The sequence below is a fragment of the Pseudomonas sp. AU11447 genome, from assembly GCF_001672555.2.
In the GTDB taxonomy this organism is placed as follows: Bacteria; Pseudomonadota; Gammaproteobacteria; order Pseudomonadales; family Pseudomonadaceae; genus Pseudomonas; species Pseudomonas nitroreducens.
The window spans coordinates 1-50,299 of sequence record NZ_LZDG02000021.1 but is presented as its reverse complement, the minus strand read 5'-3'; the positions used below and the strand labels follow the sequence as shown (position 1 = coordinate 50,299).

The following is a 50,299-nucleotide window of genomic DNA, read 5'->3' as shown; positions in this document are numbered from 1 at the left end:
GTTTGCAGCCGAATCCACTTGTGGACGAGGTTCGCGTTGAGGCTGTGGCTCAGCGCAACGTTGGCAATCGAGGACCCAGGTTGGGCGCACTCTTGAATGACTTGGGCCTTGAACGACCTGGAATAGGAACGGCGTTGTGGCTGCATGAAAGACCCTCTTAAAAGGCTAGAAGTGGTGTCCACTTAAATAGGTGGACACCATCGCCTTTGGCGGTGGGGTCAGAAAGGTGTGTTTGCTGGCCGGTTACGTTGAGACGTTGAATCTTTACGGATGCGTTCATTGAGCACCGCCTTTGCTTTCAGCAATGACCGATTGAGCGACTGGATGGCTGGCGCGCATGCGGCGCATGGTGAGATGGCAATCCGGATGTTCCTCGCCAACCTGATCAGCCAATTGGCGCATGGCGTGCACGCCAAGAATCGGGCCATATTCGGCAAGGATTCGGCCCTGGTGATCGAAGGCTCGAACTACAAAGCTTGCACGCGAGGCCGCCAGCGCCGACTCGAGTTCGAAATCAGTGATAGCGTTCATTGCACTTCCCCCGTGATCAGGCGGATAGCCGCATTCAGGTCACGAATCGAAATCCACCGTTCGCCATCAATGGTGCGCATCCGGTCTTTGAGCATCTCTTCGAGCTGCTCGGCGCTCGGCTTGGGCTGCTTAGGAACGAGTTTGAGGTTACGCATGGCTTGCCTCCTGCTCTGTTTCTGCTGCCTCGCAAAGGTCATAACCCGCTGACATGACAAATGCCGAAATGGCGAGCACGGCGTGGTTTAGCCCATCAACGTCTTTCTCTTCGAGATTGTGCTTGGAGCTGTCAGCAGTCAGCAGGTTACCCAGCGTCTCTAGGGCAATACCGGCACAGACCAGTTCGTTGCCGAGGCGGCCGGACAGGAGAGTGAGACTATGCATGGCGCACCTCCTGAGCTTCCAGGGCGCGAGCACGGGCCATGGCTTCGTTGTAGCGGCGGAGGCGAGTGGCAAGGCTGGAATCGGCGTGGAGCGCGGCCAGGGCGCAGGCGCGGTGGTAGGCGGCCTGTGCTTTAGACGGATTGAGGGTGAGGATGCGACGCTTAGTCATGGGAAGAGCTCCATTGCAAGGAAGTTCTTCCGCCCAGCTGACGCCAATCAGGGAGGGCGGAACCGTGCGGAGTTGGCGTACCGGGCAATGGAACCGGCGCATCCGAAGATGCCACCACACGGCCCCACCCATAGAGGTGCTGCCATGCTGCGGACACAAAAAAACCGCTCGAGGCGGTGTGTCCGCCATTGCTACCGGGACGCCAATCCCGACTGCTGCCGAATTTGCGGCAGCGAGATGACTATAGGGCCAGGTCGACAGGTTCGCAAGCGTCATGCTGCCACCCCGCGGGCTTCAGCGATGCGCGCCTCGATCCAGGTATCAACTTCGGCCTCGATCCATACGGCGTGACCTTCCGAGAGCTTTACTTGGGCAGGAAAAGTACCGGCGTGAATGCGACGGTAGATTTCGGAGTCGCTGAGGCTGGTCTTCGCCTTGACCTCTTTGCGGCGGATGAAGCGGTGGGGGCTAGATTTGTTTGCCATCGCTGCGGCCTCCTTGGGGCTGTCTGGGAGCGATGGGCAAATGCTATGAATGGCTACCGAGTAAGTATTTCCAAGAGATTTAGCTTTTCTTTGGAAGTTTTCTAGATCGGTGATAGCCAGACTTGTAATAGGCGCTTTTTGCCGTTCCGGCGCTGATATTCAGGGCCTTGCCAATTTCTTGGAAAAGCCCCTCGTCGACCGGGATCCCTTTTCTCTTCAGTCTCATAACCAAGGCAGGCACTTCGAACTCCAGACGCCGAGCCTTCCTCATCGCAGCAAAGTGAGAGCCTTTGGGTAGAGTTACTCCGAACGCCTCGTCCAAAGTCCTTACGTGTAAATGTCGCCACTCCCTGAAGCATTGCTGGTACCCAACCGACAGCCATTCAGGCATAGGTAGCTCGTGGATCGCACACACGCGTAGAGCTTCAAGGACGCTGTTCCGGTTTCCTTCCTCAAAGTTAGACCGGTAGGCCTCTAGCATTATTGACCATGCCTGCCAGCGCTGAAACGGGCTTGCAGGCCCATAATCTCCAGCAGCTTTTGCTTGCTCGAAACTCCAGGTTGGGTCGAAGTCTGCGAAATCCATCTCATGCCCTTCTAAGTGACCGGACACTCACTCCGGCACACAGCGCGTCGATCTCGTTCGCCCAGGCTTGCATCATCTGCCGGCGCTGATCGAGGTAATGAGCGTGGTTGTAGGTGTCGCGGATCTCGTTGTCGTCGCCGTGGGCCAACTGGCGTTCGATCCAATCCCGGTTGTAACCGCGGTTGTTCAGCTCGGTACTCAGGAGGTGGCGGAAGCCGTGGCCGGTCTGTCTCCCCTCGTAGCCGAGGATGCGGAGCGCCTTGTTGACGGTGTTCTCTGACAGGGGGCGGCCAGGATTGGCCTTGCCCGCGAAGACGAGCTCATAGCGCCCGGTGATCTCCTGCAGATTGCGCAGTAGGTCTACCGCCTGGGTGGGCAGCGGCACGATGTGAGGGCGCCTAGCCTTCATCCTGGCCGCTGGGATGGTCCAGGTGGCGGCGTCCAGATCGAACTCACTCCATGGGGCCTGGCGTAGCTCGCCGGGGCGCACGCCGGTTAGCACCAGCAGGCGAATAGCAATCTTGGTAGACAGGTCGCATGACGCACCGGAGAGTAAGTCCAGTAAGGCTGGCAGCTCAGCAAGCGGGACGTGTGGGTGATGCTTTGCCCGGGGTGCGTGGGCGGCCACCACATCCAGATCGGTAGCGGGGTTGGTGGTGACCACTCCCTTGGCCAGGCCGAAGCGGAAAATCTGATTCAGCCACTGACGAATCTTGCCGGCCGCGTTCAGGGTTCCTCGTGCTTCCACCTTGCGGACCAGCTCCACCACTTCCGGCCTGGTGATCTCCGACGCCGGCCGCTTGCCGATCACTGGGACGATGTCGTTGTCCAGGTACAGACGGGCCTTGTACGCAGTGGCCTCGGCCCATCGAGGGGCGCTGTAGTCGTACCACTCATTGGCGAGACGTTCGAAGGTGTAAGCCTCAGCCTCTCTGGCGCGCTTCTCTGCCTGTTTGTGGTGGGACGGGTCTATCCCAGCGGCAACCTGCGATCGTGCAACGTCGCGCAATTCTCGGGCCTTGGCGAGCGTAATGGCCGGATAGGCGCCAAGACTGATCATCTTCGGCTTTCCGGCGAACCGGTACCGGAAGCGCCAGAGCTTGCTGCTGGTGGGAGTGATTTCGAGGCTCAGGCCCAGGGTGTCGGAGAGGCGGTAGAGCTTCTCGCGGGGCTTGGCGGTACGGACTGCGGAGTCTGTGAGAGGCACGGCATTCCTCTGAAAGCCACGCCTGGCGCCAAATTGGCTGTCAGGTGTGAGTAGAAATTGAGGACCGAACTGCGGCTACTCACGAATCTACTCACAAAGTTTTGGGCTTACAAGGGAACGGTAGGGACCGGTAGAAACAAAAAAACCGGCTCAAGGGCCGGTTTTCTTGGGGTTCCGAGATTGCTAGAGAACTCTCGGGACCGATGTATGGTGCCCAGGGACGGAATCGAACCGCCGACACGGGGATTTTCAATCCCCTGCTCTACCAACTGAGCTACCTGGGCAACGTGGCGCGCATTAAAAGGGTTTTCGGAAAGGGTGTCAAGCGTGCCGCGAAAAAATTTTTCAAATAATACCGGAGCTTACGCGCTGGGCGGGACGTAGCCCTCGGCCTGCGCGTATTCCTCGCCGCTGAGGAACTTGTCCATTTCGGTGCTGAGGAACTTGCGATCCTCGGCGTTCATCATGTTCAGGCGACGCTCGTTGATTAGCATGGTCTGGTGCTTCTGCCATTCTTCCCAGGCTTTCTTCGAAACGTGTTCGTAGATGTCCTGGCCCTTGGCGCCGGGATAGGGTGCGCGATCGAGGCCGGGCAGCTCTTCTTTGTATTTGCGGCACATCACCAGTCGGGTCATGACATTTCTCCTGCGTTCAACACGTCGGCGGCTCGTTTGAGCAGCTTCTTCACCGGGGCGGCAAGGCCGAGCCGCGGCGGGGTGGCGAGGTTATACCAGAGCCAGTCGGCCTCGGCCACGGCGGGGGTTGCGTCCTCGACGCGCACCAGCCAGGGCTCGATGGCCAACTGGAAATGGCTGAAGGTATGGGTCAGGCCGGGCAGTTCGCGGCGCTCGCCCAGGCGCAGGGCATGGCGCTGGGCCAGTGGGTCGAGAGCGGCGAGGTCGTCCAGCTCGGGGAAGCTCCACAGGCCGCCCCAGAGGCCGGTCGACGGGCGGCGGTAGAGCAGGATGTCGCCTCCGCGGTTGGCCAGGATCGGCATCAGCGTGCGCTTCTGCGGCAGTGCCTTGCGCGGCTTGGATACCGGGAAGTCGGTCTCGCGGCCGAGGAAGTGCGCGCGGCAGCCTTCGCGCAGGGGGCAGAGCAGGCAGCTCGGCTTGCTGCGGGTACAGAGCGTGGCGCCCAGGTCCATCATCGCCTGGGTGTAGTGGTTCACTCGCGCGTGCGGGGTGAAGCGCTCGGCGGCCTCCCACAACTGCTTGGCCACCTTGGGCTCGCCCGGGTAGCCATCGCAGGCGAGATAGCGGGCCAGCACGCGCTTGACGTTGCCGTCGAGGATCGGTGCGCGCAGGCCCATGGAGATGCTGGCGATGGCGCCGGCGGTGGAGCGGCCGATGCCGGGCAACTCGGCGAGCTGCTCGACGTCACGGGGGAACTCGCCACCGTGCTGCTCCATCACGGTCTTCGCGGTCTTGTGCAGGTTGCGGGCGCGGGTGTAGTAGCCCAGGCCCGTCCACAGATGCAGCACTTCGTCTTCCGGCGCGTTGGCGAGGTCGGCCACGGTGGGCAGCGCCGTCATGAAGCGGTCGTAGTAGCCCATCACGGTGCTGACCTGGGTCTGCTGCAGCATGATTTCCGAGACCCACACCCGGTAGGGCGTGATGTTCTGCTGCCAGGGCAGGTCATGGCGGCCGTGCGTGTCGAACCAGTCGAGCACGGCCGAATGGAAGCTTTGCGGGGTCACTTCTTGAACAGCCCTTTGAGTGCGTCTTTGAGTTCGGGACTGACCTTGTCGCCGAGCTTCTCTTCGAGTTTCTGGTTCAGCCGGTCCCCGGCCAACCGTGCAGCGATCTTGCCGATGCCGTCCTTGTCCAGGCGACAGGCCTTGGCGCCCAGCTCCAGCGGGCCGCGGCAGCGCAGCGGCCATTCGATGCCGACATAGCGCTTGTTCACCTCACAGGCCGGATCGGGCATATCGCTCTTGTCGCCTTCGATGGTCACGCCGACACGGTAGTCCATGCCCAGTACGCGCAGGTCGAGGTCGCCGTCAGCCTTGACGGTCAGGCCGGGAATGCTGGCCTTGAGGTCCGGGTTGCTGGCCACGCCGTTGCGGAAGGTGAGGTTGCCCTGCAGTTCGCGGAACGGTGTGTCCTTGCCGCCGTGCTCGGCGGTCAGCGACTTGCGGTTTAGCGTGGCGATGCCCTGGCACAGTTGTTGTTCCAGGTTGGCGTTGAGCAGCACGCCCTGGGTCATGACGAAGCGCGCGGTGCCGTTGAGGTTGTCGATCCAGGCCTTTTGACTGTTGCCCTGGGTGGTGATGTCGGCATCCAGGTCGAGCAGGCCCTTCACCGGCGGCTTCTGGCCCTGGGATTCGAGCAGGCGCTCCACCGGTATGTCGGCGATGTGCTTCTTGGCCTTCAGGGTCGGTACGTCCTGGCGCACGTCGAGGCTGGCGGTCGCGTTGAACTTGCCGTCGTAGAGCTCGCCGCGCATGTCGTCGAGGTTGAGCAGGCCGCCCTGGCCGCGCAGCTTGAGCATGGCGTTGTCGATGGGCAGCTTGTCCAGGGTCAGTTGACCGAGGGCCAGGCTGGCGTCCAGGTCCAGTGCGCGCAGGCGGGCGATAGGCAGTAGCGGCGCGTCGCTCCAGGCTTGCTGGGTCGGCTGGTTGGGCAGTGGAGTATCGCCTTTGATAGCGCTCTGCTCGGTGCTGGCAACTTCAGCCTTGCGTGCGCTGTTGGTGGCGTCCTGGGCCTTCTTGACCTTGGCCGGCAGATAGCGGTCGAGGTTCAGCTTGTCGCCGGACAGCTGGGCACGGATGGCCTGCTTGCCGAAATCGGCGATGCCGAGGTTGCCGCTGAAGCTGCTGTCGTCCAGCTTCAGCTTGAGGTCGTTCAAGGTCAGGCTGTTGCGGGTGCCGCTGACGCGGGTGGCCAGTTCGAGCTTGGTGAGGGTGGTGGCGTCGGCCATTTCCGGCAGGGTCTGGCCGATGCTTTCGAGGAATTCACGCAGATTGAACGGCGCCAGCGAGAGGCCGCCATCGAACTTGGGCTCCTTGTCCAGCTCGCGGGCCTTGATCTCGCCGAGGGCGCGCAGTTGGTTGACGGTGACCTTCAGGCCATTCCACTCGGCAACCTGGGCTGCCTGGTCGAGTACCAACTGGCCCTGGGCACTGTAGTTGGCGGTCTTGCCCTGGAACTGGTCGCCGGAAACTTCGCCGGAGAGCTTGGCGTCTTCGAGCTGATAGCGCTTGAGGGCGCGGTCGAAGCGCAGGTTGCCGGTCAGTTCGGTGCGGGCGCGGATCACCGGCTGGTTGGTACCCAGGTAGGCGCTGAGCTTGAGCGGGATGTTGCTGCCTTCGCGGATGGCCCCGGTGGTCAGCTCGATACCCTCGACGCTGTAGGTCTTGCCGCTCTGGGCGTCGGCGTAGTCGATACGGGCGTTCTTCACGTTCAGGCTGTCGATGTCCAGCTTCATCGCCTGGTGGGATTGCTGGGCGTCAGCCTTGGCCTGCTCGGTCGGCGCGGGCGCCGGTTGTGCGGCAGGCGGCGTGCCGGCAGCGGGCTGGGCGGGCTTGCCGATGCTTTCCCAATTGCCGACGCCGGCCTTGTCCCTGTTCAGGGAAAGGGTCAGGCCCTCGACGCGGATATCGCTCATCTGCACTTCCTTGCGCAGCAGCGGCAGCACGCGCACGGACATGGCCAGCAACTGGGCGTCGGCGAACGGCTTGTCCGGGGTCTGCAGGCTCGCCACGCTGGTGTCATGCAATTCCAGCCCGAGCCAGGGGAACAGGCTCCAGCCGATATCGCCCTTGAGGTTCAGTTCGAGGTTGGCCTTGTCCCGGGCGAGCTGGCGGATCTCGTCCTTGTAGTCGTTCGGGTCGAAGAAGTGGGTCAGCACGAAGCCGGCGGCGACGATGAGCAGCAGCAGGACCAGGGCGACGATGCCGATGATTTTGCCGAACGCTTTCATGGACGGGTCCTTGTTCAGGCGGCGAATGGAATGGCGAGGAAGTATACCAATGACGCGCCGGCACCCCAGCCCGCAGGGCAGGGTGCCGTTATTGCGGAGTTGGAACGGGGACGCGACGCTCGGTTCCCGTCATGAACGCGATCAGGTCGTTTCCAGTGCCAGGCCAAGATGTTCGGCGAAAACAGCCGCTTCGTGTTTGCCGTCAGGTGCTGTCAGCCGCAGCGCGGCCCCTTGCAGCACAGCCAGGCGCTGCGCCTCCTCGAGAAGGCGGCGGGCCACGCCACGTCCGCGGGTGACCTGGCGCACGCAGAGGCGGGAGAGCCGCCAGGTATCGTCATCGCGCTCGATCCAGGCGGCGCCCAGCAGGCGATCATTGAAGCGCCCGGTGAACAGCAGGCCGTCGGCAAGTCCACGCTCGACCAGCTCGCCGGCGTCTGCGAAGGGCGCCAGCAGCCAGTCGGGCGCGTCGGCGTAGATCTTCAGCAGGTCCTGGCGGTCCTGGTCGCTGGGCTGGGTCAGGTGCTGGACGACGACGGGCATGCTCGATCCTCGTATTCGGGTCGCGCAGTGTAGGACCATCGGCCAGCGCCGACCACCGCCCGTAGCGGCGCAGCGCCCGGCGCGCCTATAATGCCGGCCCTTCTTATAATTACGTGCAGTGTTAGCTGTGGAGCTGGTGATGGCCGAACGCAAGGCATCCGTCGCGCGCGACACCCTGGAAACCCAGATCAAGGTTTCCATCGACCTGGATGGAACGGGCAAGGCCCGCTTCGATACCGGGGTTCCCTTCCTCGAGCACATGATGGACCAGATCGCCCGCCACGGCCTGATCGACCTGGACATCGAGTGCAAGGGCGACCTGCATATCGACGACCACCATACCGTCGAAGACATCGGCATCACCCTCGGCCAGGCCTTCGCCAAAGCCATCGGCGACAAGAAAGGCATCCGCCGCTACGGCCATGCCTACGTGCCGCTGGACGAGGCGCTGTCGCGTGTGGTCATCGACTTCTCCGGCCGCCCCGGCCTGCAGATGCACGTGCCGTTCACCCGCGCCAGTGTCGGTGGCTTCGACGTAGACCTGTTCATGGAGTTCTTCCAGGGCTTCGTCAACCACGCCAACGTCACCCTGCATATCGACAACCTGCGCGGGCACAACACCCACCACCAGATCGAAACCGTGTTCAAGGCCTTCGGCCGCGCGCTGCGCATGGCCATCGAGCTTGACGAGCGCATGGCCGGCCAGATGCCGTCCACCAAAGGGTGCCTGTAATGCAGACCGTCGCCGTCATCGACTACGGCATGGGCAACCTGCACTCGGTGTCCAAGGCGCTGGAGCGCGTGGGCGCCGGTCGCGTATTGGTGACCAGCGACGCCAATGTGATCCGCGAGGCGGACCGTGTGGTGTTCCCCGGCGTCGGCGCGATCCGCGACTGCATGGCCGAGATCAAGCGTCTGGGCTTCGACAGCCTGGTGCGTGAAGTCAGCCAGGATCGTCCGTTCCTCGGCATCTGCGTCGGCATGCAGGCGCTGATGGAGCGTAGTGAGGAGAATGACGGCGTCGACTGCATCGGCCTGTTCCCCGGCCAGGTGCGCTTCTTCGGTAAGGACCTGCACGAGGACGGCGAGCACCTGAAGGTGCCGCACATGGGCTGGAACGAGGTGGCGCAGGGCGTCGATCACCCGCTGTGGCACGACATCCCGAACAACGCGCGCTTCTACTTCGTGCACAGCTACTACATCGAGGCGGGCAACCCGCGCCAGGTGGTCGGCCGTGGCCATTACGGGCGTGATTTCGCCGCTGCGCTGGCCGATGGCTCGCGCTTCGCCGTGCAATTCCACCCTGAGAAAAGCCATACCCACGGCCTGCAGCTGCTGCAGAACTTCGCCGCCTGGGATGGCCGCTGGTAAGCCATGGCACGCCAGAAGGACAAGCCCGCGATCCTCGAACTCGATGGCGCCCAGCGCCAGAGTGCGGCGCGGGCCATCCAGCGTTTCCTCGAAGTGCGCTTCGAGCTGGACGTCGGTTCCTTCGAGGCCGAGGAGGCGCTGGATTTTTTCATGCGCGAGTTCGGCCCGCTGTTCTACAACAAGGCGATCTTCGACGTGCAATCTCACCTGAAAGACCGGTTCGAGAGCATCGAAAGCGACTTGTGGGCGCTCGAGAAGAGCTGACCCGACCCCATTCATCTTTGGATTCGAGCAGGTTCAACCCATGCTGATCATCCCCGCAATCGATCTGAAAGACGGCGCCTGCGTGCGCCTGCGCCAGGGCCTGATGGAAGACGCCACCGTCTTCTCCGACGACCCGGTATCCATGGCCGCCAAGTGGGTGGAGGGCGGATGCCGTCGTCTGCACCTGGTGGACCTGAACGGCGCCTTCGAAGGCAAGCCGGTCAACGGTGAAGTGGTCACCGCCATCGCCAAGCGCTACCCGAACCTGCCGATTCAGATCGGCGGCGGCATCCGTTCGCTGGAAACCATCGAGCACTACGTCCGCGCCGGCGTCAGCTACGTGATCATCGGCACCAAGGCAGTGAAGCAGCCGGAATTTGTCGCCGAAGCCTGCAAGGCATTCCCGGGCAAGGTCATCGTTGGCCTCGACGCGAAAGACGGCTTCGTCGCCACCGATGGCTGGGCTGAAGTGAGCTCGGTACAGGTCATCGACCTGGCCAAGCGTTTCGAGGCCGATGGCGTCTCGGCGATCGTCTACACCGACATCGCGAAGGACGGCATGATGCAGGGCTGCAACGTCGAAGCCACCGCTGCCCTGGCCAACGCCACGCGCATCCCGGTGATCGCTTCGGGCGGCATCCACAACCTGGGTGACATCCAGAAGCTGCTGGACGCCCGCACCCCGGGCATCGTCGGCGCCATCACCGGCCGCGCGATCTACGAAGGCACCCTGGACGTCGCCGAAGCACAGGCGCTGTGCGACAGCTTCAAAGGCTGAAGCGACCATGATCGAGTGCGATTCCATCGAGCAGGTGCGCGAACAGATTGATTCACTTGATCAGCGCATCGTGCAGCTGCTGGCCGAGCGCGGCGGTTACGTGCGACAGGCCGCGCGTTTCAAGAAGGACAGCGACGCTGTGCGCGCCCCTCAGCGGGTGGAGCAGGTCATCGCCAAGGTTACCGCCCTTGCGCGGGAATCCGGCGCTCCGGTCGAGGTGGTCGAGCAGGTCTATCGCGCAATGATCGCGGCATTCATCCAGGCAGAGCTGGCCGAACACGCCAGTCTCAACCCGCCCGCCTGACGAAGAACCCGGAGAGAAACATGGCACTGGCTAAACGCATCATTCCCTGCCTCGACGTGGACAACGGCCGCGTGGTGAAGGGCGTCAGGTTCGAGAACATCCGCGACGCCGGTGACCCGGTGGAGATCGCCCGCCGCTACGACGAGCAGGGCGCGGACGAGATCACCTTCCTCGACATCACCGCCAGCGTCGATGGCCGCGACACCACCCTGCACACCGTCGAGCGCATGGCCAGCCAGGTGTTCATCCCGCTGACCGTGGGCGGCGGCGTCAGGACGGTGCAGGACATCCGCAACCTGCTCAATGCCGGTGCGGACAAGGTCTCGATCAACACCGCCGCGGTATTCACCCCGGAGTTCGTCGGCGAAGCCGCCGCGCGCTTCGGCTCGCAGTGCATTGTGGTCGCCATCGACGCCAAGAAAGTGTCGGCCCCCGGCGAAACCCCGCGCTGGGAAATCTTCACTCACGGCGGCCGCAAGCCTACCGGGCTGGATGCAGTGGAGTGGGCGAAGAAGATGGAAGGCCTGGGCGCCGGTGAAATCCTGCTGACCAGCATGGATCAGGACGGCGTCAAGAGCGGCTACGACCTGGGCGTGACCCGCGCCATCAGTGAGGCTGTGGGCGTTCCGGTGATCGCTTCCGGCGGCGTCGGTAACCTGGAGCACCTGGCCGCCGGCATCATCGAAGGCAAGGCCGACGCGGTTCTGGCGGCGAGCATCTTCCACTTCGGCGAGTACAGCGTGCCGGAGGCCAAGGCCTACCTGGCCAGCCGCGGTATCGTCGTGCGCTGATCCCTTCCGGGCCGGGGTTCTCCCGGCCCGATGGCTCTATCGCGAGCCTTTCTCTCCTGCGTCCGGTGGCCGCATCCCCTTCCTGCGCACGAAGCTTGCTAGCCGAAGGCTTCAGTCAAGGTAATGGCGTATCTATGTCCCATTGCCATATTCATAGGGTTTATTGGCGTCAATTCTCCGAGTAAGCTCTGCGCCTTCTCAGAAATGTCATACGCAGGAAATATCTCGATGCTGAAGCGCATTCTGCTCGCATGGCTAGGCTGCGGCCTGCTTCTGGCCGGTGCGGCAAGGGCCGAAACGGATTCTTCGGATTACAGCGTGGTGCTGCTCACCGAGAACTTCCCCCCTTACAACATGGCCATCAACGGCAAGAACTTCGCCCAGGAAGACAGCATCGACGGCATCGCCGTGGATATCGTCAAGGAGATGTTCAAGCGCGCCGGTGTGCAGTACAGCCTGACCCTGCGCTTCCCCTGGGACCGCATCTACAAGCTGGCGCTGGAGAAGCCCGGCTACGGCGTGTTCGTCACCGCCCGCCTGCCCGAGCGCGAAAGCCAGTTCAAGTGGGTCGGCCCGATCGGTCCGGACGACTGGGTGCTGCTGGCCAAGGCCGACAGCCCGATCAGCCTGAACAATCTGGACGAAGCGAAGAAATACCGCGTCGGTGCCTACAAGGGCGACGCCATGGCCCAGTACCTGAGCGAGCACGGCTTCGAGCCGGTGCTGGCGCTGCGTGACCAGGAGAACGCCGCCAAGCTGCGCGACGGCCAGATCGACCTGTGGGCCAGCGGTGACCCGGCGGGGCGCTACCTGGCCAAGCAGGCTGGTGTCACCGGCCTGAAGACCGTACTGCGCTTCAACAGCGACCAGCTGTTCCTCGCGCTGAACCGCGAGACCCCGGATGCCGTGGTGCAGAAGCTGCAGGCGGCGCTGGACAAGATGCGCGCCGAAGGCTTCGTCGACGACGTGCTCAACAGTTACCTGTGACACCCGAAGGCCGGCCACTCGCCGGCCTTCGTGTTTGGCGCCGACATCCCTCGGCGCCGGTTTTGCCACGGAAGGCAGACGAGCGAAGTATTCCGTCCCCTCTGCAGGGATGCCGCAAGCCCAATAACGATAACCAAGCGAGCGGTATGACCATGCTGAAAGTCCTGATCAAGACCCTGACCCTGGGTCTGTTGCTGGGGGCCGCCACGGCCCGCGCCGAGTTGCCCGCCGATTACAAGATGGTGCTGCTCACCGAGAACTTCCCGCCGTTCAACATGGCGGTGGACGACAAGAACTTCGCCCGTGATGACGGTATCGACGGCATCAGCGCCGATATCGTTCGCGAGATGTTCAAGCGCGCCGGCATCCAGTACAGCCTGAGCCTGCGTTTCCCCTGGGATCGCCTGTACAAGCTGGCCCTCGACAAGCCCGACTACGGGCTGTTCTCCACCACCTATACGCCCGAGCGCGTGCCGCTGTTCAAGTGGGTCGGGCCGATCGCCAAGACCCACTGGGTGCTGCTGGCGCCGCCGGGCAGTTCGATCAAGGTGAAGGACCTCAAGGACGCCGCCAAGTACAAGCTCGGTGCCTACAAGAACGACGCCGTCAGCCAGAACCTGGAGAGCCAGGGCATCCCGGTGCTCAACGCGCTGCGCGACCAGGAAAACGTGAAGAAGCTGACCACCGGCGAAATCGACCTCTGGGCCACCACCGATCCGGTGGGCCGCTACCTGGCCAAGCAGGAGGGCGTATCCGGCCTGCAGACCGTGCTGCGTTTCAACGAGGCACAGTTGTACCTGGCGATCAACAAGGACACGCCGGACGAGGTGGTGGCCAAGCTGCAGAAGGCGCTGGACGAGATGCGCGCCGATGGCTTCATCGAGCAGGCGACCAATAACTACCTGTAAGGTCGGCTTATCGTTGTAGGAGCGAGCTTGCTCGCGAACCCAGCTTCCGCGGATTTCAGTGCCGGGCGCTTTTCGCGAGCAAGCTCGCTCCTATAGAAAGCCGATCCAGGCTACATCTATCGGTAAATCCCATCCCGCCCATGCCCCGCCATGGCGCGGTTGCCGCGCTCGGCGATCATCAACGGCGGTTTCACCAGCTCGAAACCCTGGGCCTTCAGCGTCGGCAAAACACGCTTGAGCACCGCCAGGGTCGCCGGCTTCGGGTGCCCGATCATCACCACGGTTCCCTGCTTGCGCGCCAGTTGCAGGCCGCGCTGCATCTGCTCCATCACCGCGGCTTCGCTGGGGTCGTCATCGAGGAATACATCCCGCGAGAGGCTGGCAAGGCCGATCTTCTGCGCCTCGGCGGCGGCCACGGTGGCGGCGCTGGTACGGCTGTCGAGCAGGAACAGGTGGCGGCGCTGCAGCTCCGCCGCCAGCCAGGCCATGGCCGGGCGGTCGGCCGTCATGCGGCTGCCTTCGTGGTTGTTCAGGCCTTGCACATAAGGGACTTTCGCCAGCGCGGCGTCCAGACGCCGGGCTCTTTCGTCCTGGGTCAGCTCAGGGCTCCAGGCGAAGTCACCGCCGGCCGGGTCCATCGGCATGTGCAGCATTACCGTGCGCCCGCGCTGGTGCGCCTCGCGCGCAAGCTCGGCGGCGTGGGGCGTGTCCGGGATGATGGCCAGGGCAATGGCAGGGGAGATGTCGAGCACCTGGCGGTCGCGCGCCAGGTTCTGCCCGAGGTCGTCGATGACGATGCTGACCAGCGGCTTGCTGCCGTCCGGCCGGGGCGCGGCGGCCACCGGCAGGCACAGCAGCGCACCCAGGCACAGGCCGAACAGCAGCCGGGCCGGGCGCATCGGTCAGTTGTTGCCGCGGCTGACGCTGAGTCCTTTCAGCAGGCTGAGGGCTTGGCTGAGCTGGTAGTCGCCATCCTGCGGGCGATCCTCCGGCGGCTTGCCGGAGGCGGTCGGACGATCCTGGCCGCCATTGCCGTTGGCCAGGTGACCCTGCAGGTCGGCTTCCTTGAACCCGTCGAATTCGCTCTTCTCGCGGGTCACCTTGGCGCGTTCCACCTCGATGTCCGGGGTGATGCCCTGGGCCTGGATGGAGCGGCCATTGGGGGTGTAGTACAGCGCGGTGGTGAGCTTCAGGGCGCGGTCGTTGTTCAGCGGCAGCACGGTCTGCACCGAGCCCTTGCCGAAGCTGTCGGTGCCCATGAGGATGCCGCGCTTCTGGTCCTGCAGAGCGCCGGCGACGATTTCTGCCGCCGAGGCGCTGCCGCCGTTGATCAGTACCACCAGCGGCACACCGTCGCTCGGGTCGGCCGGATCGGCGGAGAAGCGCAGCTCGGAGTTGGGGATGCGGCCCTTGGTGTAGACGATCAGCCCCTTGGTGAGGAAGGCGTCCGCCACTTCCACCGCCGACTGCAGCACGCCGCCAGGGTTGTTGCGCAGATCCAGGATCACGCCCTTGAGCTTGCCCTTGTTGTCGTTGCGCAGCTTGGACAGCGCCTTGACGGTCTCCTCGCCGGTGTTGACCTGGAACTGGGTGATGCGCAGGTAGCCATAGCCCGGTTCGAGCATCTGGCTCTTCACGCTCTTCACCTTGATGATGGCGCGCTTGAGGGTGACGTCGAACGGCTTKCCGCCGCCACGCACGATGGTCAGGGTGATCGGCGAGCCGGCCTTGCCGCGCATGCTGTCCACCGCCTCGTTCATCGACTGGCCCTTGGTCGGCTTGCCGTCGATCTTGACGATCAGGTCGCCCGGCTGGATGCCGGCGTTGGCGGCGGGGGTGTCGTCGATCGGCGAGATCACCTTGACGAAGCCATCCTCGCTGCCGACCTCAATGCCTAGGCCACCGAATTCGCCGCTGGTGCTTTCCTGCAGCTCGGCGAACTCTTCCGGGCCGAGGTACGCCGAGTGCGGGTCGAGGTTGCTGAGCATGCCCTTGATGGCATTCTCCAGCAGCGTCTTGTCGTCCACCGGTTCCACATAGGCCGCCTTCACCCGGTCGAGGACCTCGGCAAAGGTGCGCAGCTCATCGAGCGGCAGCGGAGCCTCCTTGCCGTTGGCCGCAGCAGATGCGGCTGGCGCGTCGGCGGCCTGGACCGCACCGACGCCGAGCAGCAAGGCCAGGGCCAGGGTAGTAAGACGGAAAGCTTGCGACATGTTTGGCTCCTAATGCGTGATCGCCGCTTATCCTTGCGTGCGACACCAGGTCGAAGGGTCCGCCGGGCGGCCCTGATGGCGAATGGCAAAATACACCGCCGGGGTACTCTGACCCCCGCTGGCTCCCACGGTTGCAATGGGATCGCCCGCTTTGACGGTATCGCCGGCGTCCTTCAGAAGACTTTGATTATGCCCATAAAGGCTCAGGTAGCCACCACCGTGGTCGAGAATCACCAGTAGGCCGGAGCCGCGCAGCCAGTCGGCGAACACCACGCGGCCGCCATGAACGGCACGCACGGTGCTGCCGGCAGAAGCGCCGATCAGTACGCCGTCCCAGGTGGCACGGGGGTCGTCGCCACGCGGGCTGCCGAAGCGCGCAAGGACACGGCCATCCACCGGCCAGGGCAGCCGGCCCTTGGTGGCGGCGAAGGCTCCGCCGAAACCGGCGCCGCTGGAAACCAGCGGGCCGCTGTAATCGGGGCGCTTCGAGGGGGTGTCCGGCTTCTCGCCGCGTGCCGCCAGTTCCTGCTCGCGCTTGACCCGCTCGCGCTCGGCGGCCAGGGCGCGCTGCCGCGCTTCCTCGGCTTCACGGGCCTGGCGGGCGAGGGTTTCCTCGATGGTCTTGAGCACCTTGTTGAGGTCTTCCTGGCTCTGCTCGCGGTCCTTGAGCTTGTTGCCGCCGTCCTTGAGGTCGCTGTTGAGCTTGGCCAGGGTCTCCTGGCGCGCCTTGCGGGCGTCGGCCAGTTCCTGGCGACGGGCTTCCAGGGCGCTCTGCTGGGCGACCTGCTCGTCCTTCTGCGAGGTGATTTCCTGCTCGACGTTGCTCAGTTGGCGCAAGGTCTCGTTGAAGGCCGAGAGCTGCTCCAGGCGCGCCTTGTTGATGTAATCGTAGTAGGTGAGGGTGCGGCTGAACTTCTCAGGATGCTCCTGGTTCAGCAGCAGCTTCAGGTATTCCTGGCGGCCGCTCTGGTAGGCGGCGCGGGCCTGGATGGCGATCAGACGCTGCTGCTCAAGGCGTGCGCCCTGGAGTTTTTTTTTCTCTGAATCGAGGCGCTGCAGCTCTTCCTCGTTCTTCTTCATCTCGTCCTGGATCTGCTTGATCTGCTTCTCCAGGTCGCCCATCTGGGTCTCGGTGGACTTGAGCTGCTTCTGCACCCCGGACTTCTCGTCCTGGATGTTCTTCAGGTTTTTCTTCAGCTCGTTGATGTCTTTCTGCGTCTGCTCCAGCTGACGCTGGGCGTCGGCGCGTTCGTCGGCAACGGCCGGGAGCGGGCTCAGGAGGCAGATCAGCAGCAGCGGGAGGAGGGCGCGAGGCATTGGGCGGCGGGGACCTGAAGTCTGGACGGCCTAGTATGCCCGTGGCGGGCATTAAAAAAAACGCCCCAGGCCGCATGGCGTGGGGCGTTTGCTCTGACCGACGGGAGGTGGCTCACGTTCCCGCCAGATCGATACCCATTAAAGCAGGGTGACGATCGATTTCCCGGTCATCTCTTTTGGCTGCTCCAGACCCATCAGGTTCAGCAGGGTCGGGGCCACGTCGGCGAGTACGCCGCCCTCGCGGATGCTCAGCTTGCGCTTGCCGACATAGACGAAAGGCACCGGTTCGCAGGTGTGCGCGGTATGCGCCTGGCCGGTCATGGCGTCTTCCATCTGCTCGACGTTGCCGTGGTCGGCGGTGATCAGCGCTTCGCCGCCGACCTTGTCCAGAGCCTCGACGATACGACCGACGCAGGTATCCAGGCACTCAACGGCTTTCACTGCGGCCTCGAACACGCCGGTGTGGCCGACCATGTCGCCGTTGGCGTAGTTGACGATGATGACGTCGAAGCGCTGGTTCTCGATGGCGTCGACGATCTTGTCGGTGACCTCCGGCGCGCTCATTTCCGGCTGCAGGTCATAGGTGGCGACCTTGGGCGAGGGGATGAGGATGCGTTCTTCGCCTTCGAACGGCTCTTCGCGGCCGCCGGAGAAGAAGAAGGTCACGTGGGCGTATTTCTCGGTCTCGGCGATGCGCAGCTGGGTCTTGCCGTTTTTGGCCAGGTATTCGCCCAGGACGTTGTCCAGGGATTCGGGCTTGAACGCGCTGGGTGCCGGAATGCTCGCCGCGTACTGGGTCAGCATCACGTATTCGGCCAGGTGCAGCTCGCGCTGGCGCGGGAATTCCTTGAAGCCCGGCTCGACGAAGGCGCGCGACAGCTCGCGGGCACGGTCGGCGCGGAAGTTCATGAAGACCACGGCGTCGCCATCTTCCACGCGCACCTGCGCGCCGATGCGGGTGGCCTTGACGAATTCGTCGCTCTCACCGCGCTCGTAGGCTGCGTTCAGCGCGCCAACGGCGGTCTCGGCGGTGAATTCGGCAGTGCCGTTGGTGATCAGGTTGTAGGCGGCTTCGACGCGGTCCCAGCGATTGTCGCGGTCCATGGCGAAGTAGCGGCCGATGATGCTGGCGGTGCGGCCCTTGCCGATGCGGGCGAAGGCGTCGTCGAGCAGCTTCAGCGACGGCTCGGCGCTTCTGGGCGGCGTGTCGCGACCGTCGAGGAAGGCGTGCAGGTAGATTTTCTCGGCGCCACGCTGGGCGGCCAGCTCGGCCATGGCGATCAGGTGGTCCTGGTGGCTGTGTACGCCACCATCGGACAGCAGGCCGAGGATGTGCACGGCCTTGCCGGCTTTCGCTGCCTTGTCCACGGCGCCAGTCAGCACGGGGTTCTGGAAGAACTCGCCATCGCGGATCGCCTTGGTGACGCGGGTGAAGTCCTGGTAGACGACACGGCCTGCGCCCAGGTTCATGTGGCCGACCTCGGAGTTGCCCATCTGGCCGTCGGGCAGGCCGACGTCCATGCCCGAGCCGGAGATCAGGCCGTTGGGCTGGCTGGCCAGCAGGCGGTCCCAGTTGGGCTTCTTCGCGGCATAGATGGCGTTGTATTCCGGGCTCTCGCTATGGCCGAAGCCGTCCAGAATGATCAGGACCAGCGGTTTGGGCGTTGCAGTCATAGTTACGGCTCTTTCCGAGAATAGGGGTCAGAAAAGGACACACATTTTACCTTTTGGTGCCGACAGACGCCATGATCCCTAGGGTTCAGCCGTCAGATACGCGCGTGTATACTGGCCGGCATTTTTACGTCTGGATGTCCTGCGCATGTCTTCGTTTCTTCCTCGTCTGATCGAATTCGCCACCCACCACTACCTGCTGGTCGGTGCCCTGGTCATCCTGCTGGTACTGCTGGCCCTGCACGAAATGCGCAAGGGCGGCCGCGCGCTGTCCACCCGCGAGCTGACTGCCATGGTCAACGCCGAGCAGGCCGTGGTGCTGGATATCCGTCCCACCAAGGAGTTCACCACCGGTCACATCGTCGGTGCCCTGAATATCCCGGCGGACAAGCTGAACGCCCGCATGAGCGAGCTGGACAAACACAAGGCCAAGACCATCATCGTGGTCGACGGCATGGGGCAGCACTCGGGCACCTGGTGCAGCGTGCTGCAGAAGGCTGGCTACACCGCCGCCAAGCTTTCCGGCGGTATCGGCAGCTGGCGTGGCGACAACCTGCCCCTGGTGAAGTGAGATGCCGTCGACCTTGATCTACACCAGCGCGTGGTGCCCTTATTGCATCCGCGCCAAGGCCCTGCTGGACAAGAAGGGTGTCGCCTACGAGGAAATCTCCGTGGACGGCAAGCCTGGCGTTCGCGCCGAGATGGCCAGCAAGGCGGGCCGCACTTCGGTGCCGCAGATCTGGATCGACGGAACCCACATCGGCGGCTGCGACGATCTTTACGCGCTGGAACGCGCGGGCAAGCTGGATACGCTGCTCTCGGCGTGATCCCTCATTCTGAAACGATGCACAAGAAGGTCCCGAAATGACTGAACAAGCCAGCAACGGCGCAGCCGAGCAAGACAACAACCCGCAGTTCTCGCTGCAGCGCATCTACGTACGCGACCTCTCCTTCGAAGCCCCCAAGGCTCCGGAAATCTTCCGCCAGGAGTGGCAGCCGGCCATTTCGATGGACCTGAACACCCGTCAGAAGCAGCTGGACGGCGACTTCTACGAAGTGGTCCTGACTGTTTCGGTGACCGTGAAGAACAACGAGGAAACCGCTTTCATCGCTGAAGTGCAGCAGGCCGGCATCTTCCTGATCAAGGGCCTGGACGCTTCCAGCATGAGCCACACCCTGGGCGCCTTCTGCCCGAACATCCTCTTCCCGTACGCTCGCGAAACCCTGGACAGCCTGGTTGTCCGCGGTTCGTTCCCGGCGCTGATGCTGTCCCCGGTGAACTTCGATGCGCTGTACGCGCAGGAAATCGCCCGTATGCAGGCTTCCGGCGAGATCTCGGCTCAGTAATCACTGACGCCAGACGAGAAAGGCGCCTTCGGGCGCCTTTTTCTTTGCCTGCGATCTGGGTTGTACAAAATTTGAACAGCCACGCGAAGGCCACGCACAGCCTGCCGTTGAGCTGTTTATCCACAGACTGTTCCAGCAATTGCCCAAGCCTGTTGTGGGTAAATGCGCGGGCTCTTTTCTAGGAGCGAGCTTGCTCGCGAACCGCTTTTGCCGGTGGCGCTGGTGTCACGGTTGTTCGCAAGCAAGCTCGCTCCTGCAGGGGAATGCCGCGCAGTGCGTTCAAGTTTGGTGCATGCGCACTAGCAGGGCGCAGGTGCAGCGACACTCTGCGCGCCGCGACATGCCTGGGGAGCGCTGCCGTCAGCGCGTTTCAGTTAACGGGTAAAAATCGCTGAAAGCCTCATGCAGCAAGGCCTGTAGGGTCTTTTCGTGTCGTGCCTCCGCTCGCCGTCAAGGCCCTGAGCCGGTTTTGGCACGCCCTCTGCAATACCCCTGACAACAGCGATTTCAGGGGCCTCGGTACAGGCAGGCTGGGGAACCCCTCTTTTACATCTAGCGAGCGTGCAGCCCGAAGCGGCGGCCGTCGCAGCCGGTTCGGGGGTCCTGGTACAGGCAGGCCGGGAAAGCCCCCTTTTTATGCCCGCAGGCGTGCTACGGCGCCCTGCGCACCCGTTAGGGGTCCTGGTACAGGCAGGCCGGGGAAACCCCTCTTTTATGCCCGCGAACCTTCGCTCGAAGGCATCGCCTCCCACTTCGGGGCCCCGGACCAGGCAGGCCGGGAACACCCCGCTTTTATTCGGGCCGCGCGCTGATGCTCAGGCGCCACCGGCCCTCGATTTCGGCGCTGTCCCAGGTGCCTTGCAGGCGCCGGGTTGACAGCAGTGTCAGCAAAAGCCCTTCCCCTTGCGGCTCCAGTCTCCAGCGCACCGGCGCATCACCGATCCGCAGTTGCCCCTGCTGTGCCGTGGCAACGGCTTCGATCTGCAGCACCAGTGCGCCGTCCTGGTGGCCGGCGCGAACGGCCGGCTGCGCGTCCAGGGTGAGTACCAGGCCATCGGGCGAAGGCTCTATGGCGAGGATCCGGGTTGGCCCTTCGTGCGGCGGATTGACCAGGCGGCCTATCATCAGGCCCAGCAGCAGGCCCAGCACACACAGCGAAACCATCACTTTCAGCCAGGGCCTGGGCCGCATTTGCTCCTTTGCGGGAGTAGAATGCCCGCCGTTCTCAGGCTCGGAGCGCTGCATGTTCCACGTAATCCTTTTTCAACCGGAAATTCCCCCCAACACCGGCAACATTATCAGGCTGTGCGCCAACGCGGGCGTAAGCCTGCACCTGATCGAGCCGCTGGGCTTCGAGCTGGACGACAAGCGCCTGCGTCGCGCCGGGCTGGATTACCACGAGTACGCCAGCGTGCGGCGCTACGCGAGCCTCGAGGAATGCCTGGAACAGCTCGGCCGTCCGCGCCTGTTCGCCTTCACCACCAAGGGTTCGCAGCCATTCCATGAAGTGGCTTACGAGCGTGGCGACGCTTTCCTCTTCGGCCCGGAAAGCCGTGGGCTGCCCGAGGAAGTGCGTGACGCGCTGCCGCCGGAGCAGCGTGTGCGCCTGCCGATGCGTCCGGGTTGCCGCAGCCTGAACCTGTCCAATACCGTTGCCGTGACCGTCTATGAAGCCTGGCGTCAACACGGCTTCGCCATGGACTGAGCGTTTTTTGTACGGTCCGCGCAAACCCGCGTGGGCTGTGAAGCGCAGCGGCTTGCCCCAAGCTTATCCACAGGCAGGCGCACAGCCGATGTGGGCAACCCGCAAATTCCTGCACAGAAACCGAGCAAACCCCCAGACCGCGCATGCTCTGGGCTGTAGCACGTTCCTTCCCCGTTCCGTGCACAGTGTTATCCACAGGTTCTGGGGGTAAATGCTACCGGGATGTGACCCGGTTTAATGGGCGTTGATGGCGGCCGTGGCCCGCACCGACAGCCAATGGCGCGCTCGCCAACTGCGCAGGAGCGGACTGCCCGGCACCGCGCTACGGGGTTTGGCGCAGCAACACAAGAAAAAGGGGCCTTCGGCCCCTTTTCAGTGGAACGACGTCAGTCGTCGCCGTCCTCGTCCGGGCCGTCGATCTTCATGCCCAATTCCTTGATCTTGCGGGTCAGGGTATTGCGGCCCCAGCCCAGCAGTACGGCGGCGTCGCGGCGGCGGCCGGCGGTGTGCTTGAGCGCGGTCTCGATCATGATCCGCTCGAATGCCGGCACGGCGGTGTCCAGCAGGTTCGACTGCCCGCGTCCCAGTGCCTGGTCGGCCCAATGGCGCAACGCCTGCTCCCAGTTGGCGGCCGGCACGCTGTCTTGTGGCTGGGTCATCAGCTCCGGGGGCAGGTCGTCGATATGCACCTCGCGGCCGGATGCCATGACGGTGATCCAGCGGCAGGTGTTTTCCAGCTGGCGCACGTTGCCCGGCCAGCCGAGGTTCTTCAGGTATTCCTCGGTTTCCGGCTTGAGCAGCTTCGGCTCGACCGCCAGCTCCTGCGCCGCGCGCGAAAGGAAGTGCCGGGCGAGTGCCGGGATGTCCTCGCGGCGGTCGGCCAGGCGCGGAATGTGCACCCGGATGACGTTCAGGCGGTGGAACAGGTCCTCGCGGAACTTGCCTTCGCGCACCAGGTTTTCCAGGTTCTGGTGAGTGGCGGCGATGATTCGCACGTCCACTTTCACCGGGGTGTGGCCACCTACCCGGTAGAACTCGCCATCAGCCAGCACGCGCAGCAGGCGGGTCTGGGTGTCGGCCGGCATGTCGCCGATCTCGTCGAGGAACAGCGAACCGCCATCGGCCTGCTCGAAGCGGCCGCGGCGCTGGTTGGCTGCGCCGGTGAAGGCGCCTTTCTCGTGGCCGAACAGTTCCGATTCCATCAGATCCTTGGGGATCGCCGCCATGTTCAGCGCGATGAACGGCGAAGCCGCGCGCGGGCTGTGGCGGTGCAGGGCGTGGGCGACCAGCTCCTTGCCGGTACCCGACTCGCCGTTGATCAGCACGGTGATGTTGGAGTGAGAGAGGCGACCGATGGCACGGAACACCTCCTGCATCGCCGGCGCCTCGCCGATGATTTCCGGGGTGCGTGTCTGGTTGGCCGGGGCTTCCAGGCCCTGTTGCTCCTGGGCGTGCTGGTTGGCGCGCTTGACCAGGGAGACGGCCTCGTCGACGTCGAACGGCTTGGGCAGGTATTCGAAGGCGCCGCCCTGGTAGGAGGCCACCGCGCTGTCCAGGTCCGAATGCGCAGTCATGATGATCACCGGCAGGCGCGGGTGCACCTCGCGGATCTGCGCCAGCAAATCCAGGCCGCTGGAACCGGGCATGCGGATGTCGGAGATGATCACGTCCGGTTGTTGCCGGCCCAGGCGGCTCATCACGCTGTCGGCGCTGTCGAAGCTGACGGTGGTCATGCCTTCCTGCTGCAGGGCTTTTTCCAGCACCCAGCGGATGGAGCGGTCGTCGTCGACGATCCAGACGGTCTCTGATCGGCTCATGGTCAATGGACTCCTTGTTCCAGGGGCAGGAACAGACTGAACACGGTGTGGCCGGGATGGCTCTCGCATTCGATCAAGCCCTGGTGCTGGCTGATGATGTTCTGGGTGATGGCGAGGCCCAGGCCGGTGCCGTCGGCGCGGCCGCTGACCATGGGATAGAAGATGGTGTCCTGCAGTTCAGCCGGAATGCCCGGGCCGTTGTCGATGATCTCCACCTTGCACACCAGGCGATGGCGCGTGTGGCCGATGGTGAACTGGCGCAGGGTGCGGGTGCGCAGGGTGATGCGCCCCAGCTTGAGTTCGTTTTGCGCGGCGATCGCCTGCATGGCGTTGCGCACGATGTTGAGCACCGCCTGGATCATCTGCTCGCGGTCGATCAGCAGGTCCGGGATGCTCGGGTCGTAGTCGCGTACCAGCGGAATGGTGCCCTGGGTTTCGGCTTCGACGAGGCTGCAGACGCGCTCCAGCACTTCGTGGACGTTGGTCACCGAGAGCTGCGGGAGCTTGTTGGAGCCGAGCATGCGGTCCACCAGGTTCCTCAGCCGGTCGGCTTCCTCGATGATGACGTTGGTGTAGTCCTTGAGCGATTCGTCCGGCAGCTCCCGGGAAAGCAGCTGCGCCGCGCCACGAATCCCACCCAGCGGGTTCTTGATCTCATGGGCCAGGCCGCGCACCAGGAGCTTGGTGGTCTCCTGCTTGGACAGTTGCGCCTCTTCCTTGGTGATCCGCAGCAGCCGGTCGCGAGGGTGGACTTCGAGTAGCAGCAGGGTGTCGCGACGGTCGAGGATCGGCGTCACCGCGTAGTCGACGGTGATGGTCTGGCCGGTCAGCGAGGTCAGGGTCGCTTCGCGCTTGGTGAAGGGGTGCGCCTCTTCCACGGCCTGGCGCAGCGACTGCAGCGCCTCGGGCGATTCGGTGAACAGCTCGCTGATGAATTGCCCATGGCTGCGCTGGCCACTGACTGCCAGCAGCATTTCCGCGGCCGGGTTCATGTACTCCAGGCGCAGCTCGGCGTTGAGCAGGATCACCGCCGTGGTGAGGTTGTCGAGCAACAGGCGGAGCTGGGTTTCTGTAGGCATGGCGTAGGAGATGTCCCAAGACTGTGCGGGAAAATGCAAGAAGCAAACCAGGCCCTGAAAAGACGCGTATTTCGCGGCATCGCGCTGATTTGCGGTGCGCAGGCGGCCAATCCGCTCAGCGGGAGTGACCCGAAATGGGGAGAGTATAGAAAGTGGTGCAGGCACATGCACCGATATGGTGCATTTGTGGCAGATCGCACGCCGCCGTCAGCGACGGTCGGCGCTGAGCGGTTGGCTGCGGTCGAGGTCGAGCGAGTCGGCCACGGAAACGCGGAACATGTGGAAGGGCTGGTTGGGCGTCTGCTCGATGGTGCGCCCGAGGGTGTCGATGATTTCCACCGACAGCTGGTGAGTGCCACGATCGATGTTGTTCAGCGGGAAGACCGGGCTGCGGCCAGGGTCGCCGACCGGCTTGCCGTCCAGCAGCAGGCGGTAGAGGTGGCCGGGCAACAGGGCCGGGTCACTGGTGGCGGAAACGATAAGAGCCCCGTCATTGGCGCGTACGGTGGCATCGGGCTCCGGCACGATGATGCGCAGCAACTGGTAGGCCGGCGGGCCGGGCGGCAGCGCGGGAGTGGCCGGTGCGTAGAGCGGCGGCGGCATCTGCACGCCATTGGGCGAGCCGGGCTGGGAGTTGGTCGGCGCCAGTTGCAGCTTCTGTGCGTTGCCGCGCGGTGGCTGGTCGGTGAAGACGCGGTTGCCGTCCTTGTCGATGTAGGTGTAGACCTCGGCGCTGGCCGAGAGGCAGAACAGCACCGAGAACAGGAAAACTACCAGGTGACGCATCGTCAGTTGCCCTTGCGCGCTGGGCTGTTGGTACTGATGCGCTGCAGGGTGAAGCTCACCGGGCTGCTGGCCTGGATCACCCGGCTGCCCTGCAGCACCTGGACTGCCAGGGTGTGGTCGCCACGGTCGATGTTCTGCAGGCCGATGCTGGTGCTGCTGGTCGGGGCGCCGTACGGCTGGCCGTCGAGCAACAGCTGCAATTGGTGATCCGGCGCCAGGGCCGGCTGCACCACGACGTTCACCATGAAGGTGCCGTTGTTCTGGCGCAGCGATTCGTCGTCCGGCAGGTTGCTCAGGGCGAGAATGGCGTAGGCGCCGGTCGCCTGGCTCTGGCCGCCGCCGTCGACGGGGACGATGGGAGCCTGCGGGCCGACGGTGTTGGTCGGTGGCAGTTCCACGGGCTTGGCGTCGACGTTGGTCGGCGGCTGGTTGGTGAACACCGTCTTGCCGTTGGCGTCGGTGTACTTGTAGATCTGCGCGCTGGCTGGCAATGCGGCGGCGAGCAGCAGGGCGGTAAGGATCAGGCGCATGAAGAATCTCCGGATGGTCGTGCCAAGCCTTGCACCGCCGACGGCGGCTGGCAAGTTGCCTATTGTCTTTCAGCAGGGCGCCGCGCGTTGTGCGCTGCTGCTCGTCGAAGGACCTTTCCCGCGCGGGACGGGTCCGAGCCTGGCGCCGGCGTCTGTATGATGCGGGCGAGCGTCATTTTCCATCGGTGTGGGGTGTGCCTGTGATTTCGATTCGTTACCTGCTTCGTCAGTGGCTGCTGCTGTGCTGCCTGGGCCTCGGCTTGTCCGTCGCCGGGCCCGCGCTGGCGGCGCTTCCCGGGCCGCTGGCCGGGGTGACGGGCGGTGGCGAGACCAAGGTCAGTGATGCCCAGTTGGAGCAGTCGCTGAACCAGGTGATCAAGACCCTGGAGAACGACCAGCAGCGCGGTGACCTGCTGAAGAAACTCAAGCAACTGCGCGATGCGACGCAGAAGGGTGCGGAGGAGCAGGGCGGCGTGCTCGGCCTGATCGGCGATACCCTGGGCAGCCTGGAGAAGCAGTTCGAAGGCGCCAACAGCCCGATGGTGCGCTGGGCCGAGCTGTTCCAGGGCGCGGGTTACGAGCTGGAAGTGCGCACGCCGTCGCTGGCGGAATGGCCGGGAATGATCCTCGATTTTGCCCTGGTCATCCTCATCTGGGCCTGCGTCGCCCTCGGCCTGCGCTGGATTGCCGGGCGCATGCGCAAGCGCTTCGGCCTGGAAGGCGAGCTGCCGCAGCATCCCAAGACCCGCGATCTGCTGCTGTTCGCCTTGCGCAAGCTGGGCCCCTGGCTGGTCGCCTTCCTGATTACCGTCTACCTGTCGGTTGTGCTGCCCAGCTCGCTCGGCAAGCTGGTGGCGATGGTGATCGCGTACACCCTGGTGTGCGGCACGCTGTTCTCCGCCCTGTGCGTGATCTCCCTGTCGCTGCTCAGCGGCCCGCACCGCATGCGTGCGCTGGATATCCTGCGGCGCCGCGCCTTCCGCCCGCTCTGGCTGATCGGCAGCCTCGCCGCGCTGGGCGAGGTGATGCACGACCCGCGCGTCATCGAGAGCCTGGGCATGAACATCTCGCTGTTCGTCGGTTCGGTGGCGAATATCTGCGCGGCGCTGCTCACCGCGCTGTTCGTCTTGCAGTTCCGCCGCCCCATCGCACACCTGATCCGCAACCAGCCACTGGAGCGCCGCCTCAAGCGCCGCGGCCTGAGCGACCTGGTCGAGCTGATCGGCTCGATCTGGTTCCTGCCGGTGTTGGTGCTGGTGGGCATTTCGCTGTTCGCCACCATCGTTACTGCCGGCGACAGCAGCTACGCACTGCGCCGGGCCCTGGTCTGCGCCGTCGTGGCGGTGGTGGCGATGACCGTCAACGGCCTGATCCGTCGCGCGCACCAGCGCTCTGCCCGGCGCGGTGCGCGTCGCCATGCGCCCTACATCGAGCAATTGCAGAGCTTCGGCTACACCCTGCTGCACATCGCCAGCCTGCTGTTCTTCCTGGAGATCGGCCTGCGCGTCTGGGGCATGTCGCTGATCCGCTTCGCCGAGGGCGACGGCTCGCAGATCAGCCTCAAGCTGTTCAGCTTCGGCACCACCCTGCTGGTCGCCTGGCTGGTCTGGATCCTCACGGACACCGCCGTGCAGCACAGCCTCGGACTGGGCGGCAAGAAGAGCGCCAATGCCCGCGCCCTGACCATGCTGCCGCTGATCCGCAACGTACTGTTCGTGACCATCGCGGTGATCGCCCTGATCGTCGCCCTGGCCAACATGGGCATGAACGTCACGCCGCTGCTCGCCGGTGCCGGTGTGATCGGCCTGGCCATCGGTTTCGGCGCGCAATCGCTGGTGGCGGATCTGATCACCGGCCTGTTCATCATCATCGAGGATTCGCTGTCCATCGACGACTACGTCGACGTCGGCGGCCACCTCGGCACGGTGGAGGGCCTGACCATCCGCACCGTGCGCCTGCGCGACCTGGACGGCGTGGTGCACACCATCCCGTTCAGCGAGATCAAGAGCATCAAGAACTACTCGCGCCAGTTCGGCTACGCCATGTTCCGCTGGCCGGTGCCGGCGAGCATGCCGATCGACGACGCGCTGGCGCTGGTCAAGGAGGTCTCCGGCGAGCTGCGCACCGACCGCACCATCAACCGCGCCATCTGGTCGCCACTGGAAATCCAGGGTATCGAGAGCTTCGATGCCGGCCAGGCGATCCTGCGCTTCCGCTTCAAGACCGCGCCGATCCGCCAGTGGGAAGTACAGCGCGCGTTCAACCTGCGCTTGCGGCAGAAGCTCGACAAGGCCGGGCTGGAGCTCTCCATGCCGCGCCTGAACGTGCAGCTTTCGCGCATGCGCAAATCGCGCCGCGAGGACGATGAGGAACAGGGCGTGCCGGGGGACGGCGGTATCTGATCCCGGCCTCCCGTTGCAGGAGCGAGCCTGCTCGCGATCAGGTCAGTGCCAAGCGGTTCGCGAGCAGGCTCGCTCCTGCGGAGATGAGCTGCGGCGTTTTTCTGCAGGCATAAAAAAGGCCTCCCGAAGGAGGCCTTAATGCTGTCGCTATTTATAGGTATTCGTGGATCAGACGCTGTAGTACAGGTCGTATTCCAGCGGGTGCACGAAGGTGCGCACCTTGATTTCTTCTTCCGACTTCAGCTCGATGTAGGCATCGATGAACTCGTCGGTGAACACGCCGCCCTTGGTCAGGAACGCACGGCCCTTATCGAGCTCTTCCAGCGCCTCTTTCAGGCTGCCGCAAACCTGCGGGATTTCCTTCGCCTCTTCCGGCGGCAGGTCGTACAGGTTCTTGTCGGCGGCATCGCCGGGGTGAATCTTGTTCTGGATGCCGTCCAGGCCGGCCATCAGCAGAGCGGCGAAGCACAGGTAGGGGTTGGCAGCCGGGTCCGGGAAGCGCGCTTCGATGCGGCGGGCTTTCGGGCTGGAAACGTACGGGATACGGATCGAGGCGGAACGGTTACGGGCCGAGTAGGCCAGCATGACCGGGGCTTCGAAGCCAGGAACCAGACGCTTGTAGGAGTTGGTGGCCGGGTTGGTGAAGCCGTTCAGGGCTTTACCGTGCTTGATGATGCCGCCGATGAAGTACAGGGCGGTATCGGACAGGCCGGCATAGCCTTCGCCAGCGAAGGTGTTCTTGCCATCCTTGGAGATGGACATGTGCACGTGCATGCCCGAGCCGTTGTCGCCGTACAGCGGCTTCGGCATGAAGGTCACGGTCTTGCCGTAGGCGTCGGCAACGTTGTGCACGCAGTACTTCAGGGTCTGGACTTCGTCAGCCTTGGCAACGAGGGTGTTGAACTTCACACCGATCTCGTTCTGGCCAGCGGTGGCCACTTCGTGGTGGTGGACTTCCACGACCAGGCCCATTTCTTCCAGGGCGTTGCACATGGCGGTACGGATTTCGTGGTCGTGGTCGACCGGCGGTACCGGGAAGTAGCCGCCTTTGACGCCCGGACGGTGACCCTTGTTGCCGGTCTCGATGTCGGCGTCGGTGTTCCAGGAAGCCTGCTCGGAGAAGATCTTGAACATCGAGCCGGAGATGTCGGACTTGAACTTCACTTCGTCGAAGATGAAGAACTCCGGCTCCGGGCCGACGAATACGGTGTCACCGATACCGGTGGACTTCAGGTATTCCTCGGCGCGCTTGGCGATGTTGCGCGGGTCGCGCTCGTAGCCTTGCATGGTGCTCGGCTCGATGATGTCGCAAACGATGATCAGGGTCGGCTCTTCGGTGAACGGGTCGAGCACGGCGGTGCTGTCGTCCGGGAGCAGGATCATGTCGGAGGCTTCGATGCCCTTCCAGCCTTCGATGGAGGAACCATCGAACATCTTGCCGGCTTCGAAGAACTCGTCGTCCAGCGCGTCGCGGGCGGGCATGGTGACGTGCTGCTGCTTGCCTTTGGTATCGGTGAAGCGCAGGTCAACCCACTTCACGTCATGATCTTTGATCAGTTGTTGCGACTTGTACGACATGCTGTCCTCCAGGAGGGATTAGAGCTGGGAGCTTTTTCGTGCCCCAGTATCGGGTGATGCCGGCCGGAATACTCCGCCAGGGCAACCTGCCTCACAAGAGAGCAAGTTGCGTGCCAGTGCCCGTAAATGGGCAGAAGCCCTGAAATCACGGGCTGTGGCGGGTATTGCAGAGAATTGCGTGATAATTGTGCACCGTTTTGGTGCCGTATCGTGGTGCGTTCGTCCATTTTGGTGCGCGGAAAAGAAAGTCTCCGATTTCTGCTCAAGTCTTGAGCAATTTCGGATATAATTCCGCCCCTTTTTTTCAGTCCCATGGCAATCGCCCGACTCGCATGAAACTCATCGTCAAGGTCTTCCAGGAAATCACCATCAAGAGCCGGCCGGTGCGCAAGCGCTTCATCCGCCAGCTGGCGAAGAACATTCGCACGGTGCTCCGCGACCTCGACCCCGAGCTGCTGGTCGAAGGCGAGTGGGACAACCTCGAGGTCGAGACCAGGGTCACTGACCCCAAGGTCCTGCGCGAGATGATCGAGCGCCTGACCTGCACGCCGGGCATCGGCCACTTCCTGGAAGTGCACGAATACCCGCTGGGCGATTTCGACGACATCCTCGAGAAGTGCAAGGCCCATTTCGGCGACAAGTTGCCGGGCAAAGTCTTCTCCATGCGCTGCAAGCGCGCTGGCAAGCATCCGTTCACCTCCATCGACGTCGAGCGCTATGTCGGCGGTGGCCTGCGCCAGCACTGTGGCGCGGCGGGCGTATCGCTGAAGAACCCGGAAGTGGAAGTGCGCGTGGAAATCCGCCATGACCGCCTCTATGTCATCCATGCCCAGCACGATGGCCTCGGCGGCTACCCGCTGGGTGCGCTGGAGCAGGTGCTGGTGCTGATGTCCGGTGGCTTCGACTCCACCGTGGCGGCCTACCAGATGATGCGCCGCGGCATGATCAGCCACTTCGTGTTCTTCAACCTCGGCGGCCGCGCCCACGAACTGGGCGTGATGGAAGTCGCGCACTACCTGTGGAAGAAGTACGGCAGCTCCCAGCGCGTGCTGTTCGTCAGCGTGCCCTTCGAGGAAGTGGTCGGTGAGATTCTCACCAAGGTCGACGACAGCTACATGGGCGTGACCTTGAAGCGCATGATGCTGCGCGCCGCCAGCCGAGTGGCCGAGCGCCTGGAGATCGACGCGCTGGTGACCGGCGAGGCGATTTCCCAGGTTTCCAGCCAGACCCTGCCGAACCTCTCTGTGATCGACCGGGTGACCGATACCCTGGTCCTGCGCCCGCTGATCGTCAGCCACAAGCAGGACATCATCGACACCGCGACGAAGATCGGCACCGCCGAGTTCGCCAAGCACATGCCAGAATATTGCGGCGTGATCTCGGTGAACCCGACCACCCAGGCCAAGCCGCACCGAGTCGACTACGAAGAAACCAAGTTCGACATGGCCGTGCTCGACCGCGCCCTGGAGCGCTCCACCCAGATGACCGTCGACCGCGTGATCGACGAACTGGGCAAGGACCTGGCGGTGGAAATGGTCGATGAAGTGCTGGCCGGGCAGATCGTCGTGGACATCCGCCACCCGGACGCCCAGGAAGATGAACCGCTGGCCATCGAGGGCATCGAAGTACTGCCGATGCCGTTCTACGCGATCAACAGCAAATTCAAGGAACTGGACCCCAATCGCCAGTACCTCCTGTATTGCGACAAGGGCGTGATGAGTCGTCTGCACGCCCACCACCTGGTCAACGAAGGGCACACCAATGTGCGTGTTTACCGTCCGCAATAAAGGCGCGGACCAACGCCGCCAGCCCGGACTGTTCGGCGGCAGCATCCGCCACCGACCTCCCGACACATTGGGTGCGTAAGCTCACGCCCTGACCATTTGCACCGCCGCGCCACGGCCCGGCCCCCGCTGCCGAAATCGGCAGCCGAAGATTCACTATCGAGACTGACACTGTGATCGAAAAACTGCGCAACATCGCCATCATCGCCCACGTCGACCATGGCAAGACCACCCTCGTAGACAAGCTCCTGCGCCTGTCCGGCACCCTCGACCGCAAAGAAGCGGAGAACGAGCGCGTGATGGACTCCAACGACCAGGAAAAAGAGCGTGGCATCACCATTCTGGCGAAGAACACCGCGCTGAAATGGAACGACTACAGCATCAACATCGTCGACACCCCCGGCCACGCCGACTTCGGTGGCGAGGTTGAGCGCGTGATGTCGATGGTCGACTCTGTACTGCTGGTGGTCGACGCCCAGGACGGCCCCATGCCGCAGACCCGTTTCGTGACCCAGAAGGCCTTCAAGGCCGGCCTGCGTCCGATCGTCGTGGTGAACAAGATCGACCGTCCGGGCGCGCGTCCTGACTGGGTCATCGACCAGATCTTCGACCTGTTCGACAACCTCGGCGCCACCGACGAGCAGCTGGACTTCCCGATCGTCTACGCCAGTGCCCTGAACGGCATCGCCGGCATGGACCACGAGAAGATGGACGACAACATGGACGCGCTGTTCCAGGCGATCATCGACCACGTCCCGGCGCCGAAAGTCGACGTCGACGGCCCGTTCCAGATGCAGATCTCCCAGCTGGACTACAACAGCTTCCTCGGCGTGATCGGCATCGGCCGTATCGCCCGCGGCAAGGTCAAGACCAACACCCCGGTCGTGGCCATCAGCGACGACGGCACCAAGCGCAACGGCCGTATCCTGAAGATCATGGGCCACTCGGGCCTGCAGCGCATCGAAGTCGCTGAAGCCGAAGCCGGTGACATCGTCTGCGTCTCGGGCATGGACGAGCTGTTCATCTCCGACACCCTGTGCGACCCGCAGAACGTCGAAGCGCGCCCGCCGCTGACCGTCGACCAGCCGACCGTGAGCATGACCTTCCAGGTCAACGACTCGCCGTTCGCCGGCAAGGAAGGCAAGTTCGTCACCAGCCGCAACATCAAGGACCGTCTGGACAAGGAACTGCTGCACAACGTGGCCCTGCGCGTCGAGCAAGGCGACTCCCCGGAGAAGTTCAAGGTCTCCGGCCGTGGCGAACTGCACCTCTCGGTACTGATCGAAACCATGCGCCGTGAAGGCTTCGAGCTGGCCGTAGGCCGTCCGGAAGTGGTCATCATCGAGACCGCCGAAGGCGAGAAGCAGGAGCCTTACGAGAACGTCACCATCGACATCGAAGAGCAGCACCAGGGCTCGGTGATGGAACAGATGGGCCTGCGCAAGGGCGATCTGACCAACATGATCCCCGACGGCAAGGGCCGTGTGCGCCTGGAATACACCATCCCGGCGCGTGGCCTGATCGGCTTCCGTAACAACTTCCTGACCCTGACCTCGGGCACCGGCATCCTGACCTCGACCTTCAGCCACTACGGCCCGATCAAGGCCGGCGAAGTGACCAACCGTCAGAACGGCGTACTGGTCTCCATGGCCACCGGCACCGCGCTGACCTACTCGCTGGAAACCCTGCAGAGCCGCGGCAAGCTGTTCCTCGGCCCAGGCGACGAGATCTACGAAGGCCAGCTGGCCGGCATCAACAGCCGTGACAACGACCTGGTGATCAACCCCACCAAAGGCAAGAAGCTCGACAACATGCGCGCTTCGGGCAAGGACGAAGTCATCGCCCTGGTTCCGCCGATCCGCTTCACCCTGGAGCAGGCGCTGGAATTCATCGCCGATGACGAGCTGGTGGAAGTGACGCCGAAGTCGATCCGTCTGCGTAAGAAGATGCTGAACGAGAACGACCGCAAGCGCTACGAGCGCGCCAAGGTCTAAGTCGACCAGCAGTACGAGAAAGCCGGGCTTATGCCCGGCTTTTTTTTGCCCGTCTTCCGCGCTGGAGGTTTGTTCTTTGTAGGAGCGAGCTTGCTCGCGAACGAGTTACCCGGTAACGCCGGAGCTGGGCGGTTCGCGAGCAAGCTCGCTCCTACAGCTAAGTGTCACCTTTTAGGAAATTTCTGACTTTTTCACGGAGCGTGGCCGAACGACACGTTCCGACGTCTGATCATTCGAAGCTGTGAGATCGTGGACGCAGGCCAGGGAGCCGGGCCGATATACTCAGCTGTCCGGGCGTACGCGTCCGGGTCGGGATGGATTCGCACAGAACCTCAAGGATTCGAAAGCATGCAATGGATTTTCATGCTGGTCGGCCTGGTCTTCGGCGCCGCTGCGGGCGAGTCGATTACCGGGGCGGTACTGGGTGCGGTGGTGGGCCTCGCGCTGGGGCAGACCTTCGCGCTGCACAGCCTGCAAAGGGAAAATGCCAGCCTTCGCGGCGAGCTGAAGGCCTTTGGCGAGCGCTTCGACCAGGGCACCAAGGCTCTCTATGAGCGGCTGCTGCAGGTGGAGCGTGGCGCTGCCGGGCAGGTGCCGCCGGCCGGCGTCGAGTACACCGCGCCCGAGATGCCCGTTGCTCCGTCCAGGACTGAAGTAGACGCCGACGGCGAGCCCGAATTCGAGGCACCCACCCGCGAAGCTGTTGCCACCGAGCTGGAGTGGAGTATCGAGCTGCCTGCCGACGAGCTGGCGCCCGCCCCAGCGGCCGCTGCGCGGGAGGGAGCAGCTGTCGAGTGGTCGGACCTGGTGCTCGAACCCCTGGACAAGCCAGCAACCCAGGCGCGTGTCGAAGAGCCCGAGGTTCAGCCACACGCGGCTCCTGCCGCCCCGCCGGCGCCACCACAACCGCCAGTTCCCTCACTGTTCGACCGCGCCTTCGGAGCCGCCCGCGACTGGCTGCTGGGCGGCAATACCGTACTGCGCGTCGGCGTGCTGCTGTTGTTCCTCGGCCTGGCCTTCCTGCTGCGCTACGCCACCGAAGGCATGACCATGCCGCCGCAGGGGCCGTACATCGGCACCGCGGCCGCCGCGCTGGCGTTGCTCGGCCTGGGTTGGTGGCTGCGTCATCGGCGCCCGGCCTATGCGCTGATTCTCCAGGGCACCGGCATCGCCGTGCTCTACCTGACGGTGTTCGCCAGTATCAAGCTGTACCCGGCGATGAACCACGGCGAAGTGCTGATCGATCCGCAGGCCGGGTTCGTGCTGCTGGTGGCGGTCACCCTGTTCTCGGCGATCCTGGCCATTCTCCAGGACGCGCTGGGCCTGGCCGCCGCTGCCGCGCTGGGCGGTTTCGCCGCGCCGATCCTGGCTTCCACCGGCGGCGGCAGCCATGTCGCGCTGTTCAGCTACTTCGCCCTGCTCAACGCCGGTATTTTCGCCATCGCCTGGTTCAAGGCCTGGCGCCTGCTCAACCTGATCGGTTTCTTCGGCACCTTCGGCATCGGCCTGGCCTGGGGCCTGCGCTCGTACCAGCCGGAGCTGTTCGGAACGACCGAGCCGTTCCTGGTCCTGTTCTTCCTCACCTACGTCGCCATCGGCCTGCTGTTCGCCCGCCGGCGCCTGCGCGAGGCGGCTGGCGCGCCGGAGGATGACTCCCGCGAGGCGCTGCTGCGCTGGTCGGCGCGGCAGACCGACTACGTCGACGGCACCGTCCTGTTCGGTACGCCGCTGGTGGGCTTCGGCCTGCAGTACGGGATCATCCAGCACCTGGAGTTCGGCGCTGCGTTCAGCGCCCTGGCGCTGGGCCTGTTCTACATGGTGCTCGCCCGCGTGCTGGCCGGTCGCACTGCCGGCCGCGCGCTGCTGCTGGTGGAAACCTGCCTGGCGCTGGGCGTGGTATTCGGCACCCTGGCGATTCCACTGGGCCTGGATGCGCGCTGGACGTCTGCCGCCTGGGCCGTGGAAGGCGCCGGTATCTTCTGGCTCGGCCTGCGCCAGCAGCGACCGCTGGCGCGGATTTTTGCCCTGCTGTTGCAAGTGGGCGCAGCGCTGGCGTTCCTCGCTGGGCTGCATGCCGACCCGCAATCGCTGACGCTGCTCGAAGGTGCACCGCTGGGCGCGCTGATGCTCGGTGTGGCATTGCTGTTCAGCTTCTGGAACCTGCGCAACGCCGATCCACACATTCTGCGCAGCTGGGAGCCGAGTGCGCGCCCGGTCCTGGCAGCTTTCGGCCTGGCCTTCCTCTACCTGATCGCGCCCCTGCTGCTTGGCGCGGACGGCACGGCCATGACTTGGGCCATCGCCGGGCTGGCCACGCTGTTCGCCGCGCTGCGCCTGCGCTCGCGCACCTTCCTGGCCTGCGCATTTGCCGTGCAGCTGTTGGGCGGGGCGGTGTTCCTCCTGCATCTGCATGGCGCGCAGGAAGGCGGCGGGGTGCTGGGCTCCGGCTGGCGCGGGCTGGTAACGGCCTCGCTGATTGGCCTCGCGTTGATCGCTGGCATGCTGGTCGCTGCGAGAGACGCCATGGTCCGCGACGACCGCCGGCTGATGCTGGGATTGAGCGTGGTCCTGCTGCTGGGCCTGGCCTTCGTCAACCTCGCCGTGCTTTTCGTGCTGCCGTGGCAAACGGCGGCGGCGGTGTGGGCGGGCAGCGGCTTGCTGATCCTCTGGTTGAGCCTGCAATTGCAGCAACGCGCTGCTTTCGTCTTCGGCCTGGTGCTGCAGGTGATTGGCGCGGGCGCCTTCCTCTTCGGTGGCGCCGCGCTGTTCGGCGACCTGCCCAGCGAGGGCCTGAAGCCGCTGGCGCACATGGGCTTCTGGACTCCGGCGGTGCTGGCGCTGGCCGCTCTGGTCGGCGCTTGGCGCCTGCACCGAGCCAGCGAGCGCGAGCGCAACCTGGCGCTGGGTGGTCTTGGACTGGAGCGGCTTTCGCAGTTGCTGCTGGTCTGGGGCGCCGGTTGGTGGGCATTGACCGCGCTGTGGGAGATCGCCCGCTTCGTGCCCAGCGAGATGCGTGAGCACGTGGCGGTGCTGGTGGCTGCGATCAGCGCGGGCTTCTGGTCGCTGCTGGCGCGCCGCGAGCAATGGCGCGCGCTGGCGCTGCTGTGCCTGGCGCTGGTGCCGGTGTCGCTGGTGGCCCTTGCCAGTGCCTGGAACCTGCAGTACCACCCGCTGGCAGAGCTGGGCTGGCTTGGCTGGCTGGCGGTGTTCGTGGTGCACTTCTTCATCCTGCGCCGCCTCGATGCGCTGCTACCGCGCCTGGCCGCGCGCACGGCCCATGTGCTGGGCTGCTGGTTGATCCTCGGCGTGCTGGCGCTGGAGCTGCGCTACCTGTTCTTCGCCCTGGCCGAGCACTACAACGCCTGGCGCTGGCTGGGTTGGGCGCTGGTACCGAGCCTGTTCCTGATCCTCATGGGCGGTGTGGCGCGCCTGCCGTGGCCGGTGGCCGCCTTCGAGCGTGAGTACCGCGCCATCGCCGCCGCTCCGGTAGCCCTGGCGCTGCTGGGCTGGTTCTGGCTGGTCAACCTGTTCAGCAACGGCGCGGCCGACCCGCTGCCGTACCTGCCGCTGCTGAACCCGCTGGAGCTGGGCATGCTCATCGTGCTCGCGGCGATCTTCCAGTGGACGCGCCTGGGGCTGCCGCAACTGGGCGTGGCCGAATCGACCCTGCGCCTGCCGGTGCAGGCGCTGCTGGGTGCCTCGCTGTTTGCCCTGCTGACCATGGCCGTGTGCCGTACCGCGCACCATTGGGGCGGCGTGCCGTTCGAGTTCGACGCCTTGAGCCAGTCCATGCTGGTGCAGGCCGGGCTGTCCATTGTCTGGGCACTGATCGCACTGGGCCTGATGATCGCCGGGCATCTGCGTGGCCGGCGTGATTTCTGGCTGGTCGGCGCGGTGTTGCTGGTCGTCGTGGTGATCAAGCTGTTCCTGGTCGACCGCGCCAGTGGCGGCAGCCTGGAACGCATCATTTCCTTCATCGGTGTCGGCGTGCTGATGCTGATCGTCGGCTACTTCGCGCCGCTGCCGCCGCGCCGGCCTGTGCCCGAAGAGTCATCGCAACAGGAGCAACCCTCCGCATGAAGCTCAAGACACTCGTACTTTTCATCGGCGCGTGCCTGCTGGGTAATTACGCCAGTGCTGCGCCCGCGCCGGCGGATTTCGCCAATCGCGTGCCGCTGGAGGTTTCCGGCAACGGCCCCTGGTACCGCGTGCAACTGCCCATCGAAGTACTGTTCGCGGCCCGCCATGGTGACCTGCGCGACGTGCGCATCTTCAACGCCGAGGGCGAGGCGCTGCCCTACAGCCTGCGCACCAGCGCGGCGAGCGAGAAAGAGGTGCGCAGCGAAGTGCAGGCGCGCATCTTCCCGCTGCGTGGCGCCTCTGGCAGTGCGGCCGGCGACAACCTGAAGATCGTCCGCAGCACCACCGGTACAATCCTGGAAATCACCCCGAATGCGCCGACGCCGGACAAGGCCCAGGTGCTCCGCGGCTGGTTGCTGGAGACCGGTGCCGGCGACCTGCCGCTGGACCGCCTGCAGCTTGACTGGACGGCCGATGGCGACGGCTTCCAGCGCCTGCGCATCGAGGCCAGCGACGACCTCGAACACTGGCGTTCGCTGGGCGAGGGACAACTGGCGCGGCTGGACTTCAACGGCCAGCGTATCGAGCAGAACGACATCGCCCTGCCGGGCGAAACAGCGCGCTACCTGCGCCTGTGGTGGGAGTCGCCGGAGCAGGCCGCGCAGCTGGTGGGCGCCACGCTCAGTGGCAGCCGCAGCAGTAGCGGCCCGGTGCCGATGCTCTGGTCCGAACCGCTGGCGACCAAGACCGACACTAATGGTGACTTCAGCTGGAGCCTGCCGCTGGCACTGCCGGTGGAACGCGTGCGGATTCCTCTGCAGCAGGACAACACCCTGGCGCCGGTGGTCATCTCTGGTCGCCACGACGGCAACGTGCAGTGGACTCCGCTGGCGCGCGGCGTGCTGTATCGCCTGCCGGGGCAGGGTGGCGAGATTACCCAGGAAGAGCTGGAGCTGCCTGGCAGCACGTTGGGCCAGTTGCGCCTGCAAGTAGATTCGCGCGGTGGTGGCCTCGGCGGCTCGACAGCGCACCTGAGCGTGGGCGTGCGCGCCAGCGAGCTGGTGTTCCTCGCGCGCGGCGGTGCGCCCTATGAGCTGGCGGTGGGCAACGGTTCGATCACCGATGGCAGCCTGCCGTTGACCACCCTGGTGCCCGGCTACGAGCCCAAGCGCCTGGCGGGCATGGGCGAGGCACGGCTCAAGGGCACTCTTCAGGCTCCTGCCACACCCGCGACGGCCAAGGAGGCGAAGGCCGATACAAACTGGAAACGCTACGGCCTGTGGGCGCTGCTGCTGGCGGGCGTCGGCCTGCTCGCGCTGATGGCGCTGAGCCTGCTGCGGAGCAATCGCCAGGCCAGCTGATCGACGCGGATCGCCGCAAGATAGGGGTGTCGCCTGTAGAAATTCTGATACTGTCTTGGTTGTTCTGATTACCGAATAACAACAAAGCATGGAGTAGCAGAATGATCAGAAAGGCGCTCACCCCGCTGGCGGCTGCGTGCGCGATGGCCATTGCCGCACAGGCCTCCGCAGCCCCTTCGCCGTATTCCACCCTGGTCGTCTTCGGCGACAGCCTGAGCGATTCCGGACAGTTCGCCGACGCCGGCGGCCCTGCCGGTGCCAGCACCCGCTTCACCAACCGCGTCGGCCCCACCTACCTGGACGGCAGCGGCGAGATTTTCGGCCCCACGGCGCCGATGATCCTGGGCGGCAAGCTGGGCATCAATGGCACCGACCTGAACCCCTCCACGTCGCTGGTCCCCGGCACCGTGGACGGCAACAACTGGGCGGTCGGCGGCTACCGCACCGACCAGATCTACGATTCCATCACCGCGCCCGGTGGCTCTGTCGTCACCTCCGGCTCCGACAGTCGTACCCGTGACGGCTACCTGGTGAACAACCGCGCCGACCCGAACGCGCTGTATTACCTCACCGGTGGCGGTAACGACTTCCTCCAGTTCCGCATCACCGACGACCCCACAGCCCGCGCCGCCGCTGGCCGCCTGGTGGACAGCGTCGATGCGCTGCACAACGCCGGTGCGCGCTACATCATGGTCTGGCTGCTGCCTGACCTGGGGCAGACCCCGGCCACCAACGGCACCGCCCTGGAGTCCTTCGGCACCCAGCTGTCGGGCATTTTCAACGAGGAACTGGCCGCGCAGCTGGCCGCCTCCAACGCCAACGTCATTCCGCTGAACATCCCGGCGATGTTCAAGGAAGTCCTGGCCAACCCGGGCGCCTATGGCCTGGCCACCGACCAGAACCTGATCGGCACCTGCTTCAGCGGCAACAGCTGCCCCGAGAACGCGGTGTATGGCCGCCACGGCAGCAACCCCGATCCGACCAAGCTGATCTTCAACGACGGCGTGCACCCGACCATCGCCGGCCAGACGCTGATTGCCGACTATGCCTACTCGGTGCTCTCTGCCCCGTGGGAAGCGACCATGCTGCCGGAGATGGCCCTGGGCACGTACAACGCCTACCAGGACCAACTGCGCAGCCAGTGGCTGGCGGACTGGGAAAGCTGGCAGGGCGTGAACCAGTGGCGCGGCTTCGTCAGCGGCGGCGCGCAGCACCTGGACTACGACGACCAGGACAGCGCGGCCGACGGCTCCGGCTACGGCGCCAACCTGACCCTGGGCACCAGCTATCGTCTCGACGACGCCTGGCGCGTCGGTGGCTCGCTGGGCTTCTACCGGCAGAAACTGGAGCTTGGCTCCGACGACTCCGACTACAAGCTCAACAGCTACCTGGGCAGCCTGTTCGTGCAGTTCCAGCAGAACCGCTGGTGGGCTGACGCCTCTGTCACTGGCGGCAAGCTCGACTACGAAGATGCGAACCGCAAGTTCAGCATCATCAACCACGAAGTCGAGGAAAAGGCCGACACCGACGGCAGCCTGCTGGCCTTCAGCGGTCGCCTGGGCTACGACATTGCCCAGGGCGGCGAGAACTGGCACCTGTCGCCCTTCGTCAGTGCGGACTGGGCGCGGGTGAAAGTGGATAGCTACGAAGAGGGCAGCGGCCGTTCCACCGCGCTGGCCTATGACGAGCAGAATCGCTACTCCCGGCGCCTCGGCGTGGGCCTGCAGGGCAAGTTCGACGTATCGCCGCAGACCCAGTTGTTCGGTGAAGTCGCGGTAGAGCGGGAATATGCCGACGACACCCAGAACGTCGGCATGAACTTCACCAGCCTGCCGGACATCGGCTTCAGCCTGCAGGGCTATACCCCGCAGAGCCACCTGCAGCGCGCCACCATTGGCGTTGCCCAGAAGCTGACCCCGGAGCTGACCCTGCGCGGCGGCTACAGCGCACACCGCAGCAGCGACGACCTGGCACAGGGGGTGAACCTGGCGCTGAGCCTGGACTTCTGATCGTCTGAGGTGAATGAGGCGGGGTGACGGGCGGATGTGGCCGTCACCCCGTTTTCTTTCACGTGGGCCGCTCGCCGCGCGGCCGAAGGTCGCGGGGCCGACCGGCGTTGGGGAACTGCCCGTGAGCGGCGGGCTCCAAGCATTCGGTGAGCCTCCGTGCAAGGAGGCATCGCGGTCGTTTCCACGCTAGAATGCGCCCTGATTTTTTCCATCTTCTCCCCTGGAGTCTTCCATGTCCCGCGTTACCCTGAGCCGCTACCTGATCGAGCAGACCCGCAGTCACAACACCCCGGCCGACCTGCGTCACCTCGTGGAAGTGGTGGCCCGCGCGTGCAAGGAGATCAGCCACGCCGTTTCCAAGGGCGCGCTGGGTGGCGTGCTGGGCAGCATGGAGACCGAGAACGTCCAGGGCGAGGTGCAGAAGAAGCTCGACGTCCTCTCCAACGAAATCCTCCTGGAAGCCAACGAGTGGGCCGGCAACCTGGCCGGCATGGCTTCCGAGGAAATGGACCACCCCTACCAGATTCCGGGCAAGTACCCGAAGGGTGCGTACCTGCTGGTCTTCGACCCGCTGGACGGCTCCTCCAACATCGACGTCAACGTCTCGGTCGGCACCATCTTCTCCGTGCTGCGTTGCCCGCAGGAATACCTGAGCCAGAACGACAGCCTGCGCGAGGAAGCCTTCCTGCAGAAGGGCACCACCCAGGTCGCCGCCGGCTACGCCATCTATGGCCCGCAGACCATGCTGATCCTGACCCTGGGCAACGGCGTCAAGGGTTTCACCCTGGACCGTGAGCTGGGCAGCTTCGTGATGACCCACGACAACATCACCGTGCCGACCCAGACTGCCGAGTTCGCCATCAACATGTCCAACCAGCGCCACTGGGAAGCTCCGGTGAAGCGCTATGTCGATGAGCTGCTGGCCGGCAAGGAAGGCCCGCTGGCCAAGAACTACAACATGCGCTGGATCGCCTCGATGGTGGCCGACGTGCACCGCATCCTGACCCGCGGCGGCGTGTTCATGTACCCGCGCGATTCCCGCGAGCCGGAGAAGCCCGGCAAGCTGCGCCTGATGTACGAAGCCAACCCGATGTCCTTCATCATCGAGCAGGCCGGCGGCGCCGCCACCAACGGCCGCCAGCGCATCCTCGACATCCAGCCCGACAGCCTGCACCAGCGCGTCGCGGTATTCCTGGGCTCGAAGGAAGAAGTCGAGCGCGCCACCGCCTACCACCAGGAAGGCTGATGGCCGCCGCGCCCTGGCAGTCGCTGCTCGACTGGTGGTTTGGCAACGCGCTGGACGCCAACGAAGTCGCCGCCCAGCGCAACGCCCTGTGGTTCGGCAAGAGCGCCTGCCAGGACGTGGACTCGGAAAACCGTTTCGGCGGCCTGGTACGCCAGGCCCTGGACGGTGGTCTGCAGGAATGGGAGCGCGAGCCGCAGAGCTGGCTGGCGCTGATCCTGCTGCTGGACCAGCTGCCGCGGATGATCTTCCGCGATACCCCGCGCGCCTACGCCGGTGATGCCCGCGCCCAGCAACTGGTGCGCCAGGGCCTGGCTGCCGGTTTTGACCGCCAGCTGCCGCGCATCGAGCGGGTGTTCGTCTACATCGTGCTGGAACACGCCGAAGACCGGGCCAGCCAGAACGAGGCGGTGCGCCTGTACGAAGAACTACAGAGCGAATCCAGCGATAGCGAGAAGGTGCTGTTCGCCGGCTACCTCGCCTATGCGCGCAAGCACCAGGTGGTGATCGACCGCTTCGGTCGCTTCCCGCACCGCAATCTCATCCTGGGCCGTGATTCGACGGCCGAAGAAGCGCAGTTCCTCACGGAACCTGGCTCACGTTTCTGACTCCAACCCGGCGGCCGAACCGGTCGCCCTGTGCCAAGCTTGTTGGCCTGCCCCCCAAACAATGGAGTTGTCGATGTCCTTCCGCCGCCTCGCGCTCGTCGCGTTCTGTGTCATCCTGGCCGCTTGCAGCAAAGTGAACCAGGAGAACTATTCCAAGATCAAAACCGGCATGAGCAAGGCCGAGGTGGAAAGCCTGCTCGGCAAGCCTGCCGAATGCTCCGGCGCACTGGGGGTTTCCAGCTGCACCTGGGGTGACGAGAAGGCTTTCATCAGCATCCAGTACGCTGGCGACAAAGTGCTGCTGTTCTCCGCCCAAGGCCTGAAGTAAGCCTGGGCGACGGGGCGGGCAGCCAAGGAGCAACGCAATGCGTCGATCCCTTATCTGGCTGGCCTGCCTCGCCGCGTTGAGCGGTTGTGCCGGTTCCTCGCCGCAACCGCCGCAGACCGTGCAGGTCGACCTCAAGCGCTACGAGGGCACCTGGTACGAGCTGGCGCGCAAGCCGATGTTCTTCCAGCGCCACTGCGCGCAGTCGGAAGCCCACTATCAGTTGCAGCCTGATTCCAGCATTGCGGTGACCAATCGCTGCCTGACCACCGACGGTGAGTGGGACCAGGCCACCGGCCGCGCCGAAGCGCAAGTGCCGGGCCGCACCGACAAGCTCTGGGTGCGTTTCGACAATACCTTCACGCGGATTTTTCCGGGGCTCGCCAAGGGCGACTATTGGGTGCTCTACGTCGACGACGATTACCAGACCGCGCTGGTGGGCAACCCGAATCGCGAGTACCTCTGGCTGCTGTCGCGCAAGCCGGTGGTGCCGGATGCCACCCGCATGAAGCTGCTGGGGCTGGCCCATGAGCGCGGCTACCAGACCGACGACCTGATCTGGCGGGCAGCCGATTCCAGTTCGGCGGCCCAATAAAAAACGCCCCTCGGGGCGTTTTTTCATGGCGGCCATTTCGCGCGTTATTGCCGGCGCGGGCTTTTCGTAGGAGCGAGCTTGCTCGCGAACTCGCCTCGCAGCGAAGGCTGTTCGCGAGCAAGCTCGCTCCTACAGGGCTGTCAGTCCAGCAGCTCGCGGAGGACGTGGGCGAAATCGCGGGCGCTCTGTTCTTCCAGCGCATGCCGGCCCTCGCGCACGCGCCATTGTCCGGCGACCATCACATCGCGCACCTGGCGGTCGCCGCCGGCGAACAGCCAACGGTTGAGGATCGCGTCACCACGGGCGGTCTGCAGGTAAGGGTCGCCACCGTTGAGCACCAGCAGGTCGGCGCGCTTGCCGACAGCCAGTTCCCCCGTGGGCTGGCCAAGCGCCTGGGCGCCGCCGCTGAGGGCGGCATCGAACAGGGTGCGGCCAACCATCGGCTGGTCCTTGCCGTAGAGGCGGTTGCGGCGCTGGTCGCGCAGGCGCTGGCCATATTCCAGCCAGCGCAGTTCCTCGACCACGCTCAGTGATACATGGCTGTCCGAGCCGATGCCGAACCGGCCGTTCTGGGCGAGGTAATCCACCGCCGGGAAGATGCCGTCGCCCAGATTCGCCTCGGTGGTCAGGCAGAGGCCGGCGACCGCGCCGCTACGGGCCATGGCGGTGACCTCGTCGGGTTCGGCGTGGGTGGCGTGGACCAGGCACCAGCGTTCGTCCACCGCGACGTTCTCGTACAGCCATTGCAGCGGACGGCGACCGCTCCAGGCCAGGCAATCGTCGACTTCCTTCTGCTGCTCGGCGATGTGGATGTGCACCGGGCAGCCGCTGGAATCAGCCCCCAGCACCTCGGCGATCTGCTGCGGTGTCACCGCGCGCAGGGAGTGGAAGCACAGGCCAAGGCCCTGCTGCGGCTGGTCTGCCAGGTGCGTGCGCAGCCCGTCGATCAGTTTCAGGTAGCTGTCCGTGCTGTTGATGAAACGGCGCTGGCCTTCGCTCGGCGCCTGGCCGCCGAAGCCGGCATGGGAGTAGAGCACCGGCAGCAGGGTCAGGCCGATGCCGGCATCCACCGCGGCCTGACTGACGCGCAGCGCCAGTTCCGCCGGGTTGGCGTAGGGCTGGCCGTCGATGTCGTGGTGCACGTAATGGAATTCGGCGACGCCGGTGTAACCGGCCTTGAGCATCTCGATGTACAGCTGGCGGGCGATCACCCCGACCTGCTCGGGCGACAGGCGACCGACCAGGCGATACATCAGGTCGCGCCAGGTCCAGAAGCTGTCATTGGGGTTGCCGGCAACTTCCGCCAGGCCCGCCATGGCGCGCTGGAATGCGTGGGAGTGCAGGTTCGGCATGCCCGCCAGGACCGGTCCGGCGATGCGCTCGGCGCCTTCTGCGCTGGCGTCCGGGGTGATCGCGGTGAACAGGCCCGCGGCATCGATCTCGAAGCGAACGTTGCGCGCCCAGCCAGAAGGCAGCAGGGCAGTTTCGGCGAACAGAACGGACATGCGGGAGGTCCTCGCAGGTTTCTTGGAATTTGTATATACATATACAGACGTTTGCCGGGACCGTAAACTGCAAGGCAACCCGGCGGTCGTCAGAGGACTTGTATGCACGGGTCGAATCCGGTACATGCCGGAGTCAGACCGCAGTCGCCCTCCAAAGAAAGAACACCGTCGCCACGACAAGGAGTTTCCCGTGCCCGCATCGCCCACGCCTACCCCGCCCGCCGAGGGTTCGTCGCTCGCCGCGCAGATGGGGGAAATTCCCGCGCCGCTGTACGCTCGCGTCAAGCAGATGATCATCCAGCAGATCCAGTCCGGAACCTGGCCGCCGCATCACCGCGTGCCGTCCGAGGCGGAGCTGGTCGCCGAGCTGAGTGTCAGCCGCATGACCATCAACCGCGCACTGCGCGAGCTGACTGCCGACGGCCTGCTGGTGCGCATGCAGGGCGTCGGCACCTTCGTCGCCGAGCCCAAGGGTCAGTCCGCGCTGTTCCAGGTGCAGAACATCGCCGAGGAAATCACCGCCCGCGGGCACAAGCATCACCTCGTGGTGATCAGTCTGGTGGAAGAGCTGGCCAGCGCCGAGCGCGCGCTGGCGCTGGACGTGCGCGAGGGCCTGCGCATCTTCCACTCGGTGATCGTGCACTACGAGAACGATATCCCGGTGCAGATCGAGGACCGCTACGTCAACGCGGCCGTGGCGCCGGACTACCTCAAGCAGGATTTCACCGGGCAGACGCCCTTCGCCTACCTCACCCAGGTCGCCCCGCTGAGCGAGGGTGAGCACGTGGTCGAGGCGGTGCTGCCCAGCCCCGAAGAGTGCAAGCTGCTGTCCGTCGACCGCCATGAACCATGCCTGCTGATCCGCCGGCGCACCTGGTCGGGACGCAATACCGTGACCAGCGCGCGCCTGCTCTATCCGGGTTCGCGCTACCGCCTGGAAGGACGATTCAGTTCATGAGTGAAGTGCGAATTCTGCGCGCCACCGACTACCCGGCAATGCCGTGGAAGAACGGCGCGGGAACGACCCGTGAGATCGTCCGCGATGCCGGCGATGGCCTGGAAGGGTTCGGCTGGCGCGTGTCCATTGCCGATGTCGGCGCCCCCGGGCCGTTCTCCGCCTTCACCGGCTACCAGCGCGTCATCAGCGTGCTGGAAGGCGAGGGCATGCGGCTGAACGTCGACGGTGTCGATTCCCGCGCTCTAAAAGCGCTCGACGCTTTCGCCTTCGATGGCGCGAGCGCGGTGGAATGCACGCTGCTCGGCGGCGCGATCCGCGATTTCAACCTGATCTATTCGCCCACGCGCTACCGGGCGCGACTGCAATGGCTGAAGGTGGACGGCGCGACGCATTTCTTCAGCAGCGCTTCCACGGTGCTGTTGTTCAGCGCGGGCGAGGGCATCCATTCCAGCCTGAACGGCGAGGCGGCCGGTGTGCTGGGCCTGCATGACACGCTGATTGCCGAGAGCGATGGTGCGCTGCGGGAGTGGCGGTTCGCGGTGGCGGGCTGTGCGGACATCTGCGTAATCGAACTCGACCCACGCTGAACGAGAAAAGGGCGCCTTCGAGGCGCCCTTTTTTATCAGGGGGACGGCAGGACGCTGTGAGTAGGATGGCGTGGAGCGATACCCATCAATTGCCGCGCGGCGATCCGCATGGGTATCGCTCCGCTCCACCCATCCTACGGCCCTCAGGGGGAGGGCAATCCCGAGCGCAGATTCCACCTGTGGCGACGGAGCTCATACGCCCTGTGTAGGTGTCAGTCATACAACCGCTCGTAGCCAATCCACCGACTCATCACCCCATCCTCCACCCACGCCCGTGCGGCGGCGATGTCCGGTGCGAAGTAGCGGTCCTGCTCGTAGTGCGGCACTTCGCTGCGGATCAGCGTGCGTACTTCCTGCAGTTGCGGCGAGCTTTGCAGCGGCGCATGGAAGTCCACGCCCTGGGCGGCGGCGAGCAGTTCGATGGCGACCACACCGGCGCTGTTGGCGGCCATGTCCTGCAGGCGGCGGGCGGCGAAGGTGGCCATGGACACGTGGTCTTCCTGGTTCGCCGAAGTCGGCAGGCTGTCCACCGACGCCGGGTGCGCCCAGGTCTTGTTCTCCGATGCCAGTGCCGCCGAGGTGACCTGGGCGATCATGAAGCCGGAGTTCAGCCCGCCTTCCTTGACCAGGAACGCTGGCAGGCCGGACATCGCCGGGTCTACCAGCTGGGCGATGCGCCGCTCGGACAGCGCGCCGATCTCCGAGATCGCCAGTGCCAGCACATCCGACGCCATGGCCACCGGCTCGGCATGGAAGTTACCGCCTGACAGAACATCGCCGTCAGCGCTGAATACCAGCGGATTGTCGGAAACCGCATTGGCCTCGCGCAGGAAAACGCTGGCGGCGAAGCGCAGATGATCCAGGCACGCGCCCATCACCTGCGGCTGGCAGCGCAGCGAGTACGGGTCCTGCACGCGCTTGCAGTCGATGTGCGACTGGTTGATCGGGCTGTCATGCAGCAACTCGCGGTACAGCGCGGCGACCGCGATCTGCCCCGGCTGGCCGCGCACCTCCTGGATGCGCGCGTCGAACGGCACGAACGAGCCTTTCAGCGCCTCCACGGTCAGGCTGCCGGCGACCACCGCGGAGATGAACAGCCGCTCCGCCGCGAACAACCCGCGCAGGGCCAGCGCAGTGGACACCTGGGTGCCATTGATCAGCGCCAGTCCTTCCTTCGGCCCCAGCACCAGTGGCTCGGCCCCCGCGATGGCGAGGCCCTCAGTGGCGTCGAGGATGCGCCCTTCATGGCGCACCTGGCCGACGCCCAGCAGGGGCGCGGACATGTGCGCCAGTGGCGCGAGGTCGCCGGAGGCGCCCACCGAGCCCTGGGAGGGAATGCACGGGTAGACCCGCGCGCGGTAGAGCTTGAGCAGCGTTTCGATCACTGCCGGGCTGACGCCGGAGAAGCCACGCGCGAGCGAACCGATCTTCAGCGCCATCATCAGTGCCACGCTGGCGTCATCCAGCAGCGCTCCGGTGCCGGTGCAGTGGGAAAGGATCAGGTTGCGCTGCAGCGTGGCGAGTTGCTCCTCGGGAATGGAGGTGCGCGCCAGCAGGCCGAAACCGGTATTGATGCCGTACACGGTGCGCTGGTCGGCGATGATCTGGCTGACCGTCTGCGCGCTACGCAGGATGGCCTCGCGGCATGCGTCGGCAAGCTGCAGGTCGGGCTGGTGCTGGTAGATGGCGCGCAGCTGGTCGAGGTCGAACTGGCCGGGCGTCAGGAGCAGGGATTCGGGCATGTCGGCATCCTGGATTCGGTGAAGTGTTACCGTGGATTGTTCCTGTATATACAGGTATAGCAATCGCTGTGCCATGGCGCGCCAGGGCCCATGCCTTCGTCGCCGGTCGCGCTGTGAGGCCACTCGAGAGAAAGTGAATGTCACCCGCGGTGGCATTTCCAGTCCGATGGTTGTGGGCAAACCGCGCCGTGGCGGCTAAACCCTAAGGACATCAACGCGCCCGGAGTCGCCCATGTCCGCACCCCGCTGCCTGTTCGCGCTGCTACTGGCCTTCGGCCTGTGCGCCCAGACCCTTGCCGCCGGCTGTCCCTATCCGAAACCCGTGGTATTCGCCGGGCTGAACTGGGAGAGCGGGATGTTCACCACCGAGGTCCTGCGCTTCATCCTGGAGAAGGGCTACGGCTGTCAGACCGATGCCGTGCCGGGTAACACGGTGACCATGGAGAACGCGCTGAAGCAGAACGACATCCAGGTCACCGGCGAGCAGTGGGCTGGGCGCAGCACGGTGTGGCAGCAGGCGGAGCAGGCCGGGCGGGTGTTCTCCGTGGGCGAGACAGTGAAGGGCGCCAGCGAAGGCTGGTGGGTGCCGGACTACGTGGTGCACGGCGATGCCAAGCGCGGCATCAAGGCCTCGGCGCCGGACCTGAAGTCCGTGAGCGACCTGCCCAACTACAAGGCCCTGTTCAAGGACGACGAGGAGCCCGGCAAGGGCCGCTTCTACAACTGCCCCACCGGCTGGACCTGCGAGATCGTCAACACGCAGAAGCTCAAGGCCTATGGGCTGGACGGCAGCTACGTGAACTTCCGCACTGGCGCCGGCCCCGCCCTGGACGCGGCGATCACTTCGGCCATCGCCCAGGGCAAGCCGGTGCTCTTCTATTACTGGGCGCCGACGCCATTGCTGGGCCGCTTCAAGCTGGTGCAACTGGAGGAGCCGCCGTTCGACGAGGCGGCCTGGAAGACCCTCACCGACCCGAACAACCCCAATCCCAGGGGGTCGCGCTCGCTGCCGGCGAAGATCAGCATCGGTGTGTCCCGCGACTTCCACGACAAGGCGCCGCCACTGGTGCAGGTGTTCGAGAAGGTCGAGTTGCCGCTGCCCATGTTCAACGCGCTGCTGGCGGATATGGCGCAGCACCACCGCGACGTGGCGGATGTGCGGGCGAAGTTCTTCCGCGAGCACCGGGAGTTGTGGTCGAAATGGGTGACGGCGGAGGCGGCGGGGAAGATCGACGCCGCATTGAAGTAATGCTGTGGCGTTGGTTCGCGAGCAAGCTCGCTCCTACAGGCCGACCACCACCGCGCTCTTTGTAGGAGCGAGCTTGCTCGCGAACATCGCCGCTGCGGACTGGCATTCCCTGCTCGGAAAACACTTGTCTATACAACCTGTGTCCCTTCGTAGCGAGCGGTGTTACCGAACGCAACGAAACGGTGCATGGAAGCCTTCTTCTGGTGCGGTTGTCTGTCAGACGGCCCTTTCCGTCATCCGCTGTCGATGGCCGTAATTTCATTTTTAATTCTTATAAATCAATACCTTGATATCAACTATTGGCGGCCCATGCACGGCATCAGTCAAGGTTGGCCTTTGCTTTGCTTATACTTGTACATACAAGCATAGACATGATGGTGGCGAACCCCTCGGCACTGTCGAACGAACTGCCAAAGCCCTCACCGGCTTAACGATCCGAGCAAGCGAAGGAGCCTTCCGTGACCAAATTCCGCGACGTCGAAATCCGTGCCCCGCGCGGCACCCAACTGAACGCCAAGAGCTGGCTGACCGAAGCGCCGCTGCGCATGCTGATGAACAACCTCGACCCGGAAGTCGCCGAGAACCCCA

50 protein-coding genes and 1 tRNA gene are annotated in these 50,299 nt (G+C 64.7%); 26 read left to right on the top strand and 25 right to left on the bottom strand.

Annotated features, from left to right (window positions below):
- The 13 genes from A6723_RS31125 to A6723_RS05305 form a co-directional block, all read right to left on the bottom strand.
- The coding region (locus A6723_RS31125) for a transposase (RefSeq protein WP_256546888.1) at positions 1–146 on the bottom strand (146 nt) is incomplete at its 3' end.
- A gap of 130 nt (positions 147–276) precedes the next feature.
- Positions 277–531 (bottom strand): hypothetical protein, encoded by a 255-nt coding sequence (locus tag A6723_RS05350; RefSeq protein WP_054910481.1) that lies wholly within the window; start codon positions 529–531, stop codon positions 277–279.
- Positions 528–686 (bottom strand): hypothetical protein, encoded by a 159-nt coding sequence (locus A6723_RS32055; protein WP_156356626.1) that lies wholly within the window; start codon positions 684–686, stop codon positions 528–530. The genes A6723_RS05350 and A6723_RS32055 overlap by 4 nt, the downstream gene beginning before the upstream one ends.
- Positions 679–912: a hypothetical protein gene (locus tag A6723_RS05345; RefSeq protein WP_054910482.1), complete on the bottom strand. Its 234-nt coding sequence runs from the start codon at positions 910–912 to the stop codon at positions 679–681. The genes A6723_RS32055 and A6723_RS05345 overlap by 8 nt, the downstream gene beginning before the upstream one ends.
- Positions 905–1,081, bottom strand: coding sequence for a hypothetical protein (locus A6723_RS32050; RefSeq protein ID WP_156356627.1), 177 nt, complete (start codon positions 1,079–1,081; stop codon positions 905–907). Before A6723_RS32050 ends, A6723_RS05345 begins: the two co-directional genes overlap by 8 nt.
- Positions 1,082–1,353: 272 nt before the next feature.
- Positions 1,354–1,566 (bottom strand): AlpA family transcriptional regulator, encoded by a 213-nt coding sequence (locus A6723_RS05340; RefSeq protein WP_054910483.1) that lies wholly within the window; start codon positions 1,564–1,566, stop codon positions 1,354–1,356.
- A 79-nt stretch (positions 1,567–1,645) separates the two neighbouring features.
- Positions 1,646–2,152, bottom strand: coding sequence for a hypothetical protein (locus A6723_RS05335; protein ID WP_054910484.1), 507 nt, complete (start codon positions 2,150–2,152; stop codon positions 1,646–1,648).
- Between the two features lies 1 nt (position 2,153).
- The gene (locus A6723_RS05330; protein ID WP_054910485.1) at positions 2,154–3,359 is read right to left on the bottom strand and encodes a tyrosine-type recombinase/integrase; all 1,206 of its coding nucleotides are present in this window, start codon (positions 3,357–3,359) and stop codon (positions 2,154–2,156) included.
- A 208-nt stretch (positions 3,360–3,567) separates the two neighbouring features.
- A tRNA-Phe gene (locus A6723_RS05325) sits at positions 3,568–3,643 on the bottom strand.
- 78 nt (positions 3,644–3,721) lie between these two features.
- Entirely contained in the window at positions 3,722–3,994 is a 273-nt protein-coding gene (locus A6723_RS05320) for an oxidative damage protection protein (protein ID WP_037012291.1), read from the bottom strand.
- Positions 3,991–5,058 (bottom strand): A/G-specific adenine glycosylase, encoded by a 1,068-nt coding sequence (gene mutY / locus A6723_RS05315; RefSeq protein ID WP_054910486.1) that lies wholly within the window; start codon positions 5,056–5,058, stop codon positions 3,991–3,993. The genes A6723_RS05320 and mutY overlap by 4 nt, the downstream gene beginning before the upstream one ends.
- Positions 5,055–7,283: an AsmA family protein gene (locus A6723_RS05310; RefSeq protein ID WP_054910487.1), complete on the bottom strand. Its 2,229-nt coding sequence runs from the start codon at positions 7,281–7,283 to the stop codon at positions 5,055–5,057. The genes mutY and A6723_RS05310 overlap by 4 nt, the downstream gene beginning before the upstream one ends.
- A gap of 141 nt (positions 7,284–7,424) precedes the next feature.
- Positions 7,425–7,823 (bottom strand): acetyl-CoA sensor PanZ family protein, encoded by a 399-nt coding sequence (locus A6723_RS05305; protein ID WP_054910488.1) that lies wholly within the window; start codon positions 7,821–7,823, stop codon positions 7,425–7,427.
- 139 nt (positions 7,824–7,962) lie between these two features.
- Between A6723_RS05305 and hisB the strand changes: the two genes are divergently transcribed.
- From hisB to A6723_RS05265, 8 genes are all read left to right on the top strand, one after another.
- Entirely contained in the window at positions 7,963–8,556 is a 594-nt protein-coding gene (hisB, locus tag A6723_RS05300) for an imidazoleglycerol-phosphate dehydratase HisB (protein WP_015479330.1), read from the top strand.
- Entirely contained in the window at positions 8,556–9,194 is a 639-nt protein-coding gene (gene hisH, locus A6723_RS05295) for an imidazole glycerol phosphate synthase subunit HisH (RefSeq protein ID WP_024762242.1), read from the top strand. Before hisB ends, hisH begins: the two co-directional genes overlap by 1 nt.
- Positions 9,195–9,197: 3 nt before the next feature.
- Positions 9,198–9,458, top strand: coding sequence for a DUF2164 domain-containing protein (locus tag A6723_RS05290; RefSeq protein ID WP_054910489.1), 261 nt, complete (start codon positions 9,198–9,200; stop codon positions 9,456–9,458).
- Between the two features lie 40 nt (positions 9,459–9,498).
- Entirely contained in the window at positions 9,499–10,236 is a 738-nt protein-coding gene (hisA, locus tag A6723_RS05285) for a 1-(5-phosphoribosyl)-5-[(5-phosphoribosylamino)methylideneamino]imidazole-4-carboxamide isomerase (protein ID WP_054910490.1), read from the top strand.
- 7 nt (positions 10,237–10,243) lie between these two features.
- Complete coding sequence (locus A6723_RS05280) at positions 10,244–10,540, top strand: chorismate mutase (RefSeq protein WP_054910491.1); 297 nt, start codon at positions 10,244–10,246, stop codon at positions 10,538–10,540.
- A gap of 20 nt (positions 10,541–10,560) precedes the next feature.
- Positions 10,561–11,331, top strand: a complete 771-nt coding sequence (hisF, locus tag A6723_RS05275; RefSeq protein ID WP_054910492.1) for an imidazole glycerol phosphate synthase subunit HisF — start codon at positions 10,561–10,563, stop codon at positions 11,329–11,331.
- A 231-nt stretch (positions 11,332–11,562) separates the two neighbouring features.
- Positions 11,563–12,318 (top strand): ABC transporter substrate-binding protein, encoded by a 756-nt coding sequence (locus A6723_RS05270; protein ID WP_139092906.1) that lies wholly within the window; start codon positions 11,563–11,565, stop codon positions 12,316–12,318.
- A 152-nt stretch (positions 12,319–12,470) separates the two neighbouring features.
- Positions 12,471–13,226 carry an ABC transporter substrate-binding protein gene (locus A6723_RS05265; protein WP_054910504.1) on the top strand — a complete coding sequence of 252 codons (756 nt, stop codon included), beginning with the start codon at positions 12,471–12,473 and terminating at the stop codon, positions 13,224–13,226.
- Positions 13,227–13,342: 116 nt separating this feature from the next.
- On the opposite strand, the gene A6723_RS05260 is transcribed toward A6723_RS05265, so the two are convergent.
- The 4 genes from A6723_RS05260 to gpmI all read right to left on the bottom strand — a co-directional run bounded on the left by A6723_RS05260 (position 13,343) and on the right by gpmI (position 18,430).
- On the bottom strand, positions 13,343–14,125 hold the full coding sequence (locus tag A6723_RS05260) for a divergent polysaccharide deacetylase family protein (RefSeq protein ID WP_082450845.1): 783 nt from the start codon (positions 14,123–14,125) through the stop codon (positions 13,343–13,345).
- Positions 14,126–14,128: 3 nt separating this feature from the next.
- Positions 14,129–15,439, bottom strand: coding sequence for a S41 family peptidase (locus A6723_RS05255; RefSeq protein WP_054910494.1), 1,311 nt, complete (start codon positions 15,437–15,439; stop codon positions 14,129–14,131).
- A gap of 27 nt (positions 15,440–15,466) precedes the next feature.
- Positions 15,467–16,756 (bottom strand): murein hydrolase activator EnvC, encoded by a 1,290-nt coding sequence (locus A6723_RS05250; protein ID WP_054910495.1) that lies wholly within the window; start codon positions 16,754–16,756, stop codon positions 15,467–15,469.
- Positions 16,757–16,894: 138 nt separating this feature from the next.
- A complete protein-coding gene (gene gpmI / locus A6723_RS05245; RefSeq protein ID WP_054910496.1) occupies positions 16,895–18,430 on the bottom strand; it encodes a 2,3-bisphosphoglycerate-independent phosphoglycerate mutase in 1,536 nt (511 codons plus the stop codon).
- Between the two features lie 145 nt (positions 18,431–18,575).
- On the opposite strand from gpmI, the gene A6723_RS05240 reads away from it, so the two are divergent.
- Genes A6723_RS05240 through secB form a run of 3 tightly spaced genes read left to right on the top strand, consistent with a single transcriptional unit; the run spans position 18,576 to position 19,774 of the window.
- Positions 18,576–18,998 (top strand): rhodanese-like domain-containing protein, encoded by a 423-nt coding sequence (locus A6723_RS05240; RefSeq protein ID WP_024762248.1) that lies wholly within the window; start codon positions 18,576–18,578, stop codon positions 18,996–18,998.
- Between the two features lies 1 nt (position 18,999).
- The gene (gene grxC / locus A6723_RS05235) at positions 19,000–19,254 is read left to right on the top strand and encodes a glutaredoxin 3 (RefSeq protein ID WP_024762249.1); all 255 of its coding nucleotides are present in this window, start codon (positions 19,000–19,002) and stop codon (positions 19,252–19,254) included.
- Positions 19,255–19,291: 37 nt separating this feature from the next.
- A complete protein-coding gene (gene secB, locus A6723_RS05230) occupies positions 19,292–19,774 on the top strand; it encodes a protein-export chaperone SecB (protein WP_054910497.1) in 483 nt (160 codons plus the stop codon).
- A 792-nt stretch (positions 19,775–20,566) separates the two neighbouring features.
- Here secB and A6723_RS05225 read toward each other — a convergent pair.
- The gene (locus tag A6723_RS05225; protein WP_054910498.1) at positions 20,567–21,019 is read right to left on the bottom strand and encodes a hypothetical protein; all 453 of its coding nucleotides are present in this window, start codon (positions 21,017–21,019) and stop codon (positions 20,567–20,569) included.
- Here A6723_RS05225 and trmL point away from each other — a divergent pair.
- A complete protein-coding gene (gene trmL, locus A6723_RS05220) occupies positions 21,018–21,479 on the top strand; it encodes a tRNA (uridine(34)/cytosine(34)/5-carboxymethylaminomethyluridine(34)-2'-O)-methyltransferase TrmL (protein WP_054910499.1) in 462 nt (153 codons plus the stop codon). The two genes, A6723_RS05225 and trmL, sit on opposite strands and share 2 nt — an antisense overlap.
- Positions 21,480–21,865: 386 nt before the next feature.
- Here the strand turns inward: trmL and ntrC are convergent, their stop codons facing one another.
- The 4 genes from ntrC to A6723_RS05200 form a co-directional block, all read right to left on the bottom strand.
- Entirely contained in the window at positions 21,866–23,296 is a 1,431-nt protein-coding gene (gene ntrC, locus A6723_RS05215; protein WP_024766654.1) for a two-component system response regulator NtrC, read from the bottom strand.
- A gap of 2 nt (positions 23,297–23,298) precedes the next feature.
- Positions 23,299–24,375 (bottom strand): nitrogen regulation protein NR(II), encoded by a 1,077-nt coding sequence (gene glnL, locus A6723_RS05210; RefSeq protein WP_024766655.1) that lies wholly within the window; start codon positions 24,373–24,375, stop codon positions 23,299–23,301.
- Between the two features lie 207 nt (positions 24,376–24,582).
- Entirely contained in the window at positions 24,583–25,161 is a 579-nt protein-coding gene (locus A6723_RS05205) for a DUF4124 domain-containing protein (RefSeq protein WP_054910500.1), read from the bottom strand.
- A 2-nt stretch (positions 25,162–25,163) separates the two neighbouring features.
- A complete protein-coding gene (locus A6723_RS05200) occupies positions 25,164–25,691 on the bottom strand; it encodes a DUF4124 domain-containing protein (RefSeq protein WP_054910501.1) in 528 nt (175 codons plus the stop codon).
- A 194-nt stretch (positions 25,692–25,885) separates the two neighbouring features.
- Between A6723_RS05200 and A6723_RS05195 the strand changes: the two genes are divergently transcribed.
- A complete protein-coding gene (locus tag A6723_RS05195) occupies positions 25,886–28,093 on the top strand; it encodes a mechanosensitive ion channel family protein (protein ID WP_054910502.1) in 2,208 nt (735 codons plus the stop codon).
- Positions 28,094–28,261: 168 nt separating this feature from the next.
- On the opposite strand, the gene glnA is transcribed toward A6723_RS05195, so the two are convergent.
- Positions 28,262–29,671, bottom strand: a complete 1,410-nt coding sequence (gene glnA, locus A6723_RS05190; protein ID WP_017517179.1) for a glutamate--ammonia ligase — start codon at positions 29,669–29,671, stop codon at positions 28,262–28,264.
- A gap of 332 nt (positions 29,672–30,003) precedes the next feature.
- Here glnA and thiI point away from each other — a divergent pair, with 332 nt between their 5' ends.
- From thiI to A6723_RS05145, 9 genes are all read left to right on the top strand, one after another.
- Positions 30,004–31,458: a tRNA uracil 4-sulfurtransferase ThiI gene (gene thiI / locus A6723_RS05185; RefSeq protein ID WP_054910503.1), complete on the top strand. Its 1,455-nt coding sequence runs from the start codon at positions 30,004–30,006 to the stop codon at positions 31,456–31,458.
- Positions 31,459–31,628: 170 nt separating this feature from the next.
- Entirely contained in the window at positions 31,629–33,449 is a 1,821-nt protein-coding gene (gene typA, locus A6723_RS05180) for a translational GTPase TypA (protein WP_045215809.1), read from the top strand.
- 348 nt (positions 33,450–33,797) lie between these two features.
- Positions 33,798–37,529 carry a DUF2339 domain-containing protein gene (locus tag A6723_RS05175; protein WP_065348192.1) on the top strand — a complete coding sequence of 1,244 codons (3,732 nt, stop codon included), beginning with the start codon at positions 33,798–33,800 and terminating at the stop codon, positions 37,527–37,529.
- A complete protein-coding gene (locus tag A6723_RS05170) occupies positions 37,526–38,890 on the top strand; it encodes a DUF3999 domain-containing protein (RefSeq protein WP_054911295.1) in 1,365 nt (454 codons plus the stop codon). The genes A6723_RS05175 and A6723_RS05170 overlap by 4 nt, the downstream gene beginning before the upstream one ends.
- Before the next feature lie 101 nt (positions 38,891–38,991).
- Positions 38,992–40,899 (top strand): esterase EstP, encoded by a 1,908-nt coding sequence (gene estP, locus A6723_RS05165; protein WP_054911294.1) that lies wholly within the window; start codon positions 38,992–38,994, stop codon positions 40,897–40,899.
- Positions 40,900–41,131: 232 nt separating this feature from the next.
- Complete coding sequence (locus A6723_RS05160) at positions 41,132–42,145, top strand: class 1 fructose-bisphosphatase (RefSeq protein WP_054911293.1); 1,014 nt, start codon at positions 41,132–41,134, stop codon at positions 42,143–42,145.
- Complete coding sequence (locus A6723_RS05155; protein WP_054911292.1) at positions 42,145–42,750, top strand: DUF924 family protein; 606 nt, start codon at positions 42,145–42,147, stop codon at positions 42,748–42,750. The genes A6723_RS05160 and A6723_RS05155 overlap by 1 nt, the downstream gene beginning before the upstream one ends.
- Before the next feature lie 73 nt (positions 42,751–42,823).
- On the top strand, positions 42,824–43,078 hold the full coding sequence (gene bamE / locus A6723_RS05150) for an outer membrane protein assembly factor BamE (protein WP_054911291.1): 255 nt from the start codon (positions 42,824–42,826) through the stop codon (positions 43,076–43,078).
- Positions 43,079–43,115: 37 nt separating this feature from the next.
- The gene (locus A6723_RS05145) at positions 43,116–43,670 is read left to right on the top strand and encodes a lipocalin family protein (protein ID WP_065348191.1); all 555 of its coding nucleotides are present in this window, start codon (positions 43,116–43,118) and stop codon (positions 43,668–43,670) included.
- A 140-nt stretch (positions 43,671–43,810) separates the two neighbouring features.
- Here the strand turns inward: A6723_RS05145 and A6723_RS05140 are convergent, their stop codons facing one another.
- On the bottom strand, positions 43,811–45,175 hold the full coding sequence (locus tag A6723_RS05140) for a formimidoylglutamate deiminase (RefSeq protein WP_054911300.1): 1,365 nt from the start codon (positions 45,173–45,175) through the stop codon (positions 43,811–43,813).
- 247 nt (positions 45,176–45,422) lie between these two features.
- Here A6723_RS05140 and hutC point away from each other — a divergent pair, with 247 nt between their 5' ends.
- Positions 45,423–46,133, top strand: coding sequence for a histidine utilization repressor (gene hutC / locus A6723_RS05135; RefSeq protein WP_054911303.1), 711 nt, complete (start codon positions 45,423–45,425; stop codon positions 46,131–46,133).
- A complete protein-coding gene (locus tag A6723_RS05130) occupies positions 46,130–46,720 on the top strand; it encodes a HutD family protein (RefSeq protein ID WP_054911301.1) in 591 nt (196 codons plus the stop codon). The genes hutC and A6723_RS05130 overlap by 4 nt, the downstream gene beginning before the upstream one ends.
- 212 nt (positions 46,721–46,932) lie before the next feature.
- Here A6723_RS05130 and hutH read toward each other — a convergent pair whose 3' ends face one another.
- The gene (gene hutH, locus A6723_RS05125) at positions 46,933–48,462 is read right to left on the bottom strand and encodes a histidine ammonia-lyase (RefSeq protein ID WP_054911302.1); all 1,530 of its coding nucleotides are present in this window, start codon (positions 48,460–48,462) and stop codon (positions 46,933–46,935) included.
- A gap of 232 nt (positions 48,463–48,694) precedes the next feature.
- On the opposite strand from hutH, the gene A6723_RS05120 reads away from it, so the two are divergent.
- Positions 48,695–49,711: an ABC transporter substrate-binding protein gene (locus A6723_RS05120; RefSeq protein ID WP_139092904.1), complete on the top strand. Its 1,017-nt coding sequence runs from the start codon at positions 48,695–48,697 to the stop codon at positions 49,709–49,711.
- 458 nt (positions 49,712–50,169) lie between these two features.
- A partial coding sequence (locus A6723_RS31640) for a hypothetical protein (RefSeq protein ID WP_139092903.1) occupies positions 50,170–50,299 on the top strand: 130 nt, incomplete at its 3' end.

Bases quoted from the DNA above. Each gene is read 5' to 3' on its own strand.
- A6723_RS05350 (WP_054910481.1), bottom strand. From the start codon at position 531: ATGAACGCTATCACTGATTTCGAACTCGAGTCGGCGCTGGCGGCCTCG.
- A6723_RS32055 (WP_156356626.1), bottom strand. From the start codon at position 686: ATGCGTAACCTCAAACTCGTTCCTAAGCAGCCCAAGCCGAGCGCCGAG.
- A6723_RS05345 (WP_054910482.1), bottom strand. From the start codon at position 912: ATGCATAGTCTCACTCTCCTGTCCGGCCGCCTCGGCAACGAACTGGTC.
- A6723_RS32050 (WP_156356627.1), bottom strand. From the start codon at position 1,081: ATGACTAAGCGTCGCATCCTCACCCTCAATCCGTCTAAAGCACAGGCC.
- A6723_RS05340 (WP_054910483.1), bottom strand. From the start codon at position 1,566: ATGGCAAACAAATCTAGCCCCCACCGCTTCATCCGCCGCAAAGAGGTC.
- A6723_RS05335 (WP_054910484.1), bottom strand. From the start codon at position 2,152: ATGGATTTCGCAGACTTCGACCCAACCTGGAGTTTCGAGCAAGCAAAA.
- A6723_RS05320 (WP_037012291.1), bottom strand. From the start codon at position 3,994: ATGACCCGACTGGTGATGTGCCGCAAATACAAAGAAGAGCTGCCCGGC.
- A6723_RS05310 (WP_054910487.1), bottom strand. From the start codon at position 7,283: ATGAAAGCGTTCGGCAAAATCATCGGCATCGTCGCCCTGGTCCTGCTG.
- A6723_RS05305 (WP_054910488.1), bottom strand. From the start codon at position 7,823: ATGCCCGTCGTCGTCCAGCACCTGACCCAGCCCAGCGACCAGGACCGC.
- hisB (WP_015479330.1), top strand. From the start codon at position 7,963: ATGGCCGAACGCAAGGCATCCGTCGCGCGCGACACCCTGGAAACCCAG.
- hisH (WP_024762242.1), top strand. From the start codon at position 8,556: ATGCAGACCGTCGCCGTCATCGACTACGGCATGGGCAACCTGCACTCG.
- A6723_RS05290 (WP_054910489.1), top strand. From the start codon at position 9,198: ATGGCACGCCAGAAGGACAAGCCCGCGATCCTCGAACTCGATGGCGCC.
- hisA (WP_054910490.1), top strand. From the start codon at position 9,499: ATGCTGATCATCCCCGCAATCGATCTGAAAGACGGCGCCTGCGTGCGC.
- A6723_RS05280 (WP_054910491.1), top strand. From the start codon at position 10,244: ATGATCGAGTGCGATTCCATCGAGCAGGTGCGCGAACAGATTGATTCA.
- hisF (WP_054910492.1), top strand. From the start codon at position 10,561: ATGGCACTGGCTAAACGCATCATTCCCTGCCTCGACGTGGACAACGGC.
- A6723_RS05265 (WP_054910504.1), top strand. From the start codon at position 12,471: ATGCTGAAAGTCCTGATCAAGACCCTGACCCTGGGTCTGTTGCTGGGG.
- A6723_RS05260 (WP_082450845.1), bottom strand. From the start codon at position 14,125: ATGCGCCCGGCCCGGCTGCTGTTCGGCCTGTGCCTGGGTGCGCTGCTG.
- A6723_RS05250 (WP_054910495.1), bottom strand. From the start codon at position 16,756: ATGCCTCGCGCCCTCCTCCCGCTGCTGCTGATCTGCCTCCTGAGCCCG.
- gpmI (WP_054910496.1), bottom strand. From the start codon at position 18,430: ATGACTGCAACGCCCAAACCGCTGGTCCTGATCATTCTGGACGGCTTC.
- A6723_RS05240 (WP_024762248.1), top strand. From the start codon at position 18,576: ATGTCTTCGTTTCTTCCTCGTCTGATCGAATTCGCCACCCACCACTAC.
- grxC (WP_024762249.1), top strand. From the start codon at position 19,000: ATGCCGTCGACCTTGATCTACACCAGCGCGTGGTGCCCTTATTGCATC.
- secB (WP_054910497.1), top strand. From the start codon at position 19,292: ATGACTGAACAAGCCAGCAACGGCGCAGCCGAGCAAGACAACAACCCG.
- trmL (WP_054910499.1), top strand. From the start codon at position 21,018: ATGTTCCACGTAATCCTTTTTCAACCGGAAATTCCCCCCAACACCGGC.
- A6723_RS05225 (WP_054910498.1), bottom strand. From the start codon at position 21,019: ATGCAGCGCTCCGAGCCTGAGAACGGCGGGCATTCTACTCCCGCAAAG.
- ntrC (WP_024766654.1), bottom strand. From the start codon at position 23,296: ATGAGCCGATCAGAGACCGTCTGGATCGTCGACGACGACCGCTCCATC.
- glnL (WP_024766655.1), bottom strand. From the start codon at position 24,375: ATGCCTACAGAAACCCAGCTCCGCCTGTTGCTCGACAACCTCACCACG.
- A6723_RS05205 (WP_054910500.1), bottom strand. From the start codon at position 25,161: ATGCGTCACCTGGTAGTTTTCCTGTTCTCGGTGCTGTTCTGCCTCTCG.
- A6723_RS05200 (WP_054910501.1), bottom strand. From the start codon at position 25,691: ATGCGCCTGATCCTTACCGCCCTGCTGCTCGCCGCCGCATTGCCAGCC.
- glnA (WP_017517179.1), bottom strand. From the start codon at position 29,671: ATGTCGTACAAGTCGCAACAACTGATCAAAGATCATGACGTGAAGTGG.
- thiI (WP_054910503.1), top strand. From the start codon at position 30,004: ATGAAACTCATCGTCAAGGTCTTCCAGGAAATCACCATCAAGAGCCGG.
- A6723_RS05175 (WP_065348192.1), top strand. From the start codon at position 33,798: ATGCAATGGATTTTCATGCTGGTCGGCCTGGTCTTCGGCGCCGCTGCG.
- A6723_RS05170 (WP_054911295.1), top strand. From the start codon at position 37,526: ATGAAGCTCAAGACACTCGTACTTTTCATCGGCGCGTGCCTGCTGGGT.
- estP (WP_054911294.1), top strand. From the start codon at position 38,992: ATGATCAGAAAGGCGCTCACCCCGCTGGCGGCTGCGTGCGCGATGGCC.
- A6723_RS05160 (WP_054911293.1), top strand. From the start codon at position 41,132: ATGTCCCGCGTTACCCTGAGCCGCTACCTGATCGAGCAGACCCGCAGT.
- A6723_RS05155 (WP_054911292.1), top strand. From the start codon at position 42,145: ATGGCCGCCGCGCCCTGGCAGTCGCTGCTCGACTGGTGGTTTGGCAAC.
- bamE (WP_054911291.1), top strand. From the start codon at position 42,824: ATGTCCTTCCGCCGCCTCGCGCTCGTCGCGTTCTGTGTCATCCTGGCC.
- A6723_RS05145 (WP_065348191.1), top strand. From the start codon at position 43,116: ATGCGTCGATCCCTTATCTGGCTGGCCTGCCTCGCCGCGTTGAGCGGT.
- A6723_RS05140 (WP_054911300.1), bottom strand. From the start codon at position 45,175: ATGTCCGTTCTGTTCGCCGAAACTGCCCTGCTGCCTTCTGGCTGGGCG.
- hutC (WP_054911303.1), top strand. From the start codon at position 45,423: ATGGGGGAAATTCCCGCGCCGCTGTACGCTCGCGTCAAGCAGATGATC.
- A6723_RS05130 (WP_054911301.1), top strand. From the start codon at position 46,130: ATGAGTGAAGTGCGAATTCTGCGCGCCACCGACTACCCGGCAATGCCG.
- hutH (WP_054911302.1), bottom strand. From the start codon at position 48,462: ATGCCCGAATCCCTGCTCCTGACGCCCGGCCAGTTCGACCTCGACCAG.
- A6723_RS05120 (WP_139092904.1), top strand. From the start codon at position 48,695: ATGTCCGCACCCCGCTGCCTGTTCGCGCTGCTACTGGCCTTCGGCCTG.